Here is a 56,908-nt window from a genome sequence, read left to right on the forward strand (position 1 = left end):
ACAGTAGACAACTGGCACTGCAAAGCCTCCTTCTCATTTGTATACGTGGCCGTTCACGTCTCTGATCACGACGTCCTTTGCTCGGGCGTGGGCGATGATATCTGGTGGGATCGGACCTTTCTGTACCGGTATTTCCAGGATCATGCTGCCGGTCAGCGGTTGACCATCCAGATCCGGATATTTGTCGCTGCGAATCACCGTGTCCGGACCATATTTACTAGGGATCTCATCAATGTAGCCCTTGGCGGTCGAGGAGAGTATGTCAGAGAGCTGTGTGTGTTTGCGAGACACGATCTCCTCGCCGGGTCGGTAGGAGTCCAGCTGTTTTCCGTTGCTGAGGTGTACCTCATTATGCGGGTAGCGGTGATGGTTCGCTCGGTTGAATTCATTTCCACGGTCCCAGTTTTTCTTGATCTTTGCCCGGACGTCCTTGGGGATGTCCTTCCAGGCTGAGAGCCAGTACTTGCCCAGGGGGGAGGCGATCCCTCCGGGACCTAAGGGCGCGCCTCCCGCGAGTGACGGGCTAGGCCCCACAGCGGGGGAGTAGAGATGCTCCCCTACGGGCGGGATCTCCCCGTTCTTCAGGTTGCGAATGCCGGTGCTGACACCGCCGAACCCCGCGCCGAGGGCCGCGCTCCAGATGCCGGCCTTTCTGGCATCGGCCAGGCTGAGGCCGCCACGCAGTCCGGCCTCGATTTCGAGTGGCTGGGCGACGGCGAGATTGATGGTGATGCCTTCGAGCCCGGCCAGCACCGCCGTGGTGAGGGTGGTTTCGACGAGTTCGGCTGTGGCAACGGACAGTGCGGCGCCACGGCTGGCCGCGAAGCGGAGCATGGCCGCCGTGACGCCGCCCGCACCGGCGCTGGAGGCGCCGCCGGTCGGGATGACGAGCGCGATGCTCAGCACGATGGCCGTAGCGTCGATGGTGAGCCGGTTGTCGATGTCCTTCTTTGCCTGGTCGACCTCGTCTGCGTACCTGTCCAGGAATTTCGCCAGGGCGAGGGCGGCCTTTTCCAGGTCTGCCAGCCAGCCGTTTCCTGCTCGGTAGTAGCGACCCCAGAAGATTTCGAAGGTGTCGATGGCCTCACCGCTGTTGGTCATGATGAGGGTGCCCGACTTGCTGTTCGTCTCCTGTGTGACGTCGCCTACCACCTTGGCGAACTCACGCCAGTGGCGGGCTGCTTCCCTCAGCTTTCCTTCGTCGGCGTCGGGCCACCACATGCCCATCTTCTCGACGAGCCATTCCTTGGCGTCCTCGAAGTCCCCCATCCCCCGGCCGCCCCGGTCACCGGAACTCCGGTTTGACGGGATTCTCTGGAGGTTCTTGGTCTTCCTTCGGCTTGAACATGCCGACTATGAGACCTTCGTTGGCGATGTGGCCGTCTGCCATGTCCGACATGGCCAAGTGAATGCTCTGGAGTCCCATGATGAGGATCGGCAGAGCCTTCTCCACGGGCCTGGTGCCCTTCTTGTAGTGGGTGTGAAAGGCGCGGCCTTGTTCGTCCCCGCCCCACGGTTCGCCCAACGCGGCAAGCTTCCGCTGGAGTTCGGTGGTGGCTTCGAAGAGCTTGTTCGCCTGTTTGTTGTAGGTAGGGGCGGATGCCTTGAGGTCGTCCGTGTGGATGTTCAGAATCTTCTTCGCGCCCATCTGTGTAACTTCCCCCCTCGTCTCGGCCGTTGACGATCTCCGTCACGGTGCGCCACCGGCACATTACGTTAAGCGCAGGGGGATGGTGCAAGAGTGCGAAGGATCGGCGGACGGCGGAGGCAGAACGGTGCTGTCGCCAAGTGCCCTGGATGGAAGGTCCCTTCGCCTTCTGGGCTCTGCAGGTGGAGCGTCATCGGTGACGTGACCTTGTCACGCGCCGTTGGGCCGAAGGTTCGGCCCTGGCACCATGGCGTGTATGACGGGGGACCGCAGCGCAGCGCTGCTTCATGAGGTGTGTGGCAAACCCGGCAAGCACAAGCTGGAGTTGCCGCCGTTGCCGGCCGGGCCGGTTCTGGTGGAGGCCCGCCTGGCCGAGGACGAGAGCTTCTCCGTGAAGGGCGAGGGGCTGTTCTGCGGCTTCGGGCAGGTGTCACCCGAGAAGGGGGTGGCGGAGCGGGCGCTGTGGTGTACCGACGGGGAGGGCAAGACCGTCAAGGTCAAGGCGAAGACCGAGTGGGCGCTGCGGTTCCACGGGCCTGAGGCCGCCACTCCGCTCGTCGACTCGGTGACCGGCGTCGGAACGGATGTCCTGGTCCACAACGGGCCGGCCGCCGATGCGGTGGTCCGCAGCCATGAGCACCCCGATCCCTTCCTGGACAAGCTGATCACCGACGGCTTGAACAACGCCCAGGTCGATTTGTTCCTGCCGCCTGATGCGATGCACAAGAAGCAGTGGGACGTCCTGGACGTACGGCGGGCGGGCAAGCGGGAGGCCCTGTTCACGGTGCCGGAGCACTGCCTGTTCCAGCTGAGCGCAGGGCCTTGGTGCGAGTGGACGGTGACGCTTGTCGGTGAACGGTGACCCTCACGCGGGCAGCGGGCGCTCGTGCACCACGTGTTTCATCACCAGCGTCGAGCTCAGCCGATGGACGCCCGGCAGCGTGGCGAGGCGCTCGTCGTAGAGGCGCTGGAAGGCCGGCAGGTCCGCGGTGACGACGCGGAGCAGATAGTCGGGGTCGCCGAAGAGCCGCTGGGCCTGGATGACCTGGGGCAGCTCGGTCAGCGCCTGCTCGAAGCCGGCGATGGTGGTGCGGTCCTCCTGGCGCATGGTGACGAAGACGAGGGCGTCGAAGGTGAGGCCCACCGCGTCGGCGTCGACCACGGCGCGGTAGCCGCGGATGGCGCCGCTGCGTTCCAGCTCGCGCAGCCGGCGGTGGCACGGGGAGAGGCTGAGCCCCACCCGTGCGGCCAGCTCGGTGACGGTCAGCCGGCCGTCGTTCTGGAGCTCCGCAAGGATCTCCCGGTCGATATCGTCCATGGGGGAGATTCTTCCACTGTGGCGGCGTAGGGCGACTCTTTCGGGAAACACCTTCGGGGCATTTCTTCCTATTCTTCCTCCTGCACGTGTCAGAGAGGAAGGACCGTCCATGGCTGTCAGCTCCATAGCCGCGTTTTTCTCCGTTTCCCTTCTTCTCGTCCTCGTCCCGGGCGCGGACTGGGCGTATGCGATCACCTCGGGGCTGCGGGACCGGTCGGTGGTGCCTGCCGTCGGTGGACTGATGCTGGGGTACGTGGTCCTCACGGCCGTCGTCGTGGCGGGGGTGGCGGCCGTGGTCGCGCAGACGCCCGGCGCACTGACCGCGCTCACCACGCTGGGCGCCGGATATCTGGTGTGGCTCGGGGTGACGACCTTCGCCGGGGCGCAGAAGGCCGGGCCGCCGCTGGTGGAGGAGGGCGCCGCCACGGGACCCGGCGCGCGCACCAGGGTGCTCAGGGGCGCCGGGGTCAGCGGGCTGAACCCCAAGGCGCTGCTGCTCTACGTCGCACTGCTGCCCCAGTTCGCCGACCAGCACGGCCACTGGCCGCTCGCCCTCCAGATCGGGCTCCTCGGGCTGCTGCACATGTGCATCGCGGGCGCCGTCTACCTGGGCGTGGGCTCGCTGGCCCGTACCGTCCTGCGCGCCCGCCCGACCGCGGCCCGCGTCGTCACCCGGCTCTCCGGCGTCGCGATGGTCCTGCTGGGTGCTCTGCTGCTGGCGGAGCAGATCCCGCACTGAGCGTGCCGCTTCAGGGCTCCGCCGTACGGAAGGTGCAGCTCACCGAGGCCCCGCCGTGCTCCCGCGAGGCACCGAGCTCCACCACTCCCCCCGCTTCCTCCGCCGTCGTACGGGCGATGTCCAGCCCCAGCCCCGTCGAGCCCGCGCCGCTCTCCCCGCGTACGGCCGCATCCCGGGCTCCCTCAGCGAAGCCCGGCCCGTCGTCCTCCACGGCGAGCAGCCCGTAGGCACCGTCCGCCGATGTCGTGACGGTGAGCCACAGGCCCGTCCCTTCCGGGGTGTGGTCGAGGACGTTGCCGATCAGCGCGTCCAGTACGGCGGACAGTTCCTCGGCGAAGACCCGTACCGGAACCTGGCCCGGCGCCGTGACGTGCAGCGCACGTTCCTGGTCCTCGGCGAGCGGCTCCCAGAACGCGGCGCGCTCCCGCGTCAGCTCCGCCAGGTCGCACCAGCGGCTGTCCGGTGCTGCGCCTGCGCGCCGGGCCGCGCGGATCACGCCGTCCACGCTGCGCTCCAGCGCGGCCACCGACTCCCCGATCCGGGCCGCCTCCTCCGCGTCCCGCAGCCCCTCGGCGTCCAGCCGCAGCGCGGCGACCGGGGTCCGCAGCCGGTGTGCCAGGTCGGCGCCGCGCTCCCGCTCCGCGGTGACCAGACCGTCGATACGCGCGCCGAGCTCGTTGAGCCGTCCGGCGAGCTGCCGCAGCTCGCGCGGCCCCAACGGCTCGGCGCGAGCTGTCAGTTCGCCGCCCGCCAGCCGGTCGGAGACATCGGCGAGTCGGCGCGTGGCCCGGACGATCCGCGCCGCCAGCCGGTCCGCGAAGGCCAGCCCCAGCAGCATCAGCGCGACGCCGATCCCGAGGACGGCCAGCCAGGAGGGGAGCACCCCGGCGTGCAACCGCTGCTCGCTGACGGCGACCTGCACCACGGCAGCGTAGCTCCCGCCCGCGCCGGGGGCGCCGCCCTGCCGGGCCCCCAGCACGGGCACCATCACCACCCTGCCGCCGCCGCGCTCGTCGCCGGGCGCATACGTGAAGGCCCGTCCGCTCCGTGCGAGGTCGAGTGCGGCGGCGCTCACTCCCGCAGCGCGCGGGCCCAGCACGGTGCCGTCCGCGAGGACGACGGAGGTCCGGGGCTGATCCGCGCCGTTGAGCCCGTCGAGCACGCCGGTGACGACTTCGCGGTCCGGCCGCCGGCCGCTTCCGCCGTCACCGCCCCGCCCGAGCGAGCCGCCGACCACCGCCGCGACCGACTGGGCGCGTTCGGTCGCGTCCGTCATGGCCCGGTCCTCGGCGTGGCTGCGGACCAGCAGTGCCAGCGGGACGAGCAGCACGGCGAGCACGACGGCGGTCGTCGTACCGATGAGGGCGAGGAGTTGCCGCCGCATCAGCCGGGTCGGCCCTGTCCCTCGTCGGTGCGGCTCCCGTCGCTGCGGCTCTCCCCGGTGGTGTCCCTCTCGTCGGCGTCCGGGGCCGCCAGCTTCACGCCCACCGTCCGTACGGTGTGCAGATAGCGCGGATTCTGGGCCGTTTCGCCCAGTTTCCGCCGCAGCCAGGACAGATGGACGTCCACCGTCTTGTCGGCCCCGCCCAGCGGCTGCTGCCAGACCTCCGCCAGCAGTTCGCGCCGCGAGATCACCTGGCCTTGCCGACGGGCCAGGTAGCACAGCAGGTCGAACTCGCGCGGGGTCAGCTCCAGCGGTTTGCCGTCGAGGGTGACCTCGCGCGCCGAGGGGGCGACGAGGAGCCCGCCGACCCGTACGGGCGGCTCCGGCTCGTCCGGCTCGCCGCTGCCGAGCCGCCGCAGCACCGCCTTGATCCGGGCCTCCAGCTGCCCCGAGCCGAACGGTTTGACGAGGTAGTCGTCGGCGCCGTCCTCCAGCGCGGCGACGATCTCGGGCTCGTCGTCCCGCGCCGTTGCGACGATCACCGGTACGTCGCTGACCGCACGCAGCATCCGCAGCACCTGCCCGCCGTCCACATCGGGCAGGCCCAGGTCGAGTACGACCAGGTCGGGCCGGTGGGTGACCGCCGCGTCGAGCCCCGCCATGCCTGTGTCGGCGGTGGCCACGGCATGTCCGCGGTCGCGCAGCGCTCTGACGAGCGCTGCGCGGAGTTGGGGGTCATCCTCCACCACTAGTAGATGCGGCATGCAGATACGTTAGTGCGCTGTGCCGGGGAGGGGGTGCCCCTGTTCGTCGTCCGCGGACTGCGGATTTGTTTGGCTGAGCGCGCAGTTCCCCGCGCCCCTTCGTGGCGCGTGCCTTGTCCGCTCCTTAACCCCGCGTTAGGGAACGGGACGGCAGACTGCGAGGGGTGGAGTCGATGACGGGCAGGCGCAACGAGGGGCGGCGAGGGCTTGCCGCTGCCGGCTGGGTGTGCGCGGTCGGCGTCGCGTTCCTGCTCGGCGCGTGGTCGTTCTCACAAGCCGACTCCGGCAGCCAGTACGGCCGCCCCGACCCGCTGACCGAGGCGGGCGTCCAGCACGAGCTGCACCAGGCCGAGCAGCGGCCCCGCACCCGGAGCCCCGCGCCGGAGAGCCCGTCCGCCGAGCCCTCCGCAGGGAGCACGAGCACCGTCCGCTTTCCCGGCGGGCTCGGCACCGCCCGCGCCGAGTGCCGGGCCGAGGCGCGCACCGTCACACTGCTGAGCTGGACCCCCGGAGAGGGCTACAGCGTCGACGATGTGGCTCCGGGCCCCGCGCTGACGGCCACCGTCGAGCTGGAGCCGGCCGCGGACGACGCCGAGGACCCCACCGTCCGCATCCGCTGCGTCCACGGCAAGCCGCAGACGACGGTCGAGCGGGACAGCCAGGCCGACGACAGCGACGCGGACGACGACTGACCGGCAGCCCCGCTCCGCGGTCGGCGCCCTCCCTGCGCAGAAAAGTGGAGGGCGACACTACGCTGGCTGTCACCCCTTCCGGGGGCCTCCCAGCCCGGAAGGTGCCCGTCCGAGGCCGGACGGGCGACACGCGAGCGAACCGAGGTACCGACCGTGATGACGCACCACCACCCCTCATCGCATCCCGACCCCGCCACCGGCCGGGCCGTGCACGACGCCGACCGGGCGCATGTGTTCCACTCCTGGTCGGCGCAGGGACAGATCGATCCGCTTGCGGTGGCGGGCGCCGAGGGCTCGTACTTCTGGGACTACGAGGGAAACCGGTACCTCGACTTCACCAGCGGCCTCGTCTTCACCAACATCGGCTATGCGCACCCCAAGGTCGTCGCCGCGATCCAGGAGCAGGCCGCGAAGCTGTGCACCTTCGCGCCCGCCTTCGCCGTCGAGGCACGCTCCGAGGCGGCCCGGCTGATCGCCGAGCGGACGCCGGGCGACCTCGACAAGATCTTCTTCACCAACGGCGGCGCCGACGCCGTCGAGCACGCCATCCGCATGGCCCGCCTGCACACCGGCCGCCCCAAGGTGCTCTCCGCCTACCGCTCGTACCACGGCGGTACCCAGCAGGCCATCAACCTCACGGGCGACCCACGCCGCTGGGCGTCCGACAGCGGCACCGCAGGCGTCGTCCACTTCTACGCGCCGCACCTCTACCGCACCCCGTTCTACTCCGAGACCCAGCAGCAGGAGTGCGAGCGCGCGCTGGCACACCTGGAGCAGACGATCGCGTACGAGGGGCCGCAGACCGTCGCCGCCGTCATCCTGGAGACCATCCCCGGCACCGCCGGGATCATGATGCCCCCGCCCGGCTATCTGGCGGGCGTACGGGAGATCTGCGACCGGCACGGCATCGTCTTCGTGCTGGACGAGGTGATGGCGGGCTTCGGCCGCACCGGCACCTGGTTCGCGGCCGATCTGTACGACGTCATACCCGATCTGATGACGTTCGCGAAGGGCGTCAACTCCGGCTACGTACCGCTCGGCGGGGTCGCCATCTCGGCGAAGATCGCCGAGACCTTCGAGCAGCGCCCCTACCCGGGCGGTCTCACCTACTCCGGCCACCCGCTGGCCTGCGGCGCAGCCGTCGCGACGATCCGCACCATGGCCGAGGAGGGCATCGTCGAGCACGCCGCGCACCTGGGCGAGACCGTCATCGGTCCGGCGCTGCGCGAGCTGGCAGCCCGCCACCCCTCGGTCGGCGAGGTGCGCGGCACCGGCGTCTTCTGGGCCCTCGACCTGGTGCGCGACCAGGAGACCCGCGAGCCGCTGGTCCCGTACAACGCCACCGGCGCAGCCAACAAGCCGATGGCCGACTTCGCCGCGGCGGCCAAGCGCGGCGGACTGTGGCCGTTCGTCAACATGAACCGCACTCACATCGTGCCGCCGTGCAACATCTCCGAGGCCGAGCTGAAGGAGGGCCTCAGTGTGCTGGACGAGGCGCTGACCGCGGCCGACGCACACACCACCGCGGGCACAGGGGGCGCGGGGGCGTGATCAAACGCAGCACCCTGCGCTCGCAGATCGCCACCGCGCTGCGCGACGAGATCCTGGCCGGCCGGCTCGCCACGGGCCGCGACTTCACGGTCAAGGAGATCGCCGAGCAGTACGGCGTCTCCGCGACTCCCGTCCGCGAGGCGCTGGTCGATCTCGCGGCGCAGGGGCTGCTGGATGTGGAACAGCATCGCGGCTTCCGCGTACACGAGTTCACGCTTGCGGACTACCGCGCCATGTGCGAGGCCCGGCAGTTGGTCGTGGACGGCGTCTTCCAGGGGATCGAGCGCGACCAGGAGCATGCCGCCGACTCGGCGGGCCCCCAGGGGCTCTCCGCCGGTATGTCGGTCGCCCGGCGGGCGCTGGGCGGCCTGGGGCCCGAGGTGCTGGCCTCGCTACGCCGCCGTGCCGACGCCGCCGAACGCGCGGCGCGCGCCGGGGACCTCGATGTGCTGATCGCCTACGACCTGCGGTTCTGGCGGGAGTTGAGCGGGCTGCTCGGCAACCCGTACGTCTGCGACTTCCTCGACCGGCTCCGGGTCCAGTGCTGGGTCTTCGCCGTCCCGGCCCTGCGCCGGCACACCTCGCTGCGCGGTCGCCTGTGGTCGGGGCACAACGCACTGCTGGACGCCGTCGAGTCGGGCGACGCACGCGCCGCCCGAGAAGTCATGGCCACCTACCACCAACACGCGCTGGCACAGGTCGGCGCGGCGGAGCCGAACGCGTAAGAGTCACTCGTGAGGCCCGCAGCGTGGTTGCGTACCCGCGGACAAGGGGTGAGCCGTGCGGGGGACGGACCGCAGGGGGGCGCACTACGCTGGTCGCAGGCAGGTCCCTGACGGTATTGGAGCGCCCCTTGGCCTGTGACCTCTGGCTCGTCCCCCTCGTCGACGTGCTCTGCCACAGCCCCGACAACCCCTTCTCGGAAGAGATCGCCACCTACGACAGGGCGCTGACCGAAGCCGGACTGCCCACGGTTCCCGTCTTCGGCTATATGCCGGGCCTCTCCGGGGACGTCGCCCCGGTCGCGGGTTTCGACTACGAGGCCCTGCACTATCTGCGCCGCGCCTATCTGTTGCTGGCCGCCGGTCTGGAGGTCACACCTGTGGGGGAGTTGGGCAGCGACTACGAGCAACTCCTGGAGATGTTCGAGCAGCCGGCCCAACGGTCGCATCTGGTGTGGCACTACGACCACGCGGGCGCCTACATCCCGGTGGACTTCAACGCCCCGCTGTCCGACGACGAACTGCTGGAGGGCGGCGGACCGTTGGGCTCCAGTCACGGACTGCTGCGCGAGCTGAGGACGGTGGGACCGCACCTGGGGATCGACCCGGACAACCCACCGCCCGCGCCGGCGGCGCCGCTGCGCCCCACCGAGCTGGACGAGCCCGCGGCCTCCGCGGCCATCGGCTACGAGGACGGCACCCCGTTCGGCAGGGAGCGGCATGTGTGGCTGAGCCTGCACGCCGCCGCGACGCGCAGCCTGGCCCAGGGGTCGATGATCGTCTTCGGATGAGCCGACGGGGCAACCCCGGGGTCTCCGGGCCCCGGGGCCCCGGTCAGCCCCCCGGTGGCCGCTGCCGCGGCATGGTGGCCCAGCCCCCGGCCCCGTTCGGCGGCGGGGGCACCCTGCGCATCGGGATGCCCCTCCCGCCGGGCCCTGTGCTCTGCGCGGCCAGCATGAGGGGGGAGCCCGCGGTACGGAACGAGACCATCCAGTCCACGGTCTCGGCCCGTACGGTCTCGTTCACGTCCTCCGAGAAGCGGCGGAGCACGGCCAGCGCCCGTTCCGCCGCCTCTCCGGCCGTCCCCTCGGCCGGGCCGAGGACCTCGCGGACGTTCTCGGCTGCCCACTCGTACCGCAGCATCTCCAGCCGCCGGTGCACGGCCAGCGCGGCGGCGACATCCCGCATCCACCCGGACGTCAGCCCGAGCCAGCGGTCGGCGAGGGCGCACACGGCGGCGAACAGCAGCGCGACGTAACCGACGTAGGCGGAGCGCCCGTGCGCTAAGGCGACGCCCGCCAGATCGGCCAGCGGCACCAGCGCCCCCACGGCGGCCCCCACCACGACACCGCCGCGCAGCCACCGCGCCCACCGGCGCTTGCGTACCCGGTCGGCGAGATACCACTCGACGAGGCGCATCGCCTCCTGCTCCACCCACTGGTAGAGCTCTTCGAGGCGCTCGGCGGGCTCGTTCCAGTCCCCGGACGGGAACCCCCGCCCCAGCAGATCCGGCTGCTTGACCCGCTTCACCCATGCTCCTTCGTCGTGATCCGGCGGTCCCGGTGTTCCCGGCGCTCCCGGCGGCCTCCCTTCCTACCGCCAAAAGTGGGACCACGCCGACGATCCGCGCCGATTTCCCCCCAGAAGTGGCGCCCGGTCGGGTATAGGGCGCCGTGCTGTCACTCGTAAGGGCCGCGCAAGCGGGGCCGAGCGGGCCGCTAGGGTTGGCGGCGTGAGGATTCTGGTCATTGGCGGCGGTGCCCGCGAACACGCAATCTGTCGCTCGCTCTCCCTCGACCCCGAGGTCAGCGCCGTGCACTGTGCCCCCGGCAACGCCGGGACCGTCGAGGTGGCCACGCCGCACACCGTGGACGCGCTCGACGGCGAGGCGGTCGCCGCGCTCGCCGCCTCCGCCGAGGTCCGCGCCGGCCTGGTCGTCATCGGGCCCGAGGCGCCGCTGGTCGCGGGCGTCGCCGACGCGGTCCGTGCGCGCGGCATCCCCGTCTTCGGTCCGTCCGCCGAGGCGGCCGTGCTGGAGGGCTCCAAGGCGTTCGCCAAGGAGGTCATGGCGGGCGCAGGCGTACCCACGGCACGCAGCTATGTGTGTACGACGCCCGAGGAGGCCGACGCCGCACTGGACGCGTTCGGCCCGCCCTACGTCGTCAAGGACGACGGCCTCGCCGCAGGCAAGGGCGTCGTGGTGACCGACGACATCGAGCAGGCGCGCGCCCACGCCCGCGCCTGCGGCGGCGCCGTCGTCATCGAGGAGTTCCTGGACGGACCGGAGGTCTCCCTCTTCGCGGTGACCGACGGCGAGACCGTCGTACCCCTCCAGCCGGCGCAGGACTTCAAGCGCGCCTACGACGCCGACGAGGGCCCCAACACCGGTGGCATGGGCGCCTATTCGCCGCTGCCGTGGGCGGACCCGAAGCTGGTGGACGAGATCACCTCGACGGTCCTGGAGCCGACCGTCGCCGAACTGCGCCGCCGCGGCACCCCCTTCTCCGGGCTGCTCTACGCGGGCCTGGCCCTCACCTCGCGCGGGGTGCGGGTCATCGAGTTCAACGCCCGGTTCGGCGACCCGGAGACACAGGCCGTCCTCGCCCGGCTCCGTACGCCGCTGGGCGGGCTGCTGTACGCGGCGGCCACCGGAGCGCTCGCCGACTTCCCGGCGCTGCGCTGGAGCGACGGCGCTGCGGTCACCGTCGTGGTCGCGGCACACGGCTACCCGGCGAAGCCTCGTACGGGTGATGTCATCGAAGGGCTGGACGAGATCGAGCGGGAGGACGGCCCGCAGGCGTACGTCCTGCACGCGGGCACCAAGGCCGACGAGGACGGCACGGTGCGCAGCGCGGGTGGCCGGGTCCTGTCGGTCACCGCGACCGGTGCCGACCTCGGCGAGGCCCGCGAGCGTGCCTACGCGGCGGTCGGACGCGTCCGGCTGGCGGGCTCGCACCACCGCAAGGACATCGCGGAGCGGGCCGCCACCCAGGCCGCCGAGGGCTGACCTGGCCGCTTGCGAAGGGCGGGTACCCATATACCCCCGGTCCCACCCGGGCAAGAGCTCTCCCCAAAGCCATTCCATCGAGTGACGACGCTCGCTTACGGCTGACGCCCGCCAGGGCCCCAACTATGGTGCCCCACAAGCGCCGTGTGGCTGCCGCTGGGCGGTGTACGGCCTGCTCGCGCGCGGTTTGTGGACTGTTCGCCGAGCTGTCTCGAACCGTCCGTCGACTGGCGCAGCGCGCATTGCGGTGTCGGAGCGCGGTGACACAGTGGGTGGAAGCCGGAGAGCCCGGCTTGCGGTCTGAAAGGTGCGGGGGTGAGACGTGAGCGGTTCCGGTGGACCCGGCCCCGGCCGGCGGACGGTAGCGCGCTCCGCGCGCGCCCACGCGCTCGCCGTGCTTCGGGTGCGCAGTACGGCGCTCGCCCTGGCGCTGCTCCCGGCCGCCGCCGCGGTCATCCTGTGGGTGGGGCGTACGACGGGACAGTTCGGCCCCGGCCCCGGCTGGGAGGCGGCCCGCTGGTCGGTCACCGGTCTCGCCGTCGCCGCTCTGGCCTGCGCCGCTGTCGCCGGGCTCGTCATCGCCCGGGGCCGCCCGGCCGTCTCGCCGACGGTGCCCGTCGAGGAGCGCGCGGCCCCCGATCTGCACGCCCTGGTGCGTGACCTCGCCGACCGGCTGGAGGTCCCCGCGCCCTCGGCCATCGCGCTGACCCCGGACTGCGACAGCTGGCTGGAAGACCGTACGCACTTCCGCGCGGACACCGGCGAGGGCGGAGTACGCGGCGCGGCCCCCGTCCTGGTCATCGGCTCACCGTTCCTGTGGTGGATGCGCGTTGCCGAACTGCGCGCCCTGCTCGCCCCCGTGGTCGCGGGCACCGGCCCCTCGGCCCATCCCGACATAGCGGCGGCGCGGCGTTTCGTACGCGGGCTGGACGCGGCTGTCGCCAACGCCGAGCGGCCTCCGGCCCCGGCCGGAGGGCCCGGCCACACCTCGGCCTGGGGGCCCGGACCGCCGGGGCCGCTCGCCTCGCCGGGTGGGTCCGGACTGCTCGGGCGTGCCGTCTGCGCCGGTGCGGCTGTGCTGCGCAGGGCGGTGCACCGGCTGGTGGGGCCGGTCGCCCGGCTGATGCTCCGGACGGCGGGCCCGTACGCCGCGGCGATGGAGCAGGGCGTCGCCGCTGCCGCCGCCGACCGCGCCCAGGCCGTCGACCACGCGATGCGGGCCGCGGCCCAGGAACAGGTCGGTCTCGCCTATGCCGGTTGGGACCGGCTGCTGACGCGGGTGGCGCTGCCCGCCTGGCGGCTCGGCCTGTGGCCCACCCGGCTGGACGCCGGGGTGGTCTCGGCGCTGACCGAGCTGTCCCACCGCGACCGGCTCGCGGAGGGCTTCACCTCGCGGCTCGGCGAACGTCCCGCCTGCGATCTGCTGAAGGAGCCGGGCACCGTGGACGGCGCGGTCTCGCTGCTCGCGGCCCGTCTCTTCCTGGGGCCCCGCCCACCGCTGCCCATGACGGCCGGACCGCAGGAGGCGGCGCCGGAGTGGACGCCGGTGGAGTGGTCCGCGTATCCGGAGGAGGTCGTCGACCGCATCTGGCGCGCCGAAGCGGCCCGCCTCTTCGCCGCGCTGGACACCGTCGGCTCCCCGTCGCCGGGCGCAGCCGGCGCATCCCGCCCCGCCGAGAGCGCCAACTCCCCGCTGGCCGTCGGCCACCCGGTCCCGGCGCCCGTCGTCGGCGCCGCCTCGCCGCCCCCCGAGGGCAACAGACGCCCACTCCGCGAGAGCAACAGCCTTCCGCCCCACGAGAGCAACAGCCTTCCGCCCCACGACGCCGACAGGCTTCCAGCCCACGACGGCGACAGGCTTCCAGCCCACGACGGCGACGGACCGTCCCCCACCGGCAGCGACAGATCGCTGCCCGTCGATGATGCCGATCATGAGCTGGTGGGGCCGACGTTGGCCCGCGTGCTGGACGGATTCGCATCGCCGGGCGGGATCGACGCGCTGGCCGCGCGTATCAGCGCCGAGGTGGCGCGTGCGGGGGCGGCGAGCGCCCCCGGTGTCATCGGTGCGAGCCCCGGCGCAGGGCCGCTGCCGGGTGCGGGGAGTACACACCTCGCGCCCCTGGCCCCCATGGGGCTGCCGCTCCAGCCGCCGCGCGGCGGCAAGGAGTTGCTGGCCGATCACATCACCGCGGCTGTCTGCTGCGCGGCCGTCGACACGGCGGGGGCAGCACCCGGGCTGGACTGGCTGGACGGCCCGGCGCTGTACGTCGACGGCCGGCGAACCAGCGAATTGTCCGCACTGGTGCTCGCACTCGTCGAGGACGGCGAGACGACGGGGCTGCGCGACTGGCTGGCGGCGGTCGGCGTCCGGCCGGAGAAGCCCGTTCGGCTCGTCTGAAGATCATCTCCAGCCATTTAGCGACGAAGGGTGACCACACCCTTGCGTAATGTGATGTGCTGTCTGCCGTCACACCCGCGGCACAGCGGCAGCGCGGAGCGAGGGTGCCGGGGAGGGAGCAGCGATGGGAACCGAGCGGACCGGGCAGCCCGTACGCGAAGCCGAGCGGACGGAGCGGCTCGCGACGGCCGAGCAGCCCGTACATACCGCAAGCGAGACGGCCGAGGCGATCCGGCGATGGGAGTCGGGAGCACTGGCCCACGCCGTGACCGATCCCTTCGGTCAGGGCCCGTTGCCGTGGCTGCGGGTGAGTGAGAACTATTTCGAGAACGGGCGCCTCGTCCCCTGGTACGTCGACTGCGTCGACCAGGCACCCGGCCAGACCTCCCACACCCCCGAACTGGTGCGGGAACTGGCGGGCGGCGGCCAGACCGTTCCCAAGCCCCGCACCCGGGGCCTGTCCAGCAGCGCTCCGCCCACCGCGGACGATGTGCGCTGCCAGATCAAGGGCTTCGCGTCCGGGGCCGGCGGCACCCCGCCCGGCGAGTCCATCGACTTCCGGATCACCGTCAACCCGCCGCAGCCCTTCAGCGTCGACGTCTACCGCATCGGTCACTACGGTGGCGCGGGCGCCACCAAGATCACCACCAGTCCGCGGCTGTCCGGCATCATGCAGCCCGCACCGCTGACCGCGGACCGCACCGTCTCCTGCCACCACTGGTGGCTCTCCTGGCGGCTGCAGATCCCCGACTACTGGTCCACCGGCGCTTATGTCGCCGTCCTGACCACCGCCGACGGCCACCGCTCCCACATCCCCTTCACCGTCCGCGACCGCGATCCCGCCGACCTGCTGCTCGTCCTCCCCGATGTGACGTGGCAGGCGTACAACCTCTTCCCCGAGGACGGCCGCACCGGCGCCAGCCTCTATCACGCCTGGGACGACCAGGGGCTGCTGCTCGGTGAGAGCGAGGCGGCGATGACCGTCTCCTTCGACCGCCCCTATGCCGGCTCGGGGCTTCCCCTGCATGTGGGTCACGCCTACGACTTCATCCGCTGGGCCGAGCGGTACGGCTACGACCTGGCCTACGCCGACACCCGCGATCTGCACGCCGGGCACATCGATCCCACCCGCTACCGGGGGCTGGTCTTCCCCGGCCACGACGAGTACTGGTCCGTGCCCATGCGCCGGGCAGTCGAGCGCGCCCGGGACAACGGCACCGCGCTGGTCTTCCTCTCCGCCAACACCATGTACTGGCAGGTCGAACTGGACGCGCTGCCCTCCGGCGCCCCAGACCGGCTGTTGACCTGCCGAAAACGGCGTGGGCCCGGGCGCCCCGCACTCTGGCGTGAGCAGGGCGAACCCGAGCAGGCGCTGCTGGGCATCCAGTACGCCGGCCAGGTCGCCGAGCCCTATCCGCTGATCGTCCGCAACGCTGACCACTGGCTGTGGGAGGCCACCGGCGCGTACGAGGGGGACGAGTTGCCCGGCCTCGTCGCGGGCGAGGCGGACCGCTACTTCCCGCGCACCGCGCTGCCGGAGCACTCCTCCCGGATCCTGCTGGCGCACTCGCCCTACCGCGACCGCGGCGGCGCCAAGCGCCACCAGGAGACCTCCCTCTACCGCGCCCCCTCAGGCGCCCTGGTCTTCTCCTCCGGCACCTTCGCCTGGTCCCCGGCCCTGGACCGCCCCGGCTACGTCGACTCCCGCGTGCAGCGCGCCACCAGCAATTTGTTGGACCGCATCTGTAAGCGGGACTAGGGCCTGTCCGGCCCTCTCCGTTCCGGCCAGGGGGTGCCCCTGACCGACGCTTGCGGGCTGCGGCTTGCCTTGTGGTTGTCGCGCAGTTCCCCGCGCCCCTTACGGGGCGCCCCCTGCGGCGCCGACGGGCATGGCCCAGGACCCGCCAGGACCGGACGACGCCGGGCAAGCGTTGGGCGGGCGGGTGAAACCGTCGCGGCGAGAACCCCCACGGCGGGCACCGCTGACCACCTCCCTCAGCTGACAAGGAAGAATCAGGGCACCCGAACTCAGTCGGCTGCCCCCCGGGAGGAAGAACGTGACGGGATTCGTCGAAAAACCCGAGCCCGCCCAGGTCCCTGACCTGGTGCACCTGCATACGGGCAAGGTGCGCGACCTCTACCGGAACCAGGACGGCGACCTGGTGATGGTCGCCAGCGACCGGATGTCCGCGTACGACTGGGTGCTGCCGACCGAGATCCCGGACAAGGGCCGCATCCTCACCCGTCTCTCCCTGTGGTGGTTCGAGCAGCTGGCGGACCTGCTGCCCAATCACGTCCTCGGCACCGACGTGCCCGCCGGCGCCCCCGCCGACTGGGAGGGCCGCACGACGATCTGCCGCTCCCTGAGCATGGTGCCCGTCGAGTGCGTGGCCCGCGGCTACCTCGCGGGGTCGGGGCTGGCCGAGTACGAGGAGTCCCGCACCGTCTGCGGGCTCGCCCTCCCCGACGGCCTGGTGAACGGCTCCGAGCTGCCCGGCTCGATCTTCACCCCCGCCACCAAGGCGGCCGTGGGCGAGCACGACGAGAACGTCGCCTATGAGGAGGTCGCCCGCGAAGTCGGCCCCGAGACCGCCGCCGAACTGCGCCAGGCCACCCTCGCCGCGTACGACCGGGCCCGCGACATCGCCCGGGAGCGCGGCATCATCCTGGCCGACACCAAGTTCGAGTTCGGCTGGGACCAGGGCGGCAACGCAGCGGGCGGCGAGCCGGTGCTCACCCTCGCCGACGAGGTGCTCACCCCCGACTCGTCCCGCTTCTGGCCCGCCGACCAGTGGCAGCCGGGCCGCTCCCAGCCCTCGTTCGACAAGCAGTACGTACGCGACTGGCTGACCTCCCCCGAGTCCGGCTGGGACCGCACCTCCGAGCAGCCGCCGCCTGCTCTCCCCGCCGAGGTCGTCGAAGCCACCCGCGCCCGTTACGTCGAGGCGTACGAACGCCTCACCGGCGTCCCCTGGAGCTGACGGTCCGCACACGACAACGGCCCCGGTCACCGGACCGGGGCCGTTCAACCACAACGTTGTTCTGCTCGACCGAGCGGACGACGAGGCTCGAACTCGCGACCTCAACCTTGGCAAGGTTGCGCTCTACCAACTGAGCTACGTCCGCATGCCCACCCTCGGCCCTGACGGGCCGCCGTGGCGCGGGGCCCAGTATAGCCGGACCCTTCCCGGGCCGGGACCGCGTCAGATCCAGCCCCGCTCGCGTGCCATCCGGACCGCCGTGTGCCGGTTCTCGGCGCCCAGCTTGGCGGCGGCGGCCGAGAGGTAGTTGCGGACGGTGCCCTGGGTCAGCGAGGCGCGCTTGGCGATCTCCGCGACCGGCGCCCCGTCCCCGGCCAGCTCCAGCAGCTCGGCCTCGCGTGCGGACAGCGGCGAGTCCCCCGCGCTGATGGCGTCGGCCGCCAGCTCGGGGTCCACATAGCGGTTGCCGCCGTGGACGGTGCGGATGATCTCCGCGAGCTGCTCGGCCGACGCCGTCTTGGGCACAAAGCCACGCACGCCCACCGCCAGCGCCCGTTTCAGATGGCCGGGCCTGCCATGGCTGGTGACGATCATCGTCCGGCACCCCGGCACCGACTCCCGCAGCGTGGCCGCGACCCGTACCCCGTCGGCACCCGGCATCTGGAGGTCGAGCACGGCCACGTCCGGATGGTGCGCCCGCGCCATGGCCAGCGCCTCGGGCCCCGAGGCCGCCTCGGCGACGATGGCCAGATCGTCCTCCAGCGCCAGCAGGGCGGCCAGCGCTCCCCGGATCAGATGCTCGTCGTCGGCCAGCAGCACCCGGATGACACCTTCGCCCCGCGCCGCTCCCTCGTCACTCACAGCCCTCTCCTCCCACCTGACCCGCCACCTCACCGACGGCGGCTGCTTCGCCGACGGCGGCCAGCGGGACCTCGGCGCGCAGCCGGTAGACCTGCGCGGTCTCGTCGCGTTCCCCCGTCAGCGTGCCGTCGAGGGCGGCCAGCCGCTCGCTCAGACCGGTGAGACCGGAGCCGCCCCGCTGCGGCCTCGGCCGCAGCCCGTCGTTCTCCATCACCAGTACCGCGGTGCCCGCCGCGCCGGTTGTGAGGCGGATCGCGCAGTGGCTCGCCTCCGCGTGCCGCAGCACATTGGTGGCCCCCTCGCGGACGACCCAGCCCAGCGCCGACTGCACTTCCCGCGCCATCCCGAGCTCCGCGGACTCGATACGGCAGTCCACTCCGGCGGCCCGCAGCACCGAGCGGGCCCCGGCGAGTTCGGTCTCCAGCCCCGCCTCGCGGTAGCCGCGGACCAGGGCGCGCACCTCGGTCTGCGACTGGCGAGCCAGCTGCTGCACCTCCTCCAACTGCTCGACGACCGACTCGGCACCCCGCCGGGCCAGCTGGGTTGCCAGCTCGCTCTTGAGCGCGATGACCGACAGATTGCGGCCCATCACATCGTGCAGGTCACGGCTGAAGCGCAGCCGCTCCTCCGCGACGGCGAGCCGCGATTGGGCCTCCTTCGCCCCGTCGAGCTCCCGCATCACGGCGATGTACCAGGCCGAGCAGCGCGGTGTGAAGATCCCGACCAGCCCGCCCAGCGCCAGCACGATCAGGGTGCCCAGCAGGGTCGGCCACGCCATGCCCGCCACGGCGAACGCACCGGTGACGAGCGCGCAGCCACCGGCTGCCACGGCCGCCGACCGACGCGGCGGCACGGTGAGTCCGTACAGCCCCGCCAGACCCGGGACGCCGGCGAACAGCGCCATCGCGGGACCCACGGTGTCGCCCACCCAACCGCGTGCGACCAGCACCGTGACCAGGGCCGTACTGAGGGCGAACGCCACCAGCCCGGCGGCCAGCGGGCGGCGCGGGGCCTCGCCGGTCCCCAGATAGTGGCCGACCCCCTGCCGCAGACCGCGCACCGCTGTCACGCACTGGACGAACCCCAGCGCCACCACGATGCCGGCCAGCGTCAGCGGCAGCCGCTGGGGCGTCACCTGGACGAGGAACTGCGGCATGCCGCTGGTGAAGTAGATCCACGGTGTGAGCAGCAGCATCCAGTGCGTCGAGACCTCGACCTGCTCCAGCTGGCTGCGCCGCTGCCAGTTCCGCCGCTTCTGCCGTCCCCAGCGGATCATCGGTGATCGCCCCCCTCCTCGTCTCGCTTACGGCACACCGTATGCGGCATCCGCCACAGCCCGACCCCGCAGCCGGTCAGCGGCGGGGCTCCCACCGGAACCGCTTGCGCACCGCGTATCCGCCAACGGCCGTCCAGCCCACCGCCACCGCGAGCGCCCGCAGCGTCTCCGGCCCGCTGAGCTGTTCCGTCCAGCCGCTCCGCAGCAGGTCCATGACCGGTGTCATCGGGAGCCAGCGGCAGATCTCGGCGATCCGGTCGGGGTAGATCTCCAGGGGGACGAACACCCCGGATCCGGCGAACGTCGCCAGCATCAGCGGCATCGGCGTGAGCTGCGCCAGCTCGGTGGTCCGGGTGAACGCGGCCGAGGCAGCGGCCAGCGTCGCCATCAGCAACAGGCCGAGCACCAGCCCTGCCACCAGCAGGTCCGGCCGCGCCGGTGCCCCCACGTCCAGCAGCAGCGCCCCGCCCCCCAGCAGCAGCACCGACTGGACGATGCCGATGGTGACCGACGGCAGCGCCGCGGCGCCCAGGATCTCCAGATCGTCCGCCTCCCCGGTGCGCAGCCGCTTGAGCACCAATTCCTCGCGGCGGCCCACATAGACCCCGACGAGGTTGCTGTAGACGGCGAACAGCAGCACCATCCCCACGGTCCCCGGAAGCACGGCGGTGCCCACCGAGAGCCCGGTGCCGGACAGATCCGCCTGCTCGACGGTGGACTTGAGGGAGAAGGTCATCACGGTCGGCAGCAACAGCGCGACGAACAGCGCCGACCTGTTACGTATCAGCAGCGTCAGTTCCGCCCGGGCCAGCGCCGCCACCCGCCGCGCCGACAGCCTGCTCGCCGAGCCTTTACGCGCGCTGCGCGCCGTTGCCGCCCCCTGGCCCGTGGTCGTCGTCCCGCTCATGCCTGAACCCCCGTCACCGCTCGCTCGTCTTCCCGGCCCGGCCGGTTGCCCGCCTGGGCGATCTCCAAGAACGCCTCCTCCAAGGAGGCCGACCTCGCCTGGAGGCTCTCCAGCGCGACGCCGGACTCCCGTGCCCACAGCAGCAGTTCGGTCAGCGCCTGCTGGAGCTCGTGCGTCCTGACCGTCACCACCCGGCCGTCCACCGCGGCCGGAACGCCCAGCGGCAGCCGCTCGGGCGAGAACCCGGCCGGCAGCCGGAAGGTGATCCGCGAGGGCCTGGCGGCCACCACCTGTTCCGGGGTTCCCGACGCCACGATCCGCCCGGCCTGCATGATCGCCAGCCGGTCGGCAAGCTGCTCGGCCTCCTCCAGATAGTGGGTGGTCAGCAGCACCGTCGTGCCCTCGGCGCGCAGCTCGCGCACCAACTCGGCGGTGTCCCGGCGCCCTTCGGGGTCCATGCCCGTCGTCGGCTCGTCCAGGAAGAGCACCTCGGGCCGCCCGATCAGCGCCAGCGCCAGATCCAGCCGCCGCCGCTCGCCCCCGGACAGCTGCTTGACCCGTACGCCGGTCCGGCCGCCCAGTCCGACAAGTTCGAGCGCCTCCCGCGGAGGCCGGGCCTCACTGGTGACGCCCGCCCACATCGTCGCCGTCTCGAGGACGGTCAGTTCGGAGGGGAAGCCGCCCTCCTGGAGCATCACGCCGGTACGCGGCCGTACGAAGGACCGCTCGCTGAACGGGTCGAACCCCAGCACCCGTACGACTCCCGCACTCGGCCGCGCCAGCCCTTCCAGCACCTCCACCGTGGAGGTCTTGCCCGCCCCGTTGGTGCCCAGCAGCGCGAAGATCTCCCCCTCGCGTACGGAGAACGAGACGTCCCGCACCGCCTCGAATCCATCGCCGCCCGCACCGGCCTCGGCCGCATAGCGGCGTTTCAGTCCCTCGACCTCTATCGCGTCCATGCCTCCAGGCTTCCGCCGGCCAGGGCGCGAGGGGAGTGCGGGCAGTCATGGGTGCGGATGACAAACGTCATCGGGCCTGAGGTTCGGTGGGCATCGGCGCGCACAGCTCAGTTTGGAAGGGCGGTGCGGAGGCGTTTCGTGCGCCCCGGGAGAGGTGGTGCGCCCGGGCTGGAGAGGGTGGTACGCGCAGGGGTCCACGCGAAAGGGCCCCGGTCCGAAGACCGGGGCCCTTCACTGGTGAACCGAGCGGACGACGAGGCTCGAACTCGCGACCTCAACCTTGGCAAGGTTGCGCTCTACCAACTGAGCTACGTCCGCATTGCCTCCACCCGGCTTTCACCGAGTGGCGCGACCAATACTCTACCTGATCGTTTCCGATCGGCGGTCCGTACTGGAGAGCGGGTGACAGGAATCGCACACTGCGCCTCCCTCTTGGAAAGAGGGCGCTCTACTACTGAGCTACACCCGCACGCTTGCTTGAGGTCCTCCCTTTCGGGGGCTCCCTCGCGGCGTGCCTTGACTCTATCCGATCACCCGGGGCCTCTGGCAAGTCGAGCCCCGGCGACGACCGTTCCGGCCCGCCGAGCTGTGCCGGGGCGCCCCTCCCGCTGTCCCGGGGCGCCCCCTCTCTCTGATGCAGTCGGCGTCCGCCGCAATCAGCTCGCGGCGCGGAACGCCTCGTACACCTTCTTCGGGATGCGCCCCCGCGCGGGCACGTCGAAGCCGTTGGACTCCGCCCAAGCGCGCACCGCACGCGGATCGGGGTCGATCGAGGTGCGGCGGTACGTCTTGCCGGACCGCGCCCGCTTGCGGCCGGCCTCCACGAAGGGGGCCAGCTCGGTGCGGAGCCGCTTCGCGTTGTCGGAGTTCAGATCGATCTCGTAGGTCTTGCCGTCGAGGCCGAAGGAGACCGTCTCCGCCGCTTCTCCGCCATCGATGTCGTCGGAGAGCATCACTACTACGCGCTGGGCCACGGATATCGGTCCTTCCTCAGGATCACGAAAGGGGGTCACCCGGCATTACGACGTCGTCGGCAAGTCCCCGCCGATCGGCGGGTATGCGGGGCGAACCCGAGTAGGAAACAGGTTCTTATTCAACTATGTGCTGCACACCGGCACCGGAGTGCAAAGGGCGCACAAGGATTGTGGCCACGGAATTGATTCCGGATCCGGCCGCAATCTGGACCCTACTTTTTTCCCGCCGGTTTTCCCAGTGCTTCGCGAAGTCCCACCAGGATCGGCACACAACGCGGTACGCATATCAACGCGCGTAGATTCTGATGCCGGGTACGCTGGCCAGCGCAGCGCCCCGCTAAGCACTAGGAGTACCTGTGGCTCGCGTCGTCGTCGACGTCATGCTGAAGCCGGAGATCCTCGACCCCCAGGGACAGGCGGTGCAGCGTGCACTGCCCCGCCTGGGTTTCGAGGGCATCTCCGATGTCCGCCAGGGCAAGCGCTTCGAGCTCGAAGTGGAGGGTCCCGTCGACGGTGACACCCTCGCCCGCATACACGAACTCGCCGAGACGTTTCTCGCCAACACCGTGATCGAGAACTTCACCGTGCGCGTCCAGGACGCGGACGGGAACGAACACCCCGTCGAGGCGGGCCCGGATGCGGCATCCGAAGGAGCAGTGGCGTGACCACCCGTATCGGCGTCGTCACATTTCCCGGTTCCCTGGACGACAGCGACGCACGGCGCGCCATCCGTATCGCGGGCGGACAACCCGTCGCGCTCTGGCACCGTGACAAGGATCTGCGCAAGCACCAGGTCGACGCGGTCGTGCTGCCGGGCGGATTCTCCTACGGCGACTATCTGCGGTGCGGCGCAATTGCCCGGTTCTCTCCCATCATGGAGACGGTTGTCGAACAGGCGAAGGCCGGAATGCCGGTGCTCGGCATCTGCAACGGTTTCCAGGTCCTGTGTGAAACCCATCTCCTCCCCGGCGCGTTGACCCGCAACGACCATCTCCACTTCCTCTGCCGCGACCAGCGGCTCCGGGTCGAGAACGACACCACTGTCTGGACGTCGGACTACGAGCGCGGCCAGGAGATCGTCGTTCCGCTCAAGAACGGCGAGGGCGGCTACGTCGCCGACGAGCGCACTTTGGACGAGCTGGAGGGGGAGGGCCGCGTCGTCTTCCGCTACCTCGACGGCAACCCCAACGGTTCGCGCCGCGACATCGCCGGAATCACCAACGAGGCCGGGAACGTGGTCGGCCTCATGCCGCATCCCGAGCACGCCGTCGAGGCCCTGACCGGGCCGACGACCGACGGGCTCGGTTTCTTCACCTCGGCCCTGAAGAAGCTGGTCGCCTCATGAGTCCCCAGAGCCACAGCCACAGCCACACCCTGGACACCGTCAAGCACGCCGAACAGACCCCCGACACCGAACTTCCCTGGAAGGAACTCGGCCTCAAGGAGGACGAGTACGCCCGGGTACGGGAGATCCTCGGCCGCCGTCCCACCGGCGCCGAGCTGGCCATGTACTCGGTGATGTGGTCCGAGCACTGCTCCTACAAGAGCAGCAAGGTGCATCTGCGGCAGTTCGGCGAGAAGGCCCCGACCGAGGGGCCGGGCGCCGAGGCGATGCTCGTCGGCATCGGCGAGCAGGCCGGTGTGGTGGACGTCGGCCAGGGCTATGCGGTCACGTTCAAGGTCGAGTCGCACAACCACCCCTCGTACGTCGAGCCGTACCAGGGCGCGGCCACCGGCATCGGCGGCATCGTCCGCGACATCATCGCCATGGGTGCCCGCCCGGTCGCGGTGATGGACCCGCTGCGGTTCGGCGCCGCCGACCACCCCGACACCAAGCGGGTGCTGCCCGGCGTCGTCGCCGGTATCGGCGGTTACGGCAACTGCCTGGGGCTGCCCAATATCGGCGGCGAGGTCGTCTTCGACCCCTGCTACCAGGGAAACCCGCTGGTCAACGCGCTCTGCGTGGGTGTGATGAAGCACGAGGACATCCACCTGGCGAAAGCCGCGGGCACCGGCAACAAGGTCATCCTCTACGGCGCTCGGACCGGCGGCGACGGCATCGGCGGCGCCTCCATCCTGGCGTCGGAGACCTTCGACGATGCGAAGCCGTCCAAGCGCCCCGCCGTCCAGGTCGGTGACCCCTTCCAGGAGAAGCTGCTCATCGAGTGCACCCTGGAGGCGTTCCACGCCGACCTCGTCGTCGGCATCCAGGACCTGGGCGCTGCGGGGCTGTCCTGCGCCACCAGCGAGCTGGCCTCCAACGGCTCCGGCGGGATGCAGGTCGAGCTGGACACCGTGCCGCTGCGCGATTCCTCGCTCTCCCCCGAGGAGATCCTGATGAGCGAGTCGCAGGAGCGGATGTGCGCGGTCGTCGAGCCCGGCAAGGTGGACCGCTTCCTGGAGATCTGCGAGAAGTGGGAGGTCACCGCCACCGTCGTCGGTGAGGTCACCGACGGCGACCGGCTGGAGATCTTCTGGCACGGCGAGAAGATCGTCGACGTCGACCCCCGTACGGTCGCGCACGAGGGCCCCGTCTACGAGCGCCCCTACGCCCGCCCCGACTGGCAGGACGCGCTCCAGGCCGACGACCCGGCCAAGCTGCCCCGCCCGGCGAACGGCGAGGAGCTGCGGGCCGCCGCGCTCGCGCTGGTCTCCTCCCCGAACCAGGCCGCCAAGTCCTGGATCACCGACCAGTACGACCGCTACGTCCTCGGCGACACCGTGCTCGCGCAGCCCGAGGACAGCGGCATGATCCGTATCGACGCGGAGACGGGCCTGGGCGTCGCCGTCGCCACCGACGGCAACGGGCGCTACGCCAAGCTCGACCCGTACGAGGGAGCGCGGCTGGCGCTCGCGGAGTCGTACCGCAATGTGGCCGCAACCGGTGCGCGCCCGCTGGCCGTCACCGACTGCCTCAACTTCGGCTCCCCCGAGGACCCGGCGGCCATGTGGCAGTTCGCCGAGGCGTGCCGCGGCCTCGCCGACGCCTGCAAGGAGCTGGGCACCCCCGTCACCGGCGGCAACGTCTCGCTGTATAACCAGACCGGCGAGGCCGCCATCCACCCCACTCCGGTGGTCGGCGTGCTCGGCGTCATCGACGACGTCACCCGGCGCACCCCGATGGCGTTCCGCGACGAGGGTCAGCTGGTCTATCTCCTCGGCGACACGGAGGAGGAGTTCGGCGGCTCGGCATGGTCCCAGATCGCCCACGACCACCTGGGCGGCCGGCCGCCCAAGGTCGATCTGGAGCGGGAGCGGCTGCTCGCGGAGATCCTCATCGCCGCATCGCGGGACGGCATGGCCGACGCGGCGCACGACATCTCCGACGGCGGCGTCGCCCAGGCCCTCGCGGAGTCCTGTCTCAAGGGCGGCAAGGGCGCCCGGATCGTCGTACCCGACGGGCTCGACCCCTTCGTCTTCCTCTTCTCGGAGTCGCAGGGCCGGGCGCTGGTGGCCATCCCGCGCAGCGAGGAGGTGCGGTTCACCGACATGTGCGCCGCACGCGGGATGCCCGCGGCGCGGATCGGTGTCGTGGACGGGGCAGCGCTGGAGATCCAGGGCCAGTTCTCCCTCCCGCTGGAGGAGCTGCGCCGCCACCACGAGGCGACGATTCCCCAGCTGTTCGGCTGAGCTGCCCCGGCCCCTGCCCCCGGAGAAGGCCCGGGGGCAGGGGCCTTCTCCCGGCCTTCTCCCCCCAAAGGGCGCTCGGCGGCTAATCTCACGCGTATGCCGCCCGCTCGACGCACCACCCCCTCTGGAAGAGACCGGCGTACGTACGACCCGACCCGCATCCGCACCGCGCTCATCAATCAGGTCGAGGCCGTGGCCGACGCCGCGCACCGCCTCACGCCCGCGCAGCACGCCCTCCCGTCCGGGCTGCCCGGATGGGACGTGCACCATCTGCTCGTACATATCGCCCGGCAGATCGACGCCGTGCCCCGCTTCCTGGCCCGCCCGGAGACGGAGGTGACGAGCAGGGCGCCGCAGGTTTCCCTCGCCCGCTGGGCCGTCTCGACCGCGACCCTCGCCGAGGAACTGGACGCGGACACCCGCAAGGACGCGGAGTCCTCCCCCGACAGTCCGGCCCGTATCGACCAGGCCGTCGCCGACCTGGAGCCGGTCATCGAGTCGGCCGTACGAGAGGACCTGCTGATCCCGCACGACTTCGGTGCGATGCGGATGCTCGACTTCACCGTGACCCGGTTGGTCGAGCTGGTGGTGCACAGCGACGACCTGGCGCGGGCCACGGGCGTGCGCGTGGCGCTCGACCGGCAGGCGACGGCAGCCACCGTGCGGCTGCTCGCCGACGCGCTGGCGGCCAAGGCTCCCGGTGCCTCCGTCGAGGTGCGGATCCCGCCGTTCGCCGTCGTCCAGGCCGTCGAGGGCCCCCGGCACACCCGCGGCACCCCGCCGAACGTGGTGGAGACCGACCCGCTCACCTGGATCCGACTGGCCACGGGCCGCACGACCTGGGCCGAAGCGCTGGCCACCCCCCACCTCACCGCCAGCGGTGCCCGCGCCGATCTGTCCCAGGTGCTGCCCGTACTGGGCTGAAGGTCACAGGTCCCCGGGTCGGCGGAGCGCGTTGCGGGCCCGTAGACTCGAAGACGTGCCACGTGGTGACGGAAAGCTCAGCCACGACCTCCTCCCCGGCGAGAAGGGCCCCCAGGACGCATGCGGCGTCTTCGGTGTCTGGGCGCCGGGGGAAGAGGTCGCGAAGCTCACGTATTTCGGCCTGTACGCCCTGCAACACCGCGGTCAGGAGTCCGCGGGTATCGCGGTGAGCAACGGTTCCCAGATCCTGGTTTTCAAGGACATGGGCCTGGTCTCACAGGTCTTCGACGAAACCTCCCTCGGTTCCCTGCGCGGCCACATCGGTGTGGGTCACGCGCGCTACTCGACAACCGGCGCCTCGGTCTGGGAGAACGCCCAGCCCACCTTCCGCGCAACCGCCCATGGCTCCATCGCACTGGGTCACAACGGCAACCTGGTCAACACGGCGGAGCTCGCGGAGCTGGTCGCCAAGCAGGCCGACGCCCGCAGTGGCCGCGCCACCCAGGTAGCAGCCACCAACGACACCGACCTGGTCACCGCGCTGCTCGCGGGCCAGACCGACGAGGACGGCAAGCCGCTCACCGTCGAGGAGGCGGCGCCGCAGGTGCTGCCCCAGGTCAAGGGCGCGTTCTCGATGGTCTTCATGGACGAGGACACGCTGTATGCGGCCCGCGACCCGCAGGGCATCCGGCCGCTGGTCCTCGGCCGCCTGGAGCGCGGCTGGGTCGTCGCCAGCGAGACCTCGGCGCTGGACATCGTCGGTGCCAGCTTCATCCGGGAGATCGAGCCGGGCGAGCTCGTCGCCATCGACGAGGACGGACTGCGCAGCCAGCGCTTCGCCGAAGCAAAGCCGAAGGGCTGTGTCTTCGAGTACGTCTATCTCGCGCGCCCCGACACCGACATCGCGGGCCGGAACGTGTATCTCTCCCGGGTGGAGATGGGCCGCAGGCTGGCGGCCGAGGCCCCGGCCGACGCCGACCTGGTGATCGCGACGCCCGAGTCCGGCACCCCTGCCGCGATCGGCTACGCCGAGGCCAGCGGCATCCCCTACGGCGCGGGCCTGGTCAAGAACAGCTATGTGGGCCGGACCTTCATCCAGCCCTCGCAGACCATCCGCCAGCTCGGCATCCGGCTCAAGCTCAACCCGCTCAAGGAAGTCATCCGCGGCAAGCGGCTGGTCGTCGTCGACGACTCGATCGTCCGCGGCAACACGCAGCGCGCCCTGGTGCGGATGCTGCGCGAGGCCGGGGCGCTCGAGGTGCACGTACGGATCTCATCGCCGCCGATCAAGTGGCCGTGCTTCTTCGGTATCGACTTCGCCACCCGCGCCGAACTGATCGCCAACGGGCTGTCGACCGACGAGATCGGCAAGTCGCTGGGTGCCGACTCGCTGGCCTACATCTCCCTCGACGGGATGATCGAGTCGACGACGATCCCCAAGAACCAGCTGTGCCGGGCCTGCTTCGACGGGGAGTACCCGATGGAGCTGCCCGACCCCGAGCTGCTCGGCAAGCATCTCCTCGAGGCCGAGGCGGGCTCCGACGTGGACGGCGTCAACACGCTGGCCTCCGGTGTAGGTGCCGCCGACGCCCTGAAGCGCCCGTAGCTTTCGCCCGCCCCGCGCTCATGGGGGTTGCCCACCCCCTTCAGCCGCGCCGCCGGAGGGGCGTGCGGAGCGCCCTCTCCCTCCCGCAGACACGAGAGACGACGTACCCATGACCAACAGCAGCGAAGGCGTCAGCTATGCCGCCGCCGGCGTCGACATCGAGGCCGGCGACCGGGCGGTGACGCTCATGAAGGAGTGGGTCGCCAAGACCCAGCGCCCCGAGTCGATCGGTGCGCTCGGCGGCTTCGCGGGCCTCTTCGACGCGTCCCGCCTCAAGGGCTACGCCCGCCCTCTCCTCGCCTCCGCGACCGACGGGGTAGGCACCAAGGTCGCCATCGCACAGCGCATGGACGTGCACGACACGATCGGTCACGACCTGGTGGCGATGGTCGTGGACGACCTGGTCGTCTGCGGCGCCGAGCCGCTGTTCATGACGGACTACATCTGCGTCGGCAAGGTCGTCCCGGAGCGCGTGGCGCACATCGTCAAGGGCATCGCGGAGGGCTGCGTCCTGGCGGGCTGCTCGCTGGTGGGCGGGGAGACGGCCGAGCACCCGGGGCTGCTGGGCCCGGACGAGTACGACGTGGCGGGCGCGGGCACCGGCGTGGTGGAGGCCGACGCGCTGCTCGGCCCCGATCGCATCCGTACGGGCGATGTGGTGGTCGCGATGGCGGCCTCCGGTCTTCACTCGAACGGGTACTCGCTGGTCCGGCACGTGGTGTTCGACCGCGCGGGCTGGGCGCTGGACCGGCACATCCCCGAGTTCGGCCGCACCCTGGGCGAGGAGCTGCTGGAGCCGACGAAGATCTACTCGCTGGACTGCCTGGAGCTGGCCCGTACGACCGAGGTGCACGCCTTCTCCCACATCACCGGTGGCGGGCTGGCCGGCAACCTCGCGCGGGTCATCCCCGAGGAGCTGCACGCCTCGGTGGACCGCTCGACGTGGAGGCCCGGCCCGGTGTTCGAGGTGGTTGGCACCGCGGGCGACGTGGCGCGTGCCGAGCTGGAGAAGACGCTGAACATGGGCGTCGGCATGATCGCCGTCGTACCGCAGGAATCGGTCGACGCCACGCTGGCGACCCTCGCCGACCGGGGCGTGGACGCCTGGGTGGCGGGCGCGATCACCGAGCGCGGGGACCGCACGGAAGCGGTCACCCTCACGGGTGACTATGCCCGGTGAGCACCTGACAGCGGGCCCCACGCGGCTGCACCGCACAGCACAGGGCGGCCGCAGGGCTGCTGTGCTGCGCCGCGGGCCCGCCGCGCGCGCCAGAACCCGGCCCGGCGGTTGCCGGACCGGGTCAGTACGGGCGAACGTCAGGCGCCGCGGCGCTTCGACTGGGGGTCGGACGACCCGGGCGCACCCGCGTCGTCGTCATCCTCGTCGTCGTACAGATCCGCGTACCGTGCGTACGGGTCGTCCTGCTCATCGTCCTCGAAGCGCTCGCCGTTCGGCGACTCGTTCGATGTCGATGCGCCCAGCTCCTCGGCCAGGCGCGATAGGTCTGTCCCGCCAGTGTTGTACTTCAGCTGGCGGGCGACCTTCGTCTGCTTGGCCTTGGCCCGGCCGCGCCCCATGGCTCGACCCCCTCAACGACGGGGCTCGACGGCCCCAGAGTCTTGACACGCGTTCATGGTTCAGAGCGGCCTCTCGACCGAGAGACCGGTACTCAGGGCTTCAACGGTACCTGCTTCCGCCGCCGTACGGTACGTCGCCCGCACGACACGGCCGCCGTCCGACGCGCCCGTTGACCCTTCTCGTGCTGGTCAGTGGCGATTTTACCTTCCTGTAGCTGAGGGACCCGCCGTGGGGTGGTGAGACCACTGTCACGGTGGTCTCCTGCGTCACACTCATCGGCCCATGCGCTGCTCGGCGAGCCGGTCGGCGGCGACGGCCGGAGGTACGCCATCCGCTTCCGCCCGCTCGAAGATCGCCACGGTGGTGTCGAAGATCTTCTCGGCCTTTGCTTTCGCACGTGCGAAATCGAAGCCATGGAGCTCGTCCGCGACCTGGATGACGCCGCCCGCGTTCACCACGTAGTCGGGCGCGTAGAGGATGCCGCGCTCGGCCAGGTCCTTCTCCACGCCGGAGTGTGCGAGCTGGTTGTTGGCGGCGCCGCAGACGGCCTTGGCGGTCAGCACCGGCACCGTCTCGTCGTTCAGCGCACCGCCGAGCGCGCACGGCGCGTACAGGTCCAGCCCCTCGGTCCTGATCAGCGCGTCCGTGTCGGCCACGGCCGTCAGCGGGGCGCCCGGGTGGGCGTCCAGCACGCCGCGTACGGACTCCTCGCGCACGTCCGTGACGGCGACCCGCGCCCCGTCCTCCAGCAGATGCGAGACCAGGTGCTTGCCGACCTTGCCGACGCCTGCGATGCCCACCAGACGGCCCCGCAGCGTGGGCGCGCCCCACAGCCGCTGCGCGGCGGCGCGCATGCCCTGGAAGACGCCGAAGGCGGTCAGCACGGAGGAGTCGCCGGCGCCGCCGTTCTCCGGCGAGCGGCCGGTCGCCCAGCGGCACTCCTGCGCGACGACGTCCATGTCCTGCACATAGGTGCCGACGTCGCAGGCCGTGACGTAGCGGCCGCCGAGAGAGGCGACGAAGCGGCCGTAGGCGCGCAGCAGGGCTTCGGTCTTGATCTTCTCGGGGTCGCCGATGATCACGGCCTTGCCGCCGCCGTGGTCGAGCCCGGCCAGCGCGTTCTTGTACGACATCCCGCGCGCGAGGTTCAGCGCGTCGAGCACCGCGGCCTGCTCGGGGTCGGCCGAGCCCGGGTACCCGTGGAAGCGGGTGCCGCCCAGCGCGGGGCCGAGCGCGGTGGAGTGCAGCGCGATGACGGCCTTCAGGCCGGTGGGCCGGTCCTGACAGAGCACGACCTGCTCGTGTCCGCCCTGCTCGGAGCGGAAAAGTGTGCTGACGACCGGGTCCCCGGCGGGGACACCGGCGGGAACGCTTGCAGAAGGTGATACCTCGATCACGGTAGTGACTCCTGGGATCGCGTCGTAGCCCTCGGCGGACACGCCGCTTGTGGCAGTCGAAGCCCGGGGAGGGCCGGGTCGGGAAGCAGCGTACGACCTGCGCGTCACGGGCACGTTGCGGTCCCACGATCGGGGTAGTCAACTGTCTTCCAGGCTCGCTCATGCGACCGGTTGGTGAGGCGTGAAGGCTTGGAGGCAATGCGTGGCTGAGAAAGCGTCGGTCGTCGTCCCGTACGCGGCGTACCTGCGGGTCTACGAACCGTTGGCCGCCTTCCCCGAGCCGGAGCGCTCGCACTGGATCGCATATGCGAAGGGAGAGCGCTTCCCCACCGCGCAGGACGAAATCCGCCGCGCCCTGGCCGACTTGGTCCCGGTGCCGCCTGTGGTGGTCCCGGTCCGCGAGAGCGCCGAGGCGTTCGTGACGGAGGTGGACGGTGTGACGTGCGTCTGCCCCTGGCGCACCCGGCTGCGCAGCTGGCAGGCGCTCACCGCGCTCACCCAGGCCGCCGACGACCGCGAACTCGCCCTTCCCCAGACGGTGCTGGACGCCGCGCTGCCGCCCGTCGTACGGCGGCAGGCCGCGGCCGACTACGAGCGGTGGCGCGAGCGCAACCCGGACGCCCGGCCGTGGATCCGTACGGCGCTGTGGCATGTGCCCGTGCGCTGGTTCGTTCTCTTCGAGGACGAAGAAAGGGAGTTTGCGAAGCCGGAATCGGGTCAGGAGAGCGGACAGCAGTTCGTATTCCGCTATCGCACGCCCATGGTTCAGGCGAGGCGCCGCCTCGCTCGCGGCCTGAAGGTGCTCCGCGAGGAGTTGGAAGAGGGGCCGCTCGTCGAGGGCCTGATCGATGTGGGCCGCTGGCTGGAGGAATTCCACCCGCGCTCCCTGGTCGAGCTGGACTACGGCGGGCTGGCTCACGCCATCCCCGAGGAGCAGCTGGCGGGCGACCACTCCGCCGCCGATGTGGCGGAGGGCCTGGAGGCCCTCCGCGCGGGCGACGGTGAGCGTGCCGGTGCGGCGTACGAGCGGCTGACAGCGCGCTGGAGGGCGGTTCGCCAGCTCCAGTACGCGAGCTGACCCCTCCCCGCCGCACGGCGGGGGTCGTCTGTCACGCAGCCCCTCCGACCGGCGGAGGGGAGTGGGATCTACGTCCCGAACCGGGTGTTTGCCTCAAGCGTGATGGATTGCACTTAAACGGGTCTTGCTCTCAGAGCTACCCCTCGTGTCAAAATAGGACAAGGAGTCCGCACGGGGCTCCTTCCGTCCAACTATGGGCGGATAGATCGGTATTGCGCTCCTTGGTGGGTCTGATGACCCCTGCTCCCGTTGTGACTGATCGTTACAGGGGGATGACTGTCCGCTATGGGACGGTCCATCGGCTTCCGCCGAGGTTGAACACCTGAGAGGGCAATTCCATCGGTTTGGCCGACGTGGCTGGACAGATGGTGTAGTTGTAGTGCCGAGGACAAGCCGTTCGTCCTATAACCGACTCGGCTCGCGTCCGCCATATCGGGCAACGCGGGTCAAGGTGCAGAATTTAGAGGAAAGAACCGTGATGGTTCGGTTCTCCCGAGGAGGCCGCTCATGACCGCTCGCACCCCTGATGCCGAGCCGCTGTTGACCCCGGCTGAGGTTGCCACGATGTTCCGTGTGGACCCCAAGACGGTCACGCGCTGGGCAAAGGCGGGCAAGCTCACGTCCATCCGCACGCTCGGAGGACACCGCCGCTACCGCGAAGCGGAGGTTCGCGCTCTGCTGGCGGGCATCCCGCAGCAGCGCAGCGAAGCCTGATCAGGGTTTCTGAACAGGCGCAACAGCACCAAACAGGGGCGTTTCCGGGGCCCCCAACCCCAATCGATCCGCCCACTGCGCACCACACGGCCAGGTCGCTGCCCCAACAGTGCTTGTCCGTTGATCGCGCTGGACTCCGCCGGGTCCAGCGCGATCTTTTTGTGTCCACCGCGCTGTCTTGTGTCCACTGCTGGTGTCACCGCTCGCGGGTACCGCTCGGGTGTCCCCCTGGCATGGCTTGTGCCCACGGCTTGTGCCCTCGGCTTTTGCGTCCGCGACCTGTTGTGCGGGGCCGGTGGGTGCGCCCTGACGTGTAGTGCAATTGCACATATTAAATTGAGGGCTTCTGAGGGGCCCTCAAGTTCCCGGCCGGTACGGGTCCGCCGAGTGACTCCCGTCACGTGTGAGAGACCTTGTGGTGACCGACCCTCGTACGGTAATGCGCCAACGGCTCGGCGCCGCCCCTCACTTGCGCTTCCCGGCAGCCTCACGCGGAGCCGTCGTCATCGCGAGGCGGAGCAGGCGGTGGCAGTGCGGACAGTGCCGGGCCGCATGGTGCCGGCGCCCTCTTGCCGCGAGGTGGCTTCGCAGGAGCGCCCTCGCCTCCCGCCGCGCCGCGTCGATGGGTTCCCTCGCCATGAGCCACCTCCTCCACGGCCAGAACTACCCACAAGCCAACTCCTCGTCAACACGGAGGGCGTAACGGGTGGGCGGGTAGGCGATTCGTCACGGCGAGAAGTCGACGGCGAGGTGCGTATGGCACCGCCGGTCTCCACCGTCGTGGCTCATCGCCGTCGCGGCGGGAAAGAAAGAGCCGCAACGAAAAGGGCCGCGCAACCATTGGCTGTGCGGCCCTCTCAAAAGGTGCGGTCCTGACGGGATTTGAACCCGCGGCCTCCACCTTGACAGGGTGGCGAGCACTCCAAACTGCTCCACAGGACCTCGCGAGATGGAACTGTACAGCAGGTCAGGGGCTCGGAGCGAACTCACCCTGAGCGACGGAAAGATCACCCATCGCGCGGCGGAGCCCTCACGGTGCGGCGGCGTCCACGGCTTTCACGATCCGCTTGTCGGAGACGGGATACGCGGTGCCCAGCGCATGGGCGAAGTAGCTGACCCGCAGTTCCTCGATCATCCACCGGATGTCCCGCGCGGCCTGCGGCACCGGGCGCCCCGCGGGGAACTGTTCCAGCAGCCACAGATACTCGTCCCGCATCTCGTGCACCTTGGCCATCCGGGTCCGGTCGCGCTCCACGTTGTGCGGGAGCTGCTGGAGGCGCCGGTCGGCGGCGACGAGGTAGCGCATCAGATCGGGCAGCCGTCCGGCCCCGTGCTCGGTCACGAACCCGGGCTTGATCAGCTCGGCGAGCTGCTGCCGTACGTCCGCCACGGAGTCGGCCAGCACCGGGCTGGTCGTCGCCCGCAGCCGGCCCTCGCACGAGTGCCAGGCGGCCAGTACTTCCTGCACCTGGCGCACCGTCCGCAGGGTGGCGTCCACCAGGTCGGCGCGTACGGCGTCGAACAGCTTGCGGAAGGACTCCTCGTCCCAGGCGGGCCCGCCGCGCGCGGCGACCAGCTGGTCGGCGGTGGCCGCGACGCAGTCCTCGAACAGGGCCTGCACGCTGCCGTGCGGGGAGCGGGAGAGGGCCAGCTTCTGCTGGTTGTTCAGCTTCGACTGGGCGAACTTCGCGGGGTCGGAGGGGATGTTGAGCAGGATGAGGCGCCGGGTGCCGCGCCACATGGCGGCGCGCTGCTCCGCCTCGGTGTCGTAGAGCCGTACGGCCACCGAGGCGCCCTCGTCCACCAGCGCCGGGTACGCCTTCACCGGCTGGCCCGCGCGCCGCGTCTCGAAGGTGCGGGGGAGTGAGCCGATCGTCCAGCTGGTGAGCCCCGTGCGCTGGAGGGCGGGCGCGGCGGCGGCTTCCGGGGCCGCTGAGGCGTCTGTGGCGGCCTTACGGGTCTTGTTGCGGGCCGCACGCGCCGATGAGTCGAACGCCTTGGAGATCGCCGTCTGCGTCTGTGACTTGAGCTGGATCTGCAGCGCCTCGATGTCCTTGCTCTCGGCGAGCTTGCGGCGGCGCTCGTCGGTCACCCGGAAGGTGATCTTCAAATGGTCGGGGACCTTGCCCCGGTCGAAGTCCTGGGCCGTCACCGGGACGCCGACCATCTGCTTGAGCTCCCGCGCGAGCGTGTGCGTCAGCGGCTCCTGCCCCGGCGTGGCCCGGCGCAAGAACTCCTTGGCGTAGTTCGGCGCGGGGACGTAGTGCCGGCGGATCGCCTTGGGGAGGGACCGGATCAGCTCGGTGACCAGGTCCTCGCGCAGTCCCGGGATCTGCCAGTCGAAGCCGTCCCCCGTCACCTGGTTGAGCACCTGGAGCGGGACGTGCACGGTGACGCCGTCCGCGTCCGTGCCCGGCTCGAACTGGTATGTCACCGGGAGGGCGAGGCCGCCCTGCCGCCACACGTCCGGGTAGTCGGCGGCGGAGATCTCCTCGGCCCGGTCGTTGATGAGCATCGACTTCTCGAAGTTGAGCAGGTCGGGCTCTTCGCGCTGCTTCTTCTTCCACCAGGAGTCGAAGTGCGCCCCGGAGACGACGTGTTCGGGCACGCGCTGGTCGTAGAAGTCGTACAGCGTCTCGTCGTCCACCAGGATGTCGCGGCGCCGGGCGCGGTGCTCCAGCTCCTCCACCTCGTCCAGCAGCTTGCGGTTGTCCCGGAAGAACTGGTGGTGGGTGCGCCAGTCACCCTCGACAAGCGCGTTGCGGATGAACAGATCGCGGGAGGTCTCCGGGTCGATCCGGCCGTAGTTGACCTTCCGCTGGGCGACGATGGGCACGCCGTACAGCGTCACCCGCTCGTACGCCAGCACCGCCGCCTGCTTCTGCTCCCAGTGCGGCTCGCTGTACGTCCGCTTGACCAGGTGCTGTGCCAGCGGTTCGATCCACTCCGGCTCGATCTTCGCGTTCACCCGGGCCCACAGCCGCGAAGTCTCCACCAGCTCGGCGGACATCACCCAGCGCGGCGGTTTCTTGAACAGCGCGGAGCCGGGGAAGATCGCGAACTTGGTGCTGCGTGCGCCCAGGTACGCGTTCTTGTCGGTGTCCTTGAGCCCGATGTGGGAGAGCAGGCCCGCCAGCAGCGCCTGGTGGACGGCGTCCTCGCTCGCCTCCTGGTCGCTCAGCCGGATCTTCATCGTCTTCGCGACCTGGCGCAGCTGGCTGTAGATGTCCTGCCACTCGCGTATCCGCAGATAGTTGAGGAACTCCGCCTTGCACATCCGGCGGAAGGCGGACGAGGAGAGGTCCCGCTGCTGCTCGCGTACGTACCGCCACAGGTTGAGGAACGCGAGGAAGTCGCTGCCCTCGTCCTTGAAGCGGGCATGGTGCTGGTCGGCCTGCTGCTGTTTGTCCGAGGGGCGCTCGCGCGGGTCCTGGATGGAGAGCGCCGCCGCGATCACCATCACCTCGTGTACGCAGCCGTGCGTGTCGGCCTCCAGCACCATCCGGGCCAGCCGCGGGTCGACGGGCAGCTGGGCGAGGCGGCGGCCCAGCTGCGTCAGCTTCCGCGTCTGTGCCTTCTGCGGATCCAGCGCGCCCAGCTCCTCCAGCAGCTGCACGCCCGCCTTGATGCTGCGGTGGTCCGGCGGATCGATGAACGGGAACTTCTCGATGTCCCCGAGGCCCGCGGCCGTCATCTGAAGGATGACGGAGGCCAGGTTCGTACGCAGGATCTCCGGGTCGGTGAACTCCGGCCGGGCGAGGAAGTCCTCCTCCGAGTACAGCCGGATGCAGATACCGTCCGACGTACGGCCCGAGCGGCCCTTGCGCTGGTTGGCGCTCGCCTGGCTGATCCGCTCGATCGGCAGCCGCTGCACTTTGGTGCGGTGGCTGTAGCGCGAGATGCGGGCCGTACCCGGGTCGATGACGTATTTGATGCCGGGGACGGTCAGCGACGTCTCCGCCACATTGGTCGCCAGCACGATGCGGCGGCCCGAATGCGGCTGGAAGACGCGATGCTGCTCGGCGTTGGACAGCCGGGCGTAGAGCGGGAGTACGTCGACGGAGCCGCCGGCGCGTGCACCCTGGCCGCTCTTGAACTTCTTCTCCAGCGCGTCGGCGGTGTCCCGGATCTCCCGCTCACCGGAGAGGAAGACCAGGATGTCGCCGGGCCCTTCGGCATGCAGTTCGTCCACCGCGTCGCAGATGGCGGTGACCTGATCGCGGTCGGAGGCCGCACTCTCGCCGTTCTCGGCGCTCTCCTCCAGCAGCGGCCGGTAGCGGACCTCCACCGGATACGTCCGGCCGCTGACCTCCACGATCGGTGCGTCGCCGAAGTGCCGGGAGAACCGTTCCGGGTCGATCGTCGCGGAGGTGATGATCACCTTGAGGTCGGGCCGTTCGGGCAGCAGCTGCGCCAGATAGCCGAGCAGGAAGTCGATGTTGAGGGACCGCTCGTGCGCCTCGTCGATGATGATCGTGTCGTACTGGCGCAGCTCGCGGTCCTGCTGGATCTCCGCCAGCAGAATGCCGTCGGTCATCAGCTTGACCAGCGTGTCGCCCCTCACCTGGTCGGTGAAGCGCACCTTCCAGCCGACCGCCTCGCCCAGCTGCGACCCCAGCTCCTCCGCCACCCGCTCGGCGACCGTGCGCGCCGCGATCCGGCGCGGCTGGGTGTGACCGATCACACCCTGGACGCCGCGGCCCAGCTCCATGCAGATCTTCGGGATCTGTGTCGTCTTGCCGGAGCCGGTCTCGCCCGCGACGATCACCACCTGGTGATCGCGGACGGCCGCCAGGATCGCGTCCTTCTTCTGGCTGACGGGCAGCTGCTCGGGATACGTGATCCGCGGAACCGCCGCGCGGCGGGCGGCCACGCGCAGCTCGGAGGCGTCCATCGCCGCGGAGATCTCCGCGAGGACGGCCGTGCGGGCCTCTGACTTGCGGATCTTCCGCGCCCCCGCGAGACGGCGGGCCAGCCGGTGCTGGTCGCCGAGCATGAGGTGCGGGAGGCGCTCGGTCAGCTCCTGGGGAGAGGGGGCGGGGGTCTGGGTGGAAGTCGACATACCACGCCAAGGATCGCACCCGCGGGGAGCGAGTGGCGAACGGTTTGCAACCGGGGGCGCGGCTTCCGCGTCGCTGTACGCAAACGGAACCGGACGGGGGCGGGGGAGCAGGGTGAAGACCAGCGTCACGGCGCGCCGCAGGCGGTGGGTGCAGTGCGCCGTGCTGGCCTGCGTACTGGCGCTGCTGCCCGCGACGTGGGTGCGGCTCTCCACCGACAGCCGCATCCGTGAGGACATCGCGGAAGCCCCCGAGGCGCCGGTGGCCCTCGTCTTCGGCGCGGGACTGTGGGACGGCGAACCCTCCCCCTATCTGGCGCACCGCCTCGACACCGCGGCAAAGCTCTACCGCGCGGGCAAGGTCCGCGTCCTTCTGGTGTCGGGCGACAACAGCCGCCACGACTACGACGAACCCGGCGCCATGCGCGACTACCTCACCGACCGCGGCGTCCCCTCCTCCCGCATCGTCGCCGACTATGCGGGCTTCGACACCTGGGACTCGTGCGCACGCGCCGCCCGCGTCTTCGGGGTGCGCCGGGCGCTGCTGGTCAGCCAGGACTACCACGTACGCCGCGCTGCCGCGCTGTGCCGGGGGGCGGGCATCGACTCGTACGGCATTCCCGTGCGAGAACCGCGGGACGCCACCTGGTACGCGGGCGGGCTGCGTGAGCTGCCTGGCGCGGTGAAGGCGGCGTACGACGCAGCGGTCACCCCCGACCCGCGCTTCCTCGGCCCTCCCGAACCCGGCATCCGGCGTGCCCTCGCGCAGTCCGGGAAGCACCATCGCCAGCACTCGAAGAAACCGCGAGAAAGCGATACACAGCAATGACATCAGCGGGGACCAGCACCGACGGCTCCGGCAACACCGAGCTCACCGCCGAGGAGCGCAAGTACCGCACCGCCGCCGAGGAGGGCGACGCGGGGGACAAGCAGGCGTACGGCGAGTACCTCGTGGGCCGAGGACGCGTGGACGACGCCGTTCCATGGCTGGAGGAGGCGGCCGAGGGCGGCGACGCGCGGGCCGCCCGGCTGCGCGCGATAACGGCGAAGGACCGGGGCCAGTTCTCGGTCGCCGACTACTGGTACCGCTCGGCGGCCGAGCGGGACGGCGACTGCGCCTTCGGGCTCGCTGAGCTGCTGCTGGAGCGGCTGGACGATCCGGAGGGAGCCGCCGAGTGGTACGCGAAGGGCGCGGAACTCGGCAGCGTCAAGTGCCGCACCAACGGCGCCCTGCTCATGCTGCGCCAGGGCCGCACGCGCGAGGCCAAGGAAGAGCTGGGGGAGGCGGCGCCGTACGACCACGTCGCCGACCAGATCGAGGACCGGCTGATCGAGCTGGCCGACCGGCTCGAGCACTACCGGGTGCGGATCGCCGAGCTCGGCGAGCTGTGCGCGCTGCCACCCCAGGAGCGCCCCGCGGACCTCGACGAGCAGCTGGAGGCGTTCTTGGAGGAGGGCGAGGACGACTACGAGTACGAGCCCTTCGGCGAACTGCACACGGAGCCGGAGTGGTTCACCTCCTACCCCTCCTTCCTCCCCGATGCGGAGAAGGCTTACGAGGAGGCGCAGGCGCTCGGTGACCCGCGCACCGACCGCTGGCACGGGCTCCTGTACTACAACCTCGACCGGTACCAGGACGCGTGCCGGGTGCTGGAGGACGGGCTGCGCCGGCATCCGGACTCCCGGACGCTGGCCCGCACCCTCAGCGCCGTACACCTCCAGTACGGCGAGCTGGAGAGGTACGAGGCGTCGCTGCTGCCCGGCGCCGAGGCCGGCGATCGCGTCCAGCAGCGGCGGCTCGGCGACTACTACCGCGACCAGTGGCGGCTGGCCGAGGCCCGCCGCTGGCTGGATGCGGCGGCCGAGGGCACCGAGGGCGACGACGACACCTACGAGTCCGCCGAGGAGTCCCTCGAAGAGCTGGAACAGGCCGAGCTGGCAGCGCCGCCCGCCCTCGACGCCGAGGAGGAGTCCCGGCTGCCCGCGCTCCGTGAGGCCGCCGAGTCCGGTGACCCGGCCGCCGACCTCGAACTCGGCCGCCTGATGGAGAAGTTGCACCGCTACCCGGAGGCCGTACGGCACTACAAGCGCGCCGCGTCCGTGGCCGCGGCCGACAGCCCGCAGGGCCACGCCGCCTCGTACGCGCTCGGCCACATGCTGCACCACGAGTGCGGTGCCCACGAGAAGGCGGCCGTCCCCCTCTATCGGCCCGCGGCCGAGGCGGGCGACCTGGACGCGATCGAGGGACTGGGCGCGCTGTACGTACGGCTGGAGGAGCCGGTCAAGGCGGAGCCGTGGCTGCGCAAGGCGGCGCGGTTCGGGCGGCCCGACGCCGCGAGTTGGGTCGGCAACCGGGTCGGTGATGACTACGGCGACAGGGAAGAGGCCGTCCGCTGGTGGATGCGTGCCGCGAAGGGCGGGCGCGTCTGGTACGGCTGGCGCGCCGGTATGCAGCTCGTGCGCTGGAAGCGGTACGCGGAGGCGGAGGGGCTGCTGCGGCTCGCCTGGACCGGCCGTGAGGAGAAGGACCCGCTGCACGAGGCCGCGTACTGGCTGGGGCGGGCGCTGCACGGGCAGGGCCGTTCCGCGGAGGCGGTGGAGTGGCTGCGTACCGCGCGGGACGTCCACCACATCGTGCGGCTCGGCTACAGCGGCTTCATGCTGACCTCGCTCTTCGACCCGTCGATGGAGCTGGCGACGGTGCTGGTGAACGACATCGCGACGGAGGAGGCGTACGAGGAGGCCGAGACCCTGCTCGCTCCCGTGCTGGAGGACTCCCCCCAGCACCGCACCGCCCGGCACCTGCTGGCGCGCGTCGCGGAGCAGCGCGGCGACCTGGATGCAGCGCGGAGCCACCTGGAACAGTCGTACACCCCGAAGGGGGAGGAGACCGGTCCGCTGCTGACGGCGGAGGAGGTGGCGGGGGTCCTACGACGCGTACTGGGGTGAACGGGCCTGCCTGCTGTGGGCCCTCCCCCTGGGGGTGCCCCCGGCCGGAGGCTGGGGGACTCCGGCCGGGAGGTACCCCCTAGGGTGGCGGCATGCACGGTGGCGAGCAGGCGGTACGAGGGACACGGCGGGCCGCCGCCGTACTCGTGGCGCTGCTGCTCGCCCTGTACGGAGCCGTCCATCTGGCGGGGGACCGGTCCGCTCCGTCCCCCGCCGACGCGCCCGTTGCCTCCGCTGCTTCCGTTGCCTCCGCTGCGGCCCTCGCCGACGACGCGGGTCCCTCCCACTGTCACAAGTCGAAGGACGGGGGAGGCGCGCTTCCCGCTGCGCCGGCCGCCGGTCAGCAGCAACTGCTGCCCCTCGCGCTCCTGGTCTGTCTGACACCGCAGTCGCACAGCGCGATCGGTGCGGCGCACGCGAGGCCGCCCGTGCGCGGTCCCGCGCCGATACCGCCTCCCACTCCCGTCGAACTCTCCGTCCTGCGCGTATAGCGGCACCCGCCGACGCGGCTCCGCGTCGGCGCCGGTCCGTCGCTTTCCGTATTCGCAGCACAGGAGACGTTCGTATGCCGTCGAACAAGCAGAACAAACCAAACAACCAGAAGAAGCAGAACAAACCGAACAAGCCCACCCCTTCGTCCCCCTCCCCCTCCCCGTCCCGCCCCCGCAAGGGCGTCGTCATCGGCGCCCTCGTCGCCGTCGCCGCGCTGCTGGCGGGCTGGGTGTCGCAGTACGCCGTCGGCGGCAACTCCGCCGGTTCGGGCGGCGGCAACGCGACCGTCGAGGGCCGCTCCGACGACACCGCCGCCGGCGACCCCGCACTGCTGAAGCTCGCGCGCCGTACCGCCGACGACCCGTTCGCGCGCGGCGACAAGGACGCGCCTGTCGTGATGATCGAGTACGCCGACTTCGGCTGCTCCTTCTGCGGCAAGTTCGCGCGGGACACCGAACCGAAGCTGATGAAGAAGTACGTCGAGAAGGGCCTGCTGCGCATCGAGTGGCGCAACTTCCCCGTCTTCGGCAAAGGCTCCGAACGCGCCGCGCTCGCCAGTTACGCGGCGGGGCAGCAGGGCCGCTTCTGGCAGTTCTACGACGCCGTCTACGCCGACAAGGGCAACGAGAAGAGCTCCTTCACCACCGGCCGGCTGCACGAACTCGCCGAGCAGGCGGGCGTGAAGGACCTCGGCCGCTTCGACCGGGACCGCACGAGCGAGGCCGCCAGGAAGCAGTTGGAGAAGGACCGCAAGGAGGCGTACGGGCTCGGTGCGAGCTCCACGCCTGCCTTCCTCGTCAACGGGCAGCCGATCGCGGGTGCCCAGCCGGACGAGGTGTTCACCGACGCCATCGAACGTGCGGCTGCGACTGCCGAGAAGTCCGGCAAGCCCAGCAAGCCCGGCAAGCCCGGCCACAAGGGCTGACAAGAGATGGACGTCGGATATCTGGCCGCCTTCCTCGGCGGCCTCCTCGCCCTGCTCAGCCCGTGCAGCGCCCTGCTGCTGCCCGCGTTCTTCGCGTACTCGATCGACTCGGCCGGCCGGCTGGTGGCCCGTACCGGCATCTTCTACCTCGGTCTGGCCACGACGCTGGTCCCGCTGGGCGCCGCCGGTTCCTTCGCCGGGCGGCTGTTCTACGGCCACCGCGATCTGCTGGTCTCGGCGGGCGGCTGGCTGATCGTCGCGCTCGGGCTGGTACAGCTCGCCGGCCGCGGCTTCGCCCCGCGCCGCCTGGTGGAGGCGTCGGGCCGCATCCGTCCGACGACGGCGCTGTCCGTCTACGCGCTGGGCGCCGTCTACGGCCTGGCCGGGTTCTGCGCAGGTCCCATTCTCGGCAGCGTGCTGACGGTCGCCGCCGTGCACGGCAACCCCGTCTACGGCGGAGTGCTGCTGGCGGTGTACGCGCTGGGCATGGCCGTACCGCTGTTCGTGCTCGCGCTGCTGTGGGAGCGGTTCGACCTGGGCCGGCGACGCTGGCTGCGGGGGCGGGAGTTGCGGCTCGGCGGCCGGCTCCGGCTGCACACCACCTCGCTCCTGTCGGGGCTGTTCTTCGTACTGCTGGGCACCCTCTTCCTCGCCTTCGACGGCGCCGCCGGGCTGCCGGGGCTGACGGACGTGGACGGCGCCTTCGCCGCGGAGAGCTGGGCCCGGCGGGCGGGCGACGCGGTACCGGACGGCGCGCTGCTGGTGGTGCTGGCGCTCGCGGTGGGCGCGGCGCTGGGGGTCCGGGCAGTGCGGGGGAGGCGCCGGGCGCGCTCGGACACGTACGCGGATACGTCCTCGGACACGTAGCGGGGCGAGGCTCCGGCTGCCCGAAAAGTACGGGGATGACCGCTACGCCCGCATAATGTGAGCGCCATGAGCGAGGAACCCGAGTGGTCCGAGCACCGCGCGGACCGCGGCCCCCGGAGGGGGCCCATGGCAGGCACGGCGGCACCAAGCGCACCGCGTCCCGGAAGTGGCAGGACTTCAAGGACTCGCCGTTCCTGCCGGCCACCGTCCTCGTCCTGATCCTCGCTGCTGCCGCCGGCCTGTTCGCCGGGTCGTACACGTACGCGATGGCCGACCCCGCCCCGCACCATGTGCCCGTCGCGGTGGTCGGTGAGCCCGACAGCAAGCAGGACCGCAGCGCGTTCGTCACCGGCATGGAGAAGGCGCTCGGCTCCTCGCTGCAGCTGCGGCACTACCGTACGCAGGCGGCGGCGGAGCAGGCCATCGAGGCCCAGCGGGTCTTCGCCGTCATGCGGGTGGAGCGGCCGCAGGGCGTCGAACTGGACGTCTCCAGCGCGTCCGGTGCCTCAGTGGCTGAGCTGCTCGAGGAGGCGGCTCCGAAGGTGGGCAAGAAGATCGGCGTCCCCGTCCAGGTCCGCGACCTCAAACCGCTGGGCAAGGGCGACCCGCGCGGCCTGGCGATCTTCTACATCTCGCTCGCCGCCGTGATCATCGGCTTCGTCGGCGCCATCCAGCTCAGCGTCCACGCACGCGCCCTCAACCCGCCCGAGCGCATCGCCTTCACCCTCGCCTACGCCCTCCTCGGCGGCTTCGTCATCGCAGCGCTCGTCGACTGGGGCCTCGACGCGCTGCACCTCCCGTTCGTGCGCTCCTGGCTGATCCTGGCGCTGACGATGTTCGCCGGCGGGATGGTCTTCACGATGTTCAACACCCTCGTCGGCCGCTGGGCCATGCTGCCGACCTGGGGCTTGATGGTGCTGCTGGGCAACCCCTCCTCGGGCGGCGCCGTCTCCTGGCCCCTGCTGCCGTCACCGCTCGGCGAGATCGGCCGCTGGCTGCCGCCCGGCGCCTCGGTGAACGCCCAGCACACCGCCGTCTACTTCCCCGACCACCAGCTCCTCCAGCCCTACCTGGTCCTCGCCGCCTGGGCCCTGGTCTCCTGCGCCGTCTTCTGGACCTGGCGCCACCGCCATCCGGGCGGCCGCCCCAGCCCCCACCCACGCCGCGGCGGCCTCGGGCTGAAACCACGAAAGGCCCCGTCCCAAGGGACGGGGCCTTCCTCACGCTGTGGCTGGGGCCGGGGTCGAACCGGCGACCTTCCGCTTTTCAGGCGGACGCTCGTACCAACTGAGCTACCCAGCCCGGTGTCCAGGGGTGGAATCCCTGGTCGGGAGGACCATCAAGAGGTGAAGCAACTTGATGGCAGCGGTCCTGACGGGATTTGAACCCGCGGCCTCCACCTTGACAGGGTGGCGAGCACTCCAAACTGCTCCACAGGACCAAGCTTTCGTGCGAGCTCCAGTCTCGCACAGTGCGACGAGTGCTCCCAACCACTTTTGTGGGCTTTGTGGGGCTCCCCAGCAGGGGTGACGTCGCCGGAAAAGAGTAACAGACCCCGAGGGCAGCCCCGAACTGCTACCGGCCGGTCGGGCCGGTCGTCCCGGCCGTGTTCCTCCGGGCGGCGGTCGCCCGCCACTCGCGGCCGAGGGCGAGGAGCATCTGCTGGTAGATCCCGAGGTACCGGAAGGGCTTGATGCCTGCCATGTAGAGCGTGCCGAAGACCCCGTTCGGCTTCACCAGAACGGTCATCTGGCCGCGGTAGCCGCCGGGGGCCTTGGTGTCCGGGACCCAGCCGACGTGCATCAGCCCGTGCACCGTGCGGTTGGCCATCTCGGCCACCCATTCGTCGTGGGTCTGGTAGACGGAGAGGAACGGGATGGGGACGCCCTTGAGGTCCGGCCCGCGCGGGACTTCCCTCAGATCTGCGGGGAGCCGGTCCCACAGGGTGGGGACGCGGGTGCCGAGGGACGCGTCGGGACTGTCCCAGCCGAGCACCGCGCCCAGCTTCCAGCGGACATCGAAGAGGAAGCGGGAGACGGCGGCGGAGCGGTGCGCTTCGGCACCGTTCGCCATCTGGTCGACGAGATGAGGGAAGTCGTCCGGCCCGCCGGGGGTCGGGATCCGCCATACGTCCTCGATCTTGAAGTCGGGCGCGATCTCGTGGATGCGCCAGGGGCGGGAGGTGTGTGCGGTACGGGGAAGTCTCATGGGCGGACCCCTCTCTATACGGTGCCGTATAGAACTCAGGTTAGCCCCATCTGTACGGCGCCGTATACACCTTTGGCGTCATTGGGGGGCGCGAGTGGGTCTTCGGGCACAAAAAAGGCCCTGCTACCCGCGTTTCCGCAGGTCACAGGGCGTTGTTAAAACGGTGCCCCCAACGGGATTCGAACCCGTGCTACCGCCTTGAAAGGGCGGCGTCCTGGGCCGCTAGACGATGAGGGCGAAACGGCCGACCGAGCGCCTGAACAGTGCTTCGGCAGGCTCGGGCAGCATATGGGATGCACGGACGGTTCGCCAAAACATATTCGGGCGGCCCTCCGTGCTGTGGCCCGGCGACTGACCGTCAGTGGCCTGTCAACGGCCCGTCGCCGGGCTGGTGACGGTGGGGCTCGACGAGGAAGGGGAGGGTGACGGGGATGAGCCGGGCTTTATCTCCGCCGGGAGGTGCCGGGAGACCTCCGCCTTGGACAGTCCGAGGCCGCCCAGGTTGATCTCGTCCCACGCCTGGAGCCGGTTGCTGTCCCGGTCCAGGTAGAGCACGGACGCCTGCACCTTGTCGGGGGTCTCCCCCTCGACGGCGCGCAGCCCGCTGCCGCCGGTGGAGCCCTCGATCATCAGCCGGGTGTCGTGCGGCAGTACGCGCGTACTCCGGTTGTGGGTGTGCCCGGCCAGGGCGAGCGGCACCAGGCCGTCGGTCTGCTTGGCCAGTTCGGGGTTGTGGCCGACGGCGATGTCCACCGGGGTGCCGGCGTTCCGCTGGGCGCGCAGGGTTTCGGCCAGCTGGCGACCCTCCGCCCGCTCCGCCGGGTCGCCCTCCGGGACGACGGAGCGGTCCGGGGTGAACTGCGGGTCACCCCAGCCGGAGAGGCGCAGGCCGGCGACCTTCACCGGTACGCCCTTGTCCAGCACGTGCACCTGCGAGCCGCGCTTTTCGGCCAGCTTCTCCATGGCCTTCTGGGTGGTGGCGGAGTCGTGGTTGCCGCGTACCCAGACATACGGCGCGCCCAGGTCAGGGATGGGTTCCAGGAAGCCGTTCTCGGGGGCCGTGCCGTGGTCCATGGTGTCGCCGGTGTCGATGATCACGTCGATCTTGTACTGGGCGACCAGCGACCGGATGATGTGCCAGGCGGCGGGGTTGAGGTGGATGTCCGAGACGTGCAGCACCCGGGTCGTCGACGGGTCGGGCTGGTAGGCCGGGAGGGTGGAGGCCGTGTCGTAGAGCTTCGTCACATTGGTGACCAGGCGGGCCAACTCCTTCTGGTAGACGTCGAATTCCGTGGCGATGCTGCGGGCGTTGCCCACCACGGAAGGAGCGCTCGCCAGCAGCCCGGAGAACCTCGGCTCCAGCACCGACTTCGGGTTCCAGGTCGCCGCCGCCGTCGCGCCGCAGGCCACCAGCAGCGCGAGGGAGAGGCCGCCCGCCGCGAGGGCCTTGCGGGGGCGGCGGTAGACGGCGAGGGCGAGCGCGGTCGAGCCGGTCAGCACCGCGACGGCGGAGCGCAGCCCGAGGTCGAGCGCGCCCGAGCCGACGTCGCCCGAGATCTCGTCCTCCAGGCCCTCGATGCGCTCCGGATGGTCCACGAGCGCCGCGGCGCGCTCCTGGTCCAACTGGTCGACGTCGACGTCCAGCCGCAGCGGCGCGGTGTGGCTGTGCAGTTCCAGCGCGCCCAGCGGGGAGACGTTGATCTTGGTGCCGCCGGCCAGGGAGGGGCGCAGCGTCATGGTCGTATCGACGGGTCCGACGGGTGTGCGGACGCTGCCCACGACGAGCAGTCCCAGCCAGGCTCCGAGCAGCGTGACGACGACCAGACCGGCGGCGCGTTGGTAGGGGCGTGGGTGGTGGACGGCGGTGGCGAGCCGGTCGGCGAACTGTCTGAACCAGCCCCCCGCGGCACGCGACGGCTTGGAGACAACGCTGGCCATGTGGGCCCCTATGCCCCTTGTGCGGCATCCGTATGCCCGGAAAGTAATGATGCCTCCGCGGGCAGGGATGATGCCTCCGCCGGGATGCTGGCCGACAATGGGCGCGTGCTGGAGATGACGCGTGAGGAGTTCGAGGAGCTGGTCGCCGAAGCCCTCGACCGGATACCGCCGGAGCTGACCAGGCTGATGGACAACGTCGCGGTGTTCGTGGAGGACGAGCCCCCGGCGAGCGACCCCGAGCTGCTCGGGCTCTACGAGGGGACGCCGCTGACCGAGCGGGGCGAGTGGTACGCGGGCGTCCTGCCGGACCGCATCACGATCTACCGCGGGCCGACCCTGCGCATGGTCGAGCGGGAGAGCATCCAGGACGGCGGCGACGGGGAAGGCCGGGAGGGGGTCGTGGAGGAGGTCGAGATCACCGTCGTCCACGAGATCGCGCACCACTTCGGCATCGACGACGACAGGCTGCACGCCCTCGGGTACGGGTGAGCGGCGCCCCCTGGAGTTCGCCCGCGGGGGGCCGGTTTTTCCGGCGGTTCGGGCGCTTGCGGCGGCGGCGCTCCGCGGGTGGATGCGCGCCGTGCCGGGCGCCGTCGGCGCCGTGCGGCGTGACCTGTTGGGGTGACGGGGAGTTGGGCATGGCACTCGCCTGAAGTCCCGCCGAAGTCCCGCGCAGGAGGTCCCGCCGTGCGCCGATCCCGTACCGCCGCGCCCACCACCACCCTCGTCGCACGGACGACCGCCGGGGCGCTGATACTCGCGGCGGTCTCCACCCTCAGCGGCTGTATGACGGTGCAGGGCACCGATGACGCCGGTGAGGGCGCGGCCCCGGTGGGGAGCCGGGCCGACGACAACGGCGGGGCGGCCGAGCCCGAGGGCGGGCTGGACGGCAGCGCCTATCGGAACGGCCACGCCCATGGCGGAAAGCACGGCGCCGACGGGCGCAAGGGCCGGGAGCGCGGACGGGACGGGAACGGAAAGCACGCGAAGCGCGGCACCTCCGGCGACGGCGAACGTTCCGCAGGCCGGGGCCGTACGGACGGCGACAGCGCGGGCGGGGAGGCCACGTCCTCCTCGGGCCCCGACACCTCGGGCTCGTCGTCGGGCGGCGACCGGAACCGGCCCAGGCCCCGTCCGAGCGGGGACGGCGGCGGTTCGGGCAGCTCCGGGAACGGGGGCGGACACGGCGGCGGCTCGGGCTCACCGACGAGCTCGCCCAGCCCCACCCCCAGCAAGCCGGACGCGGATCCCTCGCCGACCCGGACCACCGCGTCACCCGGGGGCGCCTCCCGGCCGGGCGCCGGGGGATATTCGGACGCCTACACCCGCCGCACCCAGCCCAGCCCGGCCTGAGAGGATGGGCCGGGTGCGGCCCGGGGCCCGTTTGCTGTTGCTCCCGGGTCCGCGTATGCTGGTAGATCGTTTGATCCCATTTGCCCGGCGCCGTCAGCACAGCGCGCCGTGTGGCGCGTTCTCTCCGACCGTGGCTGACCGCATCGAGGCGGTTCTTTGCGAATTTCACGGAGTTATGGGCGCGTGCCGAATGACTCCGGAAGGTTGTCGCAACTCGCATGTCTGTCACCACCCCTGCCGCCGTACGGCCCGAGGACTTCCCCGAGCCGACCGCTGAGACGGTCACCGAAACGGCCCCCGAAACCACCGAAACGGCCCCCGAGATGACGGAAGCGGCCGAAACGGCGGCTGACGAGAGCGTCGAGGCGGCAGCCGACGAGGCGGCCGAGACGAAGATCACGTTCGGCGATCTCGGGCTCCCCGAGTCCGTCGTACGCAAGCTCGCCCAGAACGGTGTGACCGCACCGTTCCCCATCCAGGCCGCCACCATCCCCGACGCGCTGGCCGGCAAGGACGTGCTCGGCCGTGGCCGTACCGGCTCCGGCAAGACCCTCTCCTTCGGTCTGCCGCTGCTCGCCCGGCTCAGCGGTGGCCGCACCCAGCGCAAGCGCCCGCGCGGCGTCATCCTCACGCCCACCCGCGAGTTGGCGATGCAGGTCTCCGACGCGCTCCAGCCGTACGGGGACACGCTCGGCCTCAAGCTGAAGGTCGTGTGCGGCGGTACGTCGATGGCCAACCAGATCTCCGCACTCGAGCGCGGTGTCGACATCCTCGTCGCCACCCCGGGCCGGCTGCGTGACCTGATCAACCGCGGCTCCTGCTCCCTGGAGGACGTCGAGACGGCGATCCTGGACGAGGCCGACCAGATGTCCGACCTGGGCTTCCTGCCCGAGGTCACCGAGATTCTCGACCTGGTGCCCGAGGGCGGCCAGCGGATGCTCTTCTCCGCCACCATGGAGAAGGAGATCGACTCGCTGGTGCGCCGCTACCTCGTCGACCCGGTCTCGCACGAGGTGGACGCGGCGCAGGGCGCGGTGACGACCATGACGCACCATGTGCTGGTCGTGAAGCCCCGCGACAAGGCGCCGGTCACCACCGCCATCGCAGCCCGCAAGGGTCGCACCATCATCTTCGTCCGCACCCAGCTGGGCGCCGACCGCGTCGCCGAGCAGCTGCGCGAGGCGGGCGTACGCGCCGATGCGCTGCACGGCGGTATGACCCAGGGCGCGCGTACCCGCACGCTGGCGGACTTCAAGGACGGCAAGGTCAACGCCCTCGTCGCCACGGATGTCGCGGCCCGCGGCATCCACGTCGACGGCATCGACCTGGTGCTGAACGTCGACCCGGCCGGCGACCACAAGGACTACCTGCACCGTTCGGGCCGTACGGCACGCGCGGGCGAGTCCGGGACGGTCGTCTCGCTGGCGCTGCCGCACCAGCGGCGGCAGATCTTCCGGCTGATGGAGGACGCGGGCGTGGACGCCTCGCGGCACATCATCGGCCGCGGCGACATCTTCGACGAAGACGTGGCGCGTATCACAGGCGCCCGTTCGCTGACCGAGGTCCAGGCGGAGTCCGCCGCCAACTCGGCCCGGCAGGCCGAGCGCGAGGCCAAGAAGCTCGGCCGTCAGCTGGAGAAGCTCCAGCAGCGCGCCGCCGAGCTGCGCGAGGAGGCCACCCTGCTGACCGCCCGCGCGGCGCGTGAGCGCGGCGAGGACCCGGAGGCCGCCGTCGCGGCCGCTGCCGAGGTGGAGGCGGCCCACGCCGCCGAGGAGGCCCGCGCCGAGGCCAGGCGCGAGGCGAAGGCCGAGGCGGAGCGCCGTGAGCGGGCGGAGCGGGAGCGGTCCGACCGCGACCGCGGTGACCGTGGCGGACGCTCGTCGTACGACCGCCGCGACCGGGGCGACCGCCGTCCGTCCGACCGCGGCGGCGACCGCGGTGACCGGGGCGACCGGGGCGGCTTCCGCCGGGACCGGGACCGGGACCGTGACGAGCGTTCGTACGGGCGGGACCGTGACGACCGTTCGTACGGGCGGGACCGCGACCGTGACCGGGACCGTCGGGACGGCGGCAGGGACGGTGGCCGTGGCGGCTCCGGCGCGGCGGGCTACCGCCGGGACGATGTCCGCCGTGACGACCGTCGCGAGGGCGGTGAGCGTGGTTTCCGCCGGGAGGGCTTCCGTGGCGGCGACCGCCCGCTCCTCCGCGACCGCCGTGACGACCGCCGCCCGTTCGGCCGCGCGGGTGACCACCGCTCCAGCTCGCACGCCCCGGGCCGCAACGGTGCCCGTACCCCGGACCGCCGCGCGGACAAGCCCCGCTGGAAGCGCAACGGCTGACGGACGGTGAGGGCCCCGGCCCTCCCGAACGCGCGCCCGATCGCAGCCTCGAAGGCATTCAACCCGGAATGCCTTCGAGGCCCGCCCGACCCCCGGGCTATGCTGCTCGGTGCGGGCCGTTAGCTCAATTGGCAGAGCAGTGGACTTTTAATCCATTGGTTGTGGGTTCGAGTCCCACACGGCCTACCGAGAGGGAGGCGGGCTCAGCCCGCTGACCTGCGAGAGAGCGCCCGGACCGAGGTGATCGGTCCGGGCGCTCCGTCGTTTCGGGGTGCGTGCGCCGCTGCTTTCCCATGGTCGGGCAGCGGACCGACCAGTCGGTCGCGGCCGAAGGACGGCCTCGGCGTATGTCCGCAGCACCTCGACGGACGGCAGTTGGTCACCTGCCGCGGCCTGGGGCAGAGCGCTCGGCGAGTAGGCCGCCTTCCGGGCCGTCTCCCGGTACGGGGGTCCGCCGGCCTTCTCGGGTGTCCGGGGTCGCCGGGGTGCGCTGGAGGGCGACGATGGCGGCGTCGTCGCCCAGGCTGCCGCCGCTGTGGGCGAGCAGGTCGTCCCTCAGCCGCCGCACCAGGGTCTCGGCGTCGTCTCCCGCCCACCTGGTGACGCGGTCGGCCAGCGGGTAGAAGGCCCCCGCCGCGTTCCGCGCCTCGATGACACCGTCCGTGTACAGCAGGAGCAGGTCTTCGTCCTCCAGAGGAAAGAGGTCGGCCTCGTAGTCGGACGCGGCGAACTCACCCAGCCCCAGCGGGGTTTCCGGCTGGTCGGTCAGGAGTGGCGTGACGCGCCGGCCGCGCACCAGCAGCGGCGGCGGGTGGCCGCAGTTGACCACTCGGACCACGGCCTGGTCGTCGGGGATCTCGACGACAGCGGCGGTGATGAAGTCCTCCTCGCTGGTGCGGTCGGTCTCGGCGAACTCGACCAGGTCCCGGCTGACGCTCCGCTCCAGATACCGGGTGAGTGCGGGCAGGTCGGCGTGCTGGTGTGCTGCTTCCCGGAAGGCACCGAGCAGCAGCGCCGCATCGCTGACCGAGCTGAGTCCCTTCCCCCGCACATCGCCGACGATCACCCGGGTCCGCCCACCGGTACGGGCAGCAGCGAACAGGTCACCACCGACCTGCGCTTCCGCCTCGGCCGCCAGATAGACCGAGGCAACCCGCAGCGGGCCCAGACGCGGGGGCAGCGGACGCAGCAACACCCGCTGCACGGCCTCGGAGACCGAACGCACCTGGGTCATCTCCCGCTGCTGCCGCTCACGCAAGGCGACGAACCCAGCGATCACCGCAGTGACAATGACCAGCGCGAGAACCTGCATCTGGTGGTTGAGGGTCAGCCATCCGCCCCGGGTCACTCCGATCGTGAGCTGCGCTGCCGTGGCGACGGCTCCCACCGACGCCACGAGCCACGGCCCGCCGAGGGCGGCCGTGACAGCCGGCGCCGCGACGAGCAGCGGGCCGAGGTGCACCTCGGGCGGCGCCAGGATGTCCACCACCGTGACGATGGCGATCAGCCCGAGCGGAAGCGCCAGCAGCACCCGGCGCGGCTGCCACGGCCGCCCGACAACCCGACCCCGCTCTCCAGGACGCACCGTCCCTGTATAACCCGCGACTGCTCCGGCCACTCGCCCCCCACACCGAGTGCTTCGCCCCGCGCTCGGGTGGGTGAGCCAGGTGGTGTCTTCCGGGTTGTGCCAGGTCGGCGTACGCCGGGCGGCGTAGCGCGGGCGATCGGGAGCGGCTGGGGGCGATCATCTCCGAGGGCCACGTCCGGCTGCTTCTGGCGGCAGTTGCAGCCGGTGTTCGGGCCGGCCTGGCCCACCGTCGGGTTTCAGGTCGAGCATGGTTTCACCGGTCGGCGTCGAGGACGGACGTGGGCCCGCCTCCCGTACAGACAGACAAGGACCTCCATGGGATTCACGTCAGACACAGCGATGCCGGCCCTCTGCGGAAAGATCGCGCTGGTCGCGGGGGCCACGCGGGGGGCCGGGCGCGGCATCGCGGTCCAGCTCGGCGCGGCCGGTGCAACGGTCTACGTCACCGGCCGCACGACTCGGCACCGGCGCTCGGAGTACGACCGGCCCGAGACGGTCGAGGAGACCGCGGAACTCGTCACCGCAGCGGGCGGAACCGGCATCGCGGTGCCGACCGATCACCTGGTGCCCGAGCAGGTCCGTGCGCTGGCCGAGCGCATCGATGTGGAGCAGGGGCGGCTCGACGTGCTGGTCAACGATGTCTGGGGCGGCGAGCGGCTGTTCGCGTTCGACAAGCCGGTCTGGGAGCACGACCTCGATGACGGACTGCGGCTGCTCCGGCTGGGCGTGGAGACACACGCGATCACCAGCCACTTCGTGCTGCCCCTGCTGGTGCGGCAACCGGGTGGGCTCGTGGTCGAGATGACCGACGGGACATCCGCCTACAACGAAAGGAACTACAGAAACTCCTACTTCTACGACCTGGTCAAGAACAGCGTGTTGCGCATGGCGTTCGTGCTCGCACACGAGCTGAAGCCACATGGCGGGACGGCGGTGGCGCTCACCCCGGGCTGGCTGCGCTCGGAGATGATGCTCGACACCTTCGGCGTCACCGAGGACAACTGGCGCGACGCGCTGGCCGAGGTGCCGCACTTCTGCATCTCGGAGAGCCCGGCGTACGTCGGACGCGCGGTCGCGGCGCTCGCCGGTGACTCCGGCGTCGCGCGCTGGAACGGTCAGTCGCTGTCCAGCGGGCAACTCGCACAGGAATACGGTTTCACCGACCTCGACGGCTCGCGCCCGGACTGCTGGCGCTATTTGGTGGAGGTCGCAGACGCCGGCAAGCCGGCGGACGCGAGCGGGTACCGGTGACGGTCACCACTCACGGCCCGCGGCGCTGGATGGCATCAGCCGTTCGTCCGCGCGGGCCGGGCGAGCGTGCCGTGGGCCGGGAGCCTCGTTGCCGTTGCCGGGCACGACCGGTCGTCACGACCACCAGGAGAGGGCTGTCGGGAAATGGCGCCGATACGGCGATCACACCGGCCTCCGGCGAGATCACCCATGGCAAGCGCGCCTGCCTGATCCGGAGGCACTGGTCACGATTCCCGCCGCAAGATCACCCACGTTGTCGCGCGGGGTACGGTCTGTCTGTGATCTACCTGATAGGCGGCCCGCCACGGGTGGGCAAGAGCACACTTGCGTGGATGCTGCTGGACCGGGACGGCATTCCGGGATGCCCGACGGATGCTCTGGTTTCGATGCTGCAGCGCGCTGCGCCCCAGCATGGTGTGCGGCACGGTACGCATCCGGACAAGGCTGCACGGGCGCAGCCCTTCCTCGTCGAGTTCGTCCGTGCCACTGCGGAGAGCCTTGACGACTCCGACCCTCTGGACGGCTATGCGGTCGAGGGCGACATCATCACGCCCGCGGTGGCTACGGCTGCCGCCGGTCTCGGGATGCCGCTGACCTGCGTCTTCCTCGGAAACACGGAGTTGACCACCGAACGCCTGCGGTCGGCCCCGGACTGGCTCGACGGAGCCGATGACACCACCTACCGGGAGATCGCCGTGTGGGTCAGGGAACAGAGCACTGCCCTGCGCGAAGCCTGTGCGGCCAGCGGTCATGTCTACGTCGAGTTGGGGGCGGACTACACCCAGGGCCTGGAGAGGGCCTACTCGGCGCTGGTGGACGGCGCCTGACGGTCCCGCGTCAGCACCCGGGGACACCTGTTCAAGGATTCCGGCCCCCCCGGCGACACAGGGCGACGCATTCCGGACCGGCCGGATTTCGATGCCCGCTCCCAGCGGGCAGTGCCGCGCGATCTCTTCCGCCGAACGGGGTGCCGTAACAACTCGTAGACAGGCCGAGTGATCAACCCTGGAGTGGTGTCGGCTTCAGCAGGCTGACCCCGCAAATGGCAGCGAGTTCCTCGGCGGCCTGTGTGAGGGGCGCTTGCAGGGCCTGGAGTTCGGCTCGCATCTTGCCGCTCTGCTCCCAGTTCTGCTCGTGTTCGATGGCACTCATCGCCGGAGGACGGCTCGCCTCGTACTGCTGCAGAGCTGTGTGCCACCGAGTGAGGAAGGGGCGCAAGTGCACGTTCAGGATGCTTGCCGCAATGCCTGGGAGCAGGAGGGGGATCGTGGCTTCTTCCGCGACACGGTGCAGAGCGTCCCGTGCGGCGGTGAAGAGGGTGTGCAGGGAGGACAACGCCTCGCGCAATGAACCGGCCTCATCGGCCAAGGGCTGGACCCCGATACGCGTGACGAGCTCCACCTGGAGATCGAAAGCTGCCGCTCGCTCGATCGGCCCCGGAGTGGGGACGATGCGGGAGACAGCGGGAACGGACGGTCGGCCGACCTGCGAGGTGGGTCCGGACGAGGCCAGGGAGTGCAAGAGCGTTCTGCGCAGGTCCTCCTGACGGGCCGTGTCTGTGTCATGTCGGCGTACTGCTCGGGCGAGGAGAGGGTGAATCGTCCATGCACGGTGCTGGTACGCCTCAGGGCGCAAGGCCCCGGCACCGAGCAGTGAGTCCAGCGCTTGACCGATCAGACCGTTGACTTCCCAGGGCTCGTACGGTGGAACCGAGGCGAGGGCGGTCTCCAGAGCGGACTGACTCAGCGGTGCCGGACACGCGAGTGCGAGGAGCCGCAGCACGTCGTTCGTAGGAGTGCGTCCGGTCAGTGGCCGCGGCAGCAGGGCGGTGGCAACTGATGGGCGGTCACCAGCGGGCTCGCGGGAGGCGAGCATGTCGGTTCCCGGAGCGTGAAGGCGGTTCCGCAGGCGACCGAAGTCGCTCGACGTCGCATGGGACGCAAGAAGAACGAGAGCTTGCGGATGCCCTCCGACATCGCGGACGAGCGCTTTCCCGGCGGCTTCTTCCAATTCGTTCTCGGGGATATGCAGCGAGGTCAAGAGCCGATAAGCATCCGCGTCGGAGAGCGGCGCCAGGTCGATCGTCTCGGCGAACGCCGTGTAACGCAGTGATCGTGTGGTGACCAGGGTGGAGGCCAGCAGATGCGGGGCCCGGACGAGATGAAGCTGCTCGTCCGTGAGGCCGTCGGGCAGTCCGTCGATGACCCACAGACAGGGAAGACCACGCTCACCGAAATGGATTGCCAGTCGACTCAGCAGCTGTGCCAAGCCCGCGTCCGTGGGCCTCTCCAAGGCGAGCGCATCCATCACCGTGGCTACTTGTTCCGCAAAGCAGTTCATGACGGCGCTTCCGGAGGAACTCTGCGCAGAGTGCAGGTCGAACCAGAAAATTCCCCCCGGAAAGGCAGATCGGAACCGCAGCGCATACTCCTGGGCGACCAGCGACTTGCCGATCCCGGGCATCCCACGTAGCTGGGCCGCACGGCTCGCGCCATGCCCGGCCTGATGGATGAGCGGCATACGGTGACGCTGCAGTGCTGAATGAATGCGCCACTGTTCCGCAAGGCGTCCGATGAAGCGTGCCGAGCCGACTCGCGCGGGTGCCGGCAGCCAGGGCACTCCGGCCAAGTCGCCGATGTCCGCGTTGGCATCTCCTTCACCCAGGGCGGATTCCAGGCTCGAAGCGGCTGCGGCCACTCGTGAGGAGAGCTCGTCCATCGCGTCGTTCGTCTCCGGCCAGGAACCGTAACGTGCGTCGCGGAGTTCCAGCGGGTGAATATGGTCGTCCCCTGCCTCGGGGTTGACCACCAGAACGCGCCGCCGCGGATCT

The 56,908-nt window shown here is 70.9% G+C and carries 48 protein-coding genes, 8 tRNA genes and 1 pseudogene (2 of these 57 running past the window's edge); 30 read left to right on the plus strand and 27 right to left on the minus strand.

Translation table 11 applies throughout. The annotated features are described in order from the left end of the window. The 3 genes in view from ACTWP9_RS20025 to ACTWP9_RS20035 are tightly spaced (at most 16 nt apart) and all read right to left on the minus strand, a layout consistent with a single transcriptional unit that may run on beyond the window. A protein-coding gene (locus ACTWP9_RS20025; protein WP_443247597.1) for a hypothetical protein crosses the window boundary here: on the minus strand, window positions 1-18 show its start. It extends 510 nt beyond the left edge of the window; the window shows 18 of its 528 coding nt (coding positions 1-18); the start codon lies at window positions 16-18; its stop codon lies off the left edge, out of view. A gap of 15 nt (window positions 19-33) precedes the next feature. Further along, window positions 34-1,269, minus strand: coding sequence for a WXG100-like domain-containing protein (locus ACTWP9_RS20030; protein ID WP_443247598.1), 1,236 nt, complete (start codon window positions 1,267-1,269; stop codon window positions 34-36). A gap of 16 nt (window positions 1,270-1,285) precedes the next feature. Beyond that, window positions 1,286-1,648: a hypothetical protein gene (locus ACTWP9_RS20035; RefSeq protein WP_443247599.1), complete on the minus strand. Its 363-nt coding sequence runs from the start codon at window positions 1,646-1,648 to the stop codon at window positions 1,286-1,288. A 256-nt stretch (window positions 1,649-1,904) separates the two neighbouring features. On the opposite strand from ACTWP9_RS20035, the gene ACTWP9_RS20040 reads away from it, so the two are divergent. Beyond that, window positions 1,905-2,510 (plus strand): hypothetical protein, encoded by a 606-nt coding sequence (locus ACTWP9_RS20040; RefSeq protein WP_443247600.1) that lies wholly within the window; start codon window positions 1,905-1,907, stop codon window positions 2,508-2,510. Window positions 2,511-2,513: 3 nt separating this feature from the next. On the opposite strand, the gene ACTWP9_RS20045 is transcribed toward ACTWP9_RS20040, so the two are convergent. Then, entirely contained in the window at window positions 2,514-2,966 is a 453-nt protein-coding gene (locus ACTWP9_RS20045; protein WP_443247601.1) for an Lrp/AsnC family transcriptional regulator, read from the minus strand. Window positions 2,967-3,075: 109 nt separating this feature from the next. Here ACTWP9_RS20045 and ACTWP9_RS20050 point away from each other — a divergent pair, with 109 nt between their 5' ends. Then, window positions 3,076-3,705, plus strand: coding sequence for a LysE family translocator (locus ACTWP9_RS20050; protein ID WP_443247602.1), 630 nt, complete (start codon window positions 3,076-3,078; stop codon window positions 3,703-3,705). A gap of 10 nt (window positions 3,706-3,715) precedes the next feature. Here ACTWP9_RS20050 and ACTWP9_RS20055 read toward each other — a convergent pair whose 3' ends face one another. Both ACTWP9_RS20055 and ACTWP9_RS20060 read right to left on the minus strand, forming a co-directional pair. After that, complete coding sequence (locus ACTWP9_RS20055; protein ID WP_443247603.1) at window positions 3,716-5,089, minus strand: ATP-binding protein; 1,374 nt, start codon at window positions 5,087-5,089, stop codon at window positions 3,716-3,718. Beyond that, window positions 5,089-5,853 carry a response regulator transcription factor gene (locus ACTWP9_RS20060; RefSeq protein WP_443247604.1) on the minus strand — a complete coding sequence of 255 codons (765 nt, stop codon included), beginning with the start codon at window positions 5,851-5,853 and terminating at the stop codon, window positions 5,089-5,091. The genes ACTWP9_RS20055 and ACTWP9_RS20060 overlap by 1 nt, the downstream gene beginning before the upstream one ends. 164 nt (window positions 5,854-6,017) lie before the next feature. Between ACTWP9_RS20060 and ACTWP9_RS20065 the strand changes: the two genes are divergently transcribed. From ACTWP9_RS20065 to ACTWP9_RS20080, 4 genes are all read left to right on the plus strand, one after another. Continuing rightward, entirely contained in the window at window positions 6,018-6,545 is a 528-nt protein-coding gene (locus tag ACTWP9_RS20065) for a hypothetical protein (protein ID WP_443247605.1), read from the plus strand. Between the two features lie 156 nt (window positions 6,546-6,701). After that, window positions 6,702-8,096 carry an aspartate aminotransferase family protein gene (locus ACTWP9_RS20070; protein ID WP_443247606.1) on the plus strand — a complete coding sequence of 465 codons (1,395 nt, stop codon included), beginning with the start codon at window positions 6,702-6,704 and terminating at the stop codon, window positions 8,094-8,096. Continuing rightward, entirely contained in the window at window positions 8,093-8,821 is a 729-nt protein-coding gene (locus ACTWP9_RS20075) for a GntR family transcriptional regulator (protein ID WP_443247607.1), read from the plus strand. Before ACTWP9_RS20070 ends, ACTWP9_RS20075 begins: the two co-directional genes overlap by 4 nt. Before the next feature lie 128 nt (window positions 8,822-8,949). Continuing rightward, the gene (locus ACTWP9_RS20080) at window positions 8,950-9,609 is read left to right on the plus strand and encodes a hypothetical protein (RefSeq protein WP_443247608.1); all 660 of its coding nucleotides are present in this window, start codon (window positions 8,950-8,952) and stop codon (window positions 9,607-9,609) included. 43 nt (window positions 9,610-9,652) lie between these two features. Here ACTWP9_RS20080 and ACTWP9_RS20085 read toward each other — a convergent pair whose 3' ends face one another. Next, on the minus strand, window positions 9,653-10,348 hold the full coding sequence (locus ACTWP9_RS20085) for an SLATT domain-containing protein (protein WP_443247609.1): 696 nt from the start codon (window positions 10,346-10,348) through the stop codon (window positions 9,653-9,655). Between the two features lie 202 nt (window positions 10,349-10,550). Between ACTWP9_RS20085 and purD the strand changes: the two genes are divergently transcribed. The 4 genes from purD (at window position 10,551) to ACTWP9_RS20105 (ending at window position 17,204) form a co-directional block, all read left to right on the plus strand. Beyond that, complete coding sequence (gene purD, locus ACTWP9_RS20090) at window positions 10,551-11,825, plus strand: phosphoribosylamine--glycine ligase (RefSeq protein ID WP_443247610.1); 1,275 nt, start codon at window positions 10,551-10,553, stop codon at window positions 11,823-11,825. Between the two features lie 322 nt (window positions 11,826-12,147). Beyond that, window positions 12,148-14,223 carry a hypothetical protein gene (locus ACTWP9_RS20095; RefSeq protein ID WP_443247611.1) on the plus strand — a complete coding sequence of 692 codons (2,076 nt, stop codon included), beginning with the start codon at window positions 12,148-12,150 and terminating at the stop codon, window positions 14,221-14,223. A gap of 124 nt (window positions 14,224-14,347) precedes the next feature. Beyond that, complete coding sequence (locus ACTWP9_RS20100; RefSeq protein WP_443247612.1) at window positions 14,348-15,982, plus strand: N,N-dimethylformamidase beta subunit family domain-containing protein; 1,635 nt, start codon at window positions 14,348-14,350, stop codon at window positions 15,980-15,982. 298 nt (window positions 15,983-16,280) lie between these two features. Next, complete coding sequence (locus ACTWP9_RS20105; protein WP_443247613.1) at window positions 16,281-17,204, plus strand: phosphoribosylaminoimidazolesuccinocarboxamide synthase; 924 nt, start codon at window positions 16,281-16,283, stop codon at window positions 17,202-17,204. Between the two features lie 72 nt (window positions 17,205-17,276). Here ACTWP9_RS20105 and ACTWP9_RS20110 read toward each other — a convergent pair. From ACTWP9_RS20110 to ACTWP9_RS20145, 8 genes are all read right to left on the minus strand, one after another. Next, window positions 17,277-17,349 (minus strand) — tRNA-Gly (locus tag ACTWP9_RS20110). Between the two features lie 77 nt (window positions 17,350-17,426). Next, entirely contained in the window at window positions 17,427-18,023 is a 597-nt protein-coding gene (locus ACTWP9_RS20115; protein WP_443247702.1) for a response regulator transcription factor, read from the minus strand. A 34-nt stretch (window positions 18,024-18,057) separates the two neighbouring features. Next, entirely contained in the window at window positions 18,058-19,341 is a 1,284-nt protein-coding gene (locus tag ACTWP9_RS20120; protein ID WP_443247614.1) for a sensor histidine kinase, read from the minus strand. A 76-nt stretch (window positions 19,342-19,417) separates the two neighbouring features. Next, window positions 19,418-20,248 carry an ABC transporter permease gene (locus tag ACTWP9_RS20125; RefSeq protein WP_443247615.1) on the minus strand — a complete coding sequence of 277 codons (831 nt, stop codon included), beginning with the start codon at window positions 20,246-20,248 and terminating at the stop codon, window positions 19,418-19,420. Beyond that, the gene (locus ACTWP9_RS20130) at window positions 20,245-21,207 is read right to left on the minus strand and encodes an ABC transporter ATP-binding protein (RefSeq protein ID WP_443247616.1); all 963 of its coding nucleotides are present in this window, start codon (window positions 21,205-21,207) and stop codon (window positions 20,245-20,247) included. Before ACTWP9_RS20130 ends, ACTWP9_RS20125 begins: the two co-directional genes overlap by 4 nt. Before the next feature lie 245 nt (window positions 21,208-21,452). After that, a tRNA-Gly gene (locus ACTWP9_RS20135) sits at window positions 21,453-21,525 on the minus strand. A gap of 79 nt (window positions 21,526-21,604) precedes the next feature. Continuing rightward, a tRNA-Gly gene (locus ACTWP9_RS20140) sits at window positions 21,605-21,676 on the minus strand. A 187-nt stretch (window positions 21,677-21,863) separates the two neighbouring features. After that, complete coding sequence (locus ACTWP9_RS20145; protein ID WP_443247617.1) at window positions 21,864-22,181, minus strand: histone-like nucleoid-structuring protein Lsr2; 318 nt, start codon at window positions 22,179-22,181, stop codon at window positions 21,864-21,866. A gap of 356 nt (window positions 22,182-22,537) precedes the next feature. On the opposite strand from ACTWP9_RS20145, the gene purS reads away from it, so the two are divergent. From purS to purM, 6 genes are all read left to right on the plus strand, one after another. Further along, window positions 22,538-22,846 carry a phosphoribosylformylglycinamidine synthase subunit PurS gene (purS, locus tag ACTWP9_RS20150; protein ID WP_443247618.1) on the plus strand — a complete coding sequence of 103 codons (309 nt, stop codon included), beginning with the start codon at window positions 22,538-22,540 and terminating at the stop codon, window positions 22,844-22,846. Continuing rightward, window positions 22,843-23,526, plus strand: a complete 684-nt coding sequence (purQ, locus tag ACTWP9_RS20155; protein ID WP_443247619.1) for a phosphoribosylformylglycinamidine synthase subunit PurQ — start codon at window positions 22,843-22,845, stop codon at window positions 23,524-23,526. The genes purS and purQ overlap by 4 nt, the downstream gene beginning before the upstream one ends. Next, window positions 23,523-25,811, plus strand: coding sequence for a phosphoribosylformylglycinamidine synthase subunit PurL (gene purL / locus ACTWP9_RS20160; RefSeq protein WP_443247620.1), 2,289 nt, complete (start codon window positions 23,523-23,525; stop codon window positions 25,809-25,811). Before purQ ends, purL begins: the two co-directional genes overlap by 4 nt. Before the next feature lie 96 nt (window positions 25,812-25,907). Next, the gene (locus ACTWP9_RS20165) at window positions 25,908-26,735 is read left to right on the plus strand and encodes a sterol carrier family protein (RefSeq protein ID WP_443247621.1); all 828 of its coding nucleotides are present in this window, start codon (window positions 25,908-25,910) and stop codon (window positions 26,733-26,735) included. A gap of 55 nt (window positions 26,736-26,790) precedes the next feature. After that, a complete protein-coding gene (purF, locus tag ACTWP9_RS20170; RefSeq protein ID WP_443247622.1) occupies window positions 26,791-28,341 on the plus strand; it encodes an amidophosphoribosyltransferase in 1,551 nt (516 codons plus the stop codon). Window positions 28,342-28,450: 109 nt separating this feature from the next. Further along, window positions 28,451-29,521 (plus strand): phosphoribosylformylglycinamidine cyclo-ligase, encoded by a 1,071-nt coding sequence (gene purM, locus ACTWP9_RS20175; RefSeq protein WP_443247623.1) that lies wholly within the window; start codon window positions 28,451-28,453, stop codon window positions 29,519-29,521. A 137-nt stretch (window positions 29,522-29,658) separates the two neighbouring features. On the opposite strand, the gene ACTWP9_RS20180 is transcribed toward purM, so the two are convergent. Together ACTWP9_RS20180 and ACTWP9_RS20185 are read right to left on the minus strand one after the other, a co-directional pair. After that, window positions 29,659-29,919: a DUF3073 domain-containing protein gene (locus tag ACTWP9_RS20180; protein WP_433101372.1), complete on the minus strand. Its 261-nt coding sequence runs from the start codon at window positions 29,917-29,919 to the stop codon at window positions 29,659-29,661. Between the two features lie 273 nt (window positions 29,920-30,192). Continuing rightward, complete coding sequence (locus tag ACTWP9_RS20185) at window positions 30,193-31,317, minus strand: Leu/Phe/Val dehydrogenase (RefSeq protein ID WP_443247624.1); 1,125 nt, start codon at window positions 31,315-31,317, stop codon at window positions 30,193-30,195. 202 nt (window positions 31,318-31,519) lie between these two features. On the opposite strand from ACTWP9_RS20185, the gene ACTWP9_RS20190 reads away from it, so the two are divergent. Both ACTWP9_RS20190 and bldC read left to right on the plus strand, forming a co-directional pair. Continuing rightward, window positions 31,520-32,395 carry a hypothetical protein gene (locus tag ACTWP9_RS20190; protein WP_443247625.1) on the plus strand — a complete coding sequence of 292 codons (876 nt, stop codon included), beginning with the start codon at window positions 31,520-31,522 and terminating at the stop codon, window positions 32,393-32,395. A 507-nt stretch (window positions 32,396-32,902) separates the two neighbouring features. Beyond that, on the plus strand, window positions 32,903-33,109 hold the full coding sequence (bldC, locus tag ACTWP9_RS20195) for a developmental transcriptional regulator BldC (RefSeq protein WP_003949541.1): 207 nt from the start codon (window positions 32,903-32,905) through the stop codon (window positions 33,107-33,109). Between the two features lie 465 nt (window positions 33,110-33,574). Here bldC and ACTWP9_RS20200 read toward each other — a convergent pair whose 3' ends face one another. The 3 genes from ACTWP9_RS20200 to hrpA all read right to left on the minus strand — a co-directional run bounded on the left by ACTWP9_RS20200 (window position 33,575) and on the right by hrpA (window position 38,171). Then, window positions 33,575-33,748, minus strand: a complete 174-nt coding sequence (locus tag ACTWP9_RS20200; RefSeq protein WP_443247626.1) for a DUF6274 family protein — start codon at window positions 33,746-33,748, stop codon at window positions 33,575-33,577. A gap of 228 nt (window positions 33,749-33,976) precedes the next feature. Then, window positions 33,977-34,051 (minus strand) — tRNA-Asp (locus ACTWP9_RS20205). An 88-nt stretch (window positions 34,052-34,139) separates the two neighbouring features. Beyond that, entirely contained in the window at window positions 34,140-38,171 is a 4,032-nt protein-coding gene (gene hrpA, locus ACTWP9_RS20210; protein WP_443247627.1) for an ATP-dependent RNA helicase HrpA, read from the minus strand. 112 nt (window positions 38,172-38,283) lie between these two features. Here hrpA and ACTWP9_RS20215 point away from each other — a divergent pair, with 112 nt between their 5' ends. The 6 genes and pseudogenes from ACTWP9_RS20215 (at window position 38,284) to ACTWP9_RS20240 (ending at window position 44,583) form a co-directional block, all read left to right on the plus strand. After that, window positions 38,284-38,997, plus strand: coding sequence for a SanA/YdcF family protein (locus ACTWP9_RS20215; protein WP_443247628.1), 714 nt, complete (start codon window positions 38,284-38,286; stop codon window positions 38,995-38,997). After that, on the plus strand, window positions 38,994-41,117 hold the full coding sequence (locus ACTWP9_RS20220; protein WP_443247629.1) for a tetratricopeptide repeat protein: 2,124 nt from the start codon (window positions 38,994-38,996) through the stop codon (window positions 41,115-41,117). Before ACTWP9_RS20215 ends, ACTWP9_RS20220 begins: the two co-directional genes overlap by 4 nt. A gap of 92 nt (window positions 41,118-41,209) precedes the next feature. Further along, window positions 41,210-41,608, plus strand: a complete 399-nt coding sequence (locus tag ACTWP9_RS20225; protein ID WP_443247630.1) for a hypothetical protein — start codon at window positions 41,210-41,212, stop codon at window positions 41,606-41,608. Between the two features lie 74 nt (window positions 41,609-41,682). Beyond that, window positions 41,683-42,534 (plus strand): DsbA family protein, encoded by an 852-nt coding sequence (locus tag ACTWP9_RS20230; protein WP_443247631.1) that lies wholly within the window; start codon window positions 41,683-41,685, stop codon window positions 42,532-42,534. A gap of 6 nt (window positions 42,535-42,540) precedes the next feature. Next, window positions 42,541-43,401 (plus strand): cytochrome c biogenesis CcdA family protein, encoded by an 861-nt coding sequence (locus tag ACTWP9_RS20235; protein WP_443247632.1) that lies wholly within the window; start codon window positions 42,541-42,543, stop codon window positions 43,399-43,401. Between the two features lie 66 nt (window positions 43,402-43,467). Then, window positions 43,468-44,583: pseudogene (locus ACTWP9_RS20240) on the plus strand (ABC transporter permease). A gap of 46 nt (window positions 44,584-44,629) precedes the next feature. On the opposite strand, the gene ACTWP9_RS20245 reads toward ACTWP9_RS20240, so the two are convergent. The 5 genes from ACTWP9_RS20245 to ACTWP9_RS20265 form a co-directional block, all read right to left on the minus strand. After that, a tRNA-Phe gene (locus ACTWP9_RS20245) sits at window positions 44,630-44,703 on the minus strand. Between the two features lie 64 nt (window positions 44,704-44,767). Then, window positions 44,768-44,842: transfer RNA gene (locus ACTWP9_RS20250), tRNA-Asp, on the minus strand. A gap of 134 nt (window positions 44,843-44,976) precedes the next feature. Continuing rightward, the gene (locus ACTWP9_RS20255; RefSeq protein ID WP_443247633.1) at window positions 44,977-45,609 is read right to left on the minus strand and encodes a DUF2867 domain-containing protein; all 633 of its coding nucleotides are present in this window, start codon (window positions 45,607-45,609) and stop codon (window positions 44,977-44,979) included. Window positions 45,610-45,773: 164 nt separating this feature from the next. Next, a tRNA-Glu gene (locus ACTWP9_RS20260) sits at window positions 45,774-45,846 on the minus strand. 132 nt (window positions 45,847-45,978) lie between these two features. Then, a complete protein-coding gene (locus tag ACTWP9_RS20265; RefSeq protein ID WP_443247634.1) occupies window positions 45,979-47,547 on the minus strand; it encodes a metallophosphoesterase family protein in 1,569 nt (522 codons plus the stop codon). Between the two features lie 114 nt (window positions 47,548-47,661). Here ACTWP9_RS20265 and ACTWP9_RS20270 point away from each other — a divergent pair, with 114 nt between their 5' ends. The 4 genes from ACTWP9_RS20270 to ACTWP9_RS20285 all read left to right on the plus strand — a co-directional run bounded on the left by ACTWP9_RS20270 (window position 47,662) and on the right by ACTWP9_RS20285 (window position 51,425). Further along, window positions 47,662-48,036, plus strand: coding sequence for a metallopeptidase family protein (locus ACTWP9_RS20270; RefSeq protein ID WP_443247703.1), 375 nt, complete (start codon window positions 47,662-47,664; stop codon window positions 48,034-48,036). Between the two features lie 198 nt (window positions 48,037-48,234). Continuing rightward, a complete protein-coding gene (locus ACTWP9_RS20275; protein ID WP_443247635.1) occupies window positions 48,235-48,900 on the plus strand; it encodes a hypothetical protein in 666 nt (221 codons plus the stop codon). Window positions 48,901-49,118: 218 nt separating this feature from the next. Continuing rightward, window positions 49,119-51,239: a DEAD/DEAH box helicase gene (locus ACTWP9_RS20280; protein ID WP_443247636.1), complete on the plus strand. Its 2,121-nt coding sequence runs from the start codon at window positions 49,119-49,121 to the stop codon at window positions 51,237-51,239. 113 nt (window positions 51,240-51,352) lie between these two features. Continuing rightward, window positions 51,353-51,425 (plus strand) — tRNA-Lys (locus ACTWP9_RS20285). A gap of 193 nt (window positions 51,426-51,618) precedes the next feature. On the opposite strand, the gene ACTWP9_RS20290 is transcribed toward ACTWP9_RS20285, so the two are convergent. After that, a complete protein-coding gene (locus ACTWP9_RS20290; protein WP_443247637.1) occupies window positions 51,619-52,824 on the minus strand; it encodes a PP2C family protein-serine/threonine phosphatase in 1,206 nt (401 codons plus the stop codon). Window positions 52,825-53,142: 318 nt separating this feature from the next. On the opposite strand from ACTWP9_RS20290, the gene ACTWP9_RS20295 reads away from it, so the two are divergent. Both ACTWP9_RS20295 and ACTWP9_RS20300 read left to right on the plus strand, forming a co-directional pair. Further along, the gene (locus ACTWP9_RS20295; RefSeq protein ID WP_443247638.1) at window positions 53,143-54,078 is read left to right on the plus strand and encodes an SDR family oxidoreductase; all 936 of its coding nucleotides are present in this window, start codon (window positions 53,143-53,145) and stop codon (window positions 54,076-54,078) included. A gap of 278 nt (window positions 54,079-54,356) precedes the next feature. Further along, window positions 54,357-54,905: a hypothetical protein gene (locus ACTWP9_RS20300; protein ID WP_443247639.1), complete on the plus strand. Its 549-nt coding sequence runs from the start codon at window positions 54,357-54,359 to the stop codon at window positions 54,903-54,905. A gap of 172 nt (window positions 54,906-55,077) precedes the next feature. Here ACTWP9_RS20300 and ACTWP9_RS20305 read toward each other — a convergent pair whose 3' ends face one another. Further along, window positions 55,078-56,908: the 3' portion of a TIR domain-containing protein gene (locus ACTWP9_RS20305; protein ID WP_443247640.1), read on the minus strand. 281 nt of this gene lie beyond the right edge of the window; 1,831 of the gene's 2,112 nt are visible here — the last part of the coding sequence; the start codon falls outside the window, past its right edge; it ends in the stop codon at window positions 55,078-55,080.

The sequence above is a fragment of the Streptomyces sp. 3N207 genome, from assembly GCF_052246355.1.
Taxonomy (GTDB): Bacteria; Actinomycetota; Actinomycetes; order Streptomycetales; family Streptomycetaceae; genus Streptomyces.

Excerpts from the sequence above, each read along its gene's own strand:
- purL (WP_443247620.1), top strand. The coding sequence starts at position 23,523 with ATGAGTCCCCAGAGCCACAGCCACAGCCACACCCTGGACACCGTCAAG.
- ACTWP9_RS20030 (WP_443247598.1), bottom strand. The coding sequence starts at position 1,269 with ATGGGGGACTTCGAGGACGCCAAGGAATGGCTCGTCGAGAAGATGGGC.
- ACTWP9_RS20050 (WP_443247602.1), top strand. The coding sequence starts at position 3,076 with ATGGCTGTCAGCTCCATAGCCGCGTTTTTCTCCGTTTCCCTTCTTCTC.
- ACTWP9_RS20255 (WP_443247633.1), bottom strand. The coding sequence starts at position 45,609 with ATGAGACTTCCCCGTACCGCACACACCTCCCGCCCCTGGCGCATCCAC.
- ACTWP9_RS20295 (WP_443247638.1), top strand. The coding sequence starts at position 53,143 with ATGGGATTCACGTCAGACACAGCGATGCCGGCCCTCTGCGGAAAGATC.
- ACTWP9_RS20130 (WP_443247616.1), bottom strand. The coding sequence starts at position 21,207 with ATGGACGCGATAGAGGTCGAGGGACTGAAACGCCGCTATGCGGCCGAG.
- ACTWP9_RS20230 (WP_443247631.1), top strand. The coding sequence starts at position 41,683 with ATGCCGTCGAACAAGCAGAACAAACCAAACAACCAGAAGAAGCAGAAC.
- ACTWP9_RS20165 (WP_443247621.1), top strand. The coding sequence starts at position 25,908 with ATGCCGCCCGCTCGACGCACCACCCCCTCTGGAAGAGACCGGCGTACG.
- ACTWP9_RS20100 (WP_443247612.1), top strand. The coding sequence starts at position 14,348 with ATGGGAACCGAGCGGACCGGGCAGCCCGTACGCGAAGCCGAGCGGACG.
- ACTWP9_RS20180 (WP_433101372.1), bottom strand. The coding sequence starts at position 29,919 with ATGGGGCGCGGCCGGGCCAAGGCCAAGCAGACGAAGGTCGCCCGCCAG.
- ACTWP9_RS20070 (WP_443247606.1), top strand. The coding sequence starts at position 6,702 with ATGACGCACCACCACCCCTCATCGCATCCCGACCCCGCCACCGGCCGG.
- ACTWP9_RS20055 (WP_443247603.1), bottom strand. The coding sequence starts at position 5,089 with ATGCGGCGGCAACTCCTCGCCCTCATCGGTACGACGACCGCCGTCGTG.
- ACTWP9_RS20225 (WP_443247630.1), top strand. The coding sequence starts at position 41,210 with ATGCACGGTGGCGAGCAGGCGGTACGAGGGACACGGCGGGCCGCCGCC.
- ACTWP9_RS20120 (WP_443247614.1), bottom strand. The coding sequence starts at position 19,341 with ATGATCCGCTGGGGACGGCAGAAGCGGCGGAACTGGCAGCGGCGCAGC.
- ACTWP9_RS20220 (WP_443247629.1), top strand. The coding sequence starts at position 38,994 with ATGACATCAGCGGGGACCAGCACCGACGGCTCCGGCAACACCGAGCTC.
- ACTWP9_RS20200 (WP_443247626.1), bottom strand. The coding sequence starts at position 33,748 with ATGGCGAGGGAACCCATCGACGCGGCGCGGCGGGAGGCGAGGGCGCTC.
- ACTWP9_RS20060 (WP_443247604.1), bottom strand. The coding sequence starts at position 5,853 with ATGCCGCATCTACTAGTGGTGGAGGATGACCCCCAACTCCGCGCAGCG.
- ACTWP9_RS20270 (WP_443247703.1), top strand. The coding sequence starts at position 47,662 with ATGACGCGTGAGGAGTTCGAGGAGCTGGTCGCCGAAGCCCTCGACCGG.
- ACTWP9_RS20280 (WP_443247636.1), top strand. The coding sequence starts at position 49,119 with ATGTCTGTCACCACCCCTGCCGCCGTACGGCCCGAGGACTTCCCCGAG.
- hrpA (WP_443247627.1), bottom strand. The coding sequence starts at position 38,171 with ATGTCGACTTCCACCCAGACCCCCGCCCCCTCTCCCCAGGAGCTGACC.
- ACTWP9_RS20035 (WP_443247599.1), bottom strand. The coding sequence starts at position 1,648 with ATGGGCGCGAAGAAGATTCTGAACATCCACACGGACGACCTCAAGGCA.
- ACTWP9_RS20045 (WP_443247601.1), bottom strand. The coding sequence starts at position 2,966 with ATGGACGATATCGACCGGGAGATCCTTGCGGAGCTCCAGAACGACGGC.
- ACTWP9_RS20265 (WP_443247634.1), bottom strand. The coding sequence starts at position 47,547 with ATGGCCAGCGTTGTCTCCAAGCCGTCGCGTGCCGCGGGGGGCTGGTTC.
- ACTWP9_RS20040 (WP_443247600.1), top strand. The coding sequence starts at position 1,905 with ATGACGGGGGACCGCAGCGCAGCGCTGCTTCATGAGGTGTGTGGCAAA.
- purM (WP_443247623.1), top strand. The coding sequence starts at position 28,451 with ATGACCAACAGCAGCGAAGGCGTCAGCTATGCCGCCGCCGGCGTCGAC.
- ACTWP9_RS20125 (WP_443247615.1), bottom strand. The coding sequence starts at position 20,248 with ATGAGCGGGACGACGACCACGGGCCAGGGGGCGGCAACGGCGCGCAGC.
- bldC (WP_003949541.1), top strand. The coding sequence starts at position 32,903 with ATGACCGCTCGCACCCCTGATGCCGAGCCGCTGTTGACCCCGGCTGAG.
- ACTWP9_RS20235 (WP_443247632.1), top strand. The coding sequence starts at position 42,541 with ATGGACGTCGGATATCTGGCCGCCTTCCTCGGCGGCCTCCTCGCCCTG.